Below are 42,159 nucleotides of genomic sequence, written 5' to 3' on the forward strand. Positions count from 1 at the left end.
CTATTCGGGTTCACTTCAAAATGGATCGGTGTTTTTTTCATATTACATCTTCTTATTCTTTAATAAAGAAGCTCCAGCAATTTCGGGATGCGTCATTTCGAACGGATCTAAAATAATATCCAATTCTTCTTCTGTCAGTACACCATGTTCTAAACATAGCTCCCTAACAGATTTTCCTGTTTCAATTGCTTCACGTGCAATACGAGATGCTGCTTCGTAACCAATATGAGGGTTCACCGCTGTAATAATTCCAACACTTTTCTCAACATATTGCTTCAGCAATTCTTCATTTGCTGTAATTCCTTTAATACAATATTCCCGGAATACACGGAATCCGTTATTCATAATACTAATAGATTGAATTAAATTAAATACGAGTACAGGCTCCATTACGTTTAACTCTAATTGTCCTGCTTCTGATGCTAAGCAAATTGTATGATCATTACCAATTACTTGGAAAGCAACTTGATTAATTACTTCTGCCATAACAGGATTTACTTTACCTGGCATAATAGATGAACCTGGTTGGCGAGCTGGTAATTGAATTTCCGCCAATCCAACACGTGGACCAGATGCCATAATGCGAAGATCGTTTGCAATTTTAGACATGTTCATCATACATACTTTTAATGCCGCAGATACTTCTGTGTATGCATCTGTGTTTTGCGTTGCATCAACTAAATGCTCTGCACCAACAAGTGGGAATCCGCTAAATGTTCGCAAGTGTTTAACCACTTGTTCAATGTAGGTAGGGTTTGCATTTAATCCCGTACCAACAGCTGTCGCCCCCATGTTCACTTCATATAAATGTTGGCGAGACTGTTTAATTCTTTTTATATCACGCGCAAGCACTCGGCTATACGCTTCAAATTCTTGTCCAAGACGAATCGGAACAGCATCTTGTAAATGTGTACGTCCCATTTTAATGACGTGATCGAACTCTTTTGCTTTTGCACGGAAAGCAGAATGAAGTTCTTCCACTGTAATAAGAAGTTCTTCTAACATCATAAGAGTTGCAATATGAATTCCCGTCGGAAACGCATCATTTGTTGATTGAGCCATGTTTACATGAGTGTTTGGGCTAATTTTTGCATACTCGCCTTTTTCATATCCCATACGTTCTAACGCTCGATTAGCGATTACTTCATTTGTATTCATATTAATAGAAGTTCCAGCACCGCCTTGGATTGGATCCACGATAAATTGATCGTGGTATTTTCCATCAACAATTTCTTGCGCTGCTTCTGCAATTTCATGTCCAATGTCTTTCGCTAAGTAACCAGTATCCATATTTGCAAGAGCCGCCGCTTTTTTCACAATTGCCATTGCCGTAATGAGTGACGGATGAATGCGATATCCTGTAATCGGGAAGTTTTCTACAGCACGTAATGTTTGTACCCCATAATAAGCTACACTCGGTACTTCCTTTTCACCTAAAAAATCTTTTTCTATCCGTATATCCTTCGTTGCTATCATTTTCATCACCTATACTTTTCATTCTAAATCCCTATCTAAAAAATTCGCCCTCTAAAAATACGAGTATCATTCAGAAGAATTTTTCAGTATCCACCTTCACTATATAGCACCTTTTTTGAAAGCGCAAACATTTATTTTTCTATATATACTTTTTATAAAAATTTATAGAAAATCATTCTTCTACCTTCTTTATTTCCACTCGTTTAATTTGATGCATATCCTTTTCAAGGACTTTAAAAGAAAAGCCGTGTTTTTCAATAATATCTCCTTCAGCAACGATTTGCTTTTGTACCATAATCCAGCCACCAATTGTATCTACATCATCAGCGATCAAGTGTATACCAAATAAATCATTTACTTCACTAATAAGCACCTTTCCCTCTACGATCTTACACCCTTCACTTATATGCTCTATAGGCGGGTGTTCATCTTCATCGTATTCATCTCGGATTTCTCCAACAATTTCTTCTAAAATATCCTCTAGTGTAACAATACCCGCTGTACCGCCATATTCATCATATAATACAGCTAATGGAATTCGTTTTCTTTGCATTTGTAATAACAAATCATGTATAGGAATATTTTCTAGCACTTCAATAACTGGCCTTGTATATGGCGTAATTGAGCACTCCTCATCTCGATTACCGTCCATATAACGAATAAATAAATCCTTTACATTAACCATCCCAATGATTTCATCTTTATCTTCACCAAATACGGGATATCTCGTGTACTTCTCTTGTGCGATTATTTTAATATGTGTTTCAAATGGTTCGTCCTCATATAAACCTACAACTTCCGTACGAGGTACCATAATTTCCTTTGCGACTCTATTATCGAATTCAAAAATATTATTTACATATTTAAATTCCCTTTGATTAATCTCTCCGCTCTCATAACTCTCGGATAAGATTAATCGTAATTCTTCCTCCGAATGAGCAACTTCATGTTCAGAAGCCGGATGTAATCCGAATAACCCTGTCACAAGCCTTGCAGAACCATTTAAAGCCCAAATAAACGGATACATTACTCGATAAAAGTAAATAATTGGCTTCGATAATAATAAGCTAACTTGCTCTGCCCTTTGTATAGCGAGCGTCTTCGGAGCAAGTTCACCAATGACAACATGTAAAAATGTAATCACTGCAAAGGCAATAATAAATGAAACTGTACTTGCAATTGCAGGAGATAAATGTAGTTTTAAAAACAACGGCTCGAGTAAATGTTTTATAGTTGGCTCTCCTAACCACCCAAGCCCTAAAGCAGTAATTGTAATACCTAACTGACACGCTGATAAATACTCATCTAAATTCGAAGTTACTTTTTTAGCTGCCAATGCTCCTCGTCGTTTTTCACTAACGAGTTGATCAATACGACTGCTACGCACCTTAATAATTGCAAACTCAACAGCTACAAAAAAACCTGTTAATGCAATAAGGATGGCTACCATCAATAATTTTATAATATCCACATATACCCTTTAGCTTTCTTAGCTAAAGTTACACCTCCTTTTAAAAAGAAGTTTCACTTTAGTTTCTTCATTTACGCAAAAGCAACCCTATATAAAATTCACCAATTTCAAACCTCATACAATTCTAAAGGTAGGCCGTCAGGGTCTTGAAAAAAGACGAATTTTTTTCCGGTTATTTCATCCATACGTATCGCTTCAGTCTCCACACCGCATTGTTTTAAATGGTTTACAGCCTCTCCTATATTTGTAACAGCAAATGCTAAATGTCTAAGTCCAGCCGCTTCTGGGAAACTTGGGCGCTCAGGTGGATTTGGAAATGAAAATAATTCAATTTGATACTCTTCCCCTACACATAAATCTAACTTATAAGAATCTCGTTCCTTTCTATATACTTCATTTATCGCTTTAAACCCCAATATCCGAGTATAAAAATCTTTTGACACTTCATAATTCGAACAAATAATTGCAACGTGATGCACTCTACTTATATTCATGACTTCTCTATTCCTTTCTTTACCAAAGATGCATATTCTCCCTTGAAATGAAAAACATATATAGCAGAATATCTCTTTTAGGGGGCTTACTATGAAATTTATTACTTTTTTCGTGGGACTTATCGTTGTTTTCTTCCTTGCTTATATTGCTAGCAACAATAAGAAACATATTAAATTTAAACCAATTTTCATCATGCTTATTATACAGTTGATTTTAACCTATTTATTATTAAATACAGAAATCGGTCTCATACTTATTCGGGGCATTTCCAGTCTGTTTACAAAACTACTCGAGTATGCTGCTGATGGTATAAACTTCGTATTTGGCGGTCTTGCCAATAAAGGTGAAATGTCATTTTTCCTTACTGTCTTATTACCAATTGTCTTCATTTCTGTTTTAATTGGTATATTACAGCATTTTAAAATATTACCATTCTTTATTCATTGGATCGGTTACTTCCTTAGTAAAATAAATGGTCTTGGGAAATTAGAATCTTATAACGCTATCGCATCTGCCATTGTAGGCCAATCAGAAGTTTTTATTACGGTTAAAAAACAATTAGCTCAAATTCCAAAACACCGTCTTTATACACTTTGTGCATCTGCCATGTCAACCGTATCTATGTCCATCGTAGGTGCCTATATGACGATGATTGAACCTAAATATGTAGTAACCGCACTCGTTCTCAATTTATTTAGTGGTTTTATTATCGTACTCATCATTAACCCTTACGACGTGAAAGATGAAGAAGATATTTTAGAAATTAAAGGCGAAAAGCAAAGCTTTTTTGAAATGCTTGGAGAATACATTCTAGATGGCTTTCGCGTAGCCATCGTTGTCGGCGCTATGCTTATCGGATTCGTCGCATTAATTAGTTGCATTAATGACCTATTCCTCATTATATTCGGCATTACTTTCCAGCAATTAATCGGCTACGTATTTGCGCCTGTTGCATTCCTTATCGGTGTACCTAGTTCTGAAATTGTCACAGCTGGTAGCATTATGGCAACGAAGCTTGTAACGAATGAGTTTGTAGCAATGATGGACCTTAATAAAATTTCTAATAGCCTTTCTCCTCGTACAGTTGGTATTATTTCTGTTTTCCTCGTCTCTTTTGCCAACTTCTCTTCTATCGGTATCATTTCAGGTGCGGTAAAAGGATTAAACGAAGAACAAGGAAACGTCGTTGCCAGATTTGGCCTTAAATTACTATATGGAGCTACTCTCGTTAGCATTTTATCTGCAATTATCGTAAGCATTATGTTGTAATTAGGTAAAATTTTATCATTTTCTTATCCCTATCTTTTGTATACAATAACGAATAGATGTCTTATAAAGTGAAACTTTACTCAGAGGGGGCTATCCCCCTCTGAGTATTAGTTGAACCAATCGGGCTTTTACGGGCAGTTAACTCCCACCTAACTTCCTTGCATTCGCTGGACTTTGAGGTGGGAGTTTTACTGCCCGTTAATGCAGGATAAATAATCAAGACATCTATTTTTTATACATGTACAATCGCTTTTATTTAGCGTACAATATTTTTTATGTGTTTGAATGCGCTTCTAGATGTATACACTTTGATAGTTTTAAAGGAGAAAAATGATGAAATCCGATGATATGAACAAAGACACCCGATCCAAAAAAGGACGCTCAAAGAAAAAACGCCTACTCTGGTTCCTTCTTATTCCATTACTGATTATAGCACTTGGAGCAGGAGGCTATTCCTTCCATATATACAGTAAAGCGAAATCTGTGTTAAGTAATGCCTACTCTGAACTGGGCCGCGGGGATAAATCCAGCAAACGTGAAAAAGCCGTGAAACCTATGACTGACAACATTTCTGTACTTATTATGGGTGTTGATGAAAGTGATATTAGGGACAAGAATTACGGAAAAGCAACTCGTACGGATGCGCTATTACTTGCAACAATTAATAAAAACGATAAATCTGTTAAACTTGTGAGTATTCCACGTGACTCACGTGTCTACATTAAATCACGTGATAAATACGATAAAATTACACATGCGCACGTATTCGGTGGTGTGGACAGCACAATTGATACCGTGGAGAAATTTTTAGATGTTCCAGTTGATTACTATGTAAAATTTAACTTTAAATCATTTATCAAAATTGTCGATTCTCTTGGTGGTATTACTGTCGATGTTCCAGTTGAGTTTACAGAACAAAATAGTAAAGACGAAGCAGATGCAATTCACCTCAAAAAAGGACGCCAACATTTAAATGGAGAAGAGGCATTAGCACTAGCTAGAACTCGTCATATCGATAGTGATTACATGCGCGGCCAACGACAACAGCTTGTTTTAGAAGCTATTGCTGAAAAAGCACTATCTCTTAATTCCATTAATAAAATCGGTGGTCTACTAGACGCTGTCGATAAAGACTTAAAAACAAATTTAACTTTTGATGATATGATGACAATTGCCAAAAATTCAATGGATTCCAATCTAAAAATGGACAAAATGCAAGTAGAAGGTACTGATAAATATATAGATGGTATTTATTATTACGTTCCAAATGAAAAAAGCGTCAATAATATTTCGACAACACTACAAGAACATCTCGGTGTTACGAATAAAAATGAACATAAAAAATTATAATAAAAAGGCTGCTAGATCTTTCTAGACAGCCTTTTTATTATAATTTTCAACATATTTCTCGTACATATTGTGACAAAAAGAGACAATTGTTACAACAGTGTAACGTTTTTTATAAAAACATTACACACATAGTGGAAATAATAGTATACTAGTACGTACATAATGTTATTTTCATCATTTTTATACAAAAAATGTAATACATATATTTATACAAAAATTTCTGGGGGGAAATAAATGAAGCTAAGTAAAATACTGATTGGTTCTGCAATTACTGGAGGCATATTACTTTGTGTAGGCGGTGTTGGTGGATATCAATATGTATCCAAACTAAATAATCAATTAAATACTACTGCATTACCAAATACTACATTTGAAGGTATTTCTCTCGATGGAAAAAATAAAAAAGATATTCAAAAAATTATTAATCAAAAGGTAACTGAATTAGATCAAAAATCTCTTACCTACATATTCCAAAATGATAAACAAACTTACACATGGAAAGATTTAGGTATAAATTATAAAGAAAAAGATATTATCGACAAAATCTTTAAAGAACAAGAAGGAAATGCAATAAATCGTTACCAAATGCGGAAGCAGGCCGAAAACGGTGAATTAAAACGTGACTATAAATTAACAGCTCAATTAAATACAACTGCTTATGAAAGCTTTATGAAGGATAAATATAATGACACATTAAAAAATCCTGTTAATGCCGAATTAAGTGTTGAAGGCTCTACAGTAAATATTAGCCAAAGTCAAAATGGAGAAAAAATTGATAAAGGAAAGTTAACTGATTTAACGAAACAGGCCATCACTTCTGGCTCATCGGACGTTACATTACCAGTTACACTATTAAAACCTGAGCGTTCTACAGAAGATATACAGAAAATGGGGATTAAAGAAGTAATTGCTGAATATTCAACTCCTATGGCTGGCCGTAATGGAAATCAATCCTATAACGTAAATAAGTCAGCTAATACTTTAAGTGGAGTGATTGTCGCACCTGATGAAACGTTTAGTTTTAATGGCCGCGTTGGTGTAACGGATGCTGCACATGGTTATAAATCCGCAGCCGTATATTCACAAGGTAAGGTTATACAAAGTGCAGGCGGAGGCGTTTGCCAAGTTAGTAGCACATTATATAGCGCAGCTTTAAGGGCAGATTTAGGAATTGTTTCTCGAAGCAATCATTCTATGCCCGTAAATTATTTACCACTTGGGCAAGATGCAGCAGTGGCAGATTATGGTCCGGATTTAAAATTTAAAAACAATACAGGCAATCATATTTATATTCAAGCATTTTCAAATGGAGGCAGTATTACTACTCGTATTTTCGGAACAAATACTGGTAAAAATGTTGAAGTGTCTTCTCAAGTAATTAGCAGGACTAATGATAAAATAACAGCAGTTACATATAAAAAAGTAACACAAAACGGTGAAGTACTATCTAATGGACAAATTTCAAAAAGCGTATATAAAAGCGCTCCAAAACAATAAGACACTATCAAACGAATAAATTTAAAAAACAAAAAAGGCGTGATCTACTCACGCCTTTTTCTTTTGCAATAATAGTAAAAAAGCTTCAAGATGGTCTTTCGTTTCTTCTAAAGACCACATGCGATTTCCTTGCTTCGCAGCTAATACGCACGCCTCTTCCCAAGCGTTCTTTTTCTTCATATATAATAATTCATCGCGTAATTTCAAAACAATTTCTTCATCTTCTTGCTCTATAAACTCTTCCATCACGCCTACTATTTCATCCTCATGGATACTTAACGTACAATACGATTTGAGAAAATATTGTAATGTCGTATACATATTTACTCCCCCTTCTTATTTATCAGATGGATAAGAAGTAATGATCTTATATCCTAAATCTCCTGACTTATCTCTCGCCAAAACAGTAACAGTTTTTACTAACTTGTCTTTTACATTCATATTTTTCTTTATTACCGTTTTTCCAACTGGGAATGAATGAGTTGTATTTAATACGAGACGAGCCTCTTTAGAATTTTTTAACCAATCTTGAATTTCCTTATCATGCTGCTTCAAACTATCTTTTACAGCTTTCGTCGCTGTTTCCTTATCATAGTATGTACTTGCCGCTGATACTTTATCTGTCTTCAAGCGATTCTTCAAATCCTCTTCTGATTTTCCTACATGTCTTTCAATTGTATGACCATTTTTAGGTGGCCCTTCCATTTCATCTAAAATATTATCACTAATTTTTTCTACTGATGTCGATTGATTCCCTGTTTGTTTCTCTGTTTTTTGTTCTTTTCCTGCACATCCACTTAAGATCAGCATTAATGCCAATAAACTACTCAAGAAAAGACTACTTATTCGTTTCATCATATCACCTCTTCCATGATTATTATCGTAACTTCACTAAAAGTCAATTTCACAACGAAAAAACATATACATTTTTAAAATTCCTCATCAATTTTGCCATATTACCACCCTAATTTCATTAAACTACTATTTTGGACCCTCTCTGAAATATACCCCTATGTTTTTTTGATTATTTCCCGACTTTAATCACCACTTAAAAACACCGAACAAACCTTTTAAATACAGGATTTGTTCGGTGTTTTCCAAACTAGAATAATATACCCCTTATTTTATATACCCAATACCCATATAAGGTATACACACGGCATTTTATCAACAGTTTCCTACATTATGTAAATTTGCACTTGCCTACACAATAGAAATATGGTGTAATGCAAAAAAAGATAAAGGATTTTAAACAATGGCTGAAACAATTCAAAACTTCTTAACAGACTATTATTCAATCGCAATTCCACTTAGTATCTTAATTAACGTCATCATCAGTCTTTTAGGTTTTATCCCTAGTATTTTTTTGACCGCTATTAACATACAGCTATTTGGTGTAACGAATGGAACTATTATTTCGATCACTGGTGAGGCATTAGGGGCTATTATCTCGTTTTATATTTATCGTATAGGCCTTCAGAAATTCACTCACAACAAAGTAAATAAGTATCCAAAGGTAGAACGCCTACTTTATGTAGAAGGTAGAGAGGCCTTTCTACTCGTTCTATCGTTTCGATTCATACCCTTCATCCCATCTAGTATCGTTACTTTATTTGCCGCTCTAGGCAAAATGTCATTACTCTCTTTCAGTATTGCCAGCACAATAGGTAAAATACCGGCTTTGTTAATCGAAGTATATTCTGCCTATCATGTCATGAATGGAACGAATGAAGCGAAGTGGATTGTAACAATTGCGGGCGCTATTGGATTGTTTTATTTGTGGAAAAAATGGAGAAAAAAATAAAGAAGGAGCATAGGCTCCTTCTTTATTTTTGAAGTATTTTATTAATAATACTCTCTTAAACCCTTAGTTTACACCAACAGCACTAAATGATTGCTTCACTGCTGCTACTTCCGCAGAAGTCGCACCATATAAATCAGCTGCAGCTTGTACTGCACCAGCACGAGCTTGGCTAAATGTAGTAGATTGCGTGAAATATTGTGTGTTTGCGCGGTAATAAATTGCACCTAACTTATCTTTACCAATACCAGTTACAGTTACACCAGAATGTGTACCGCCATTTGCTAATAAATAAGCTTGTTTGTTAATGATACCACTGTTCGTATGAACTCCACCGTTATCACTTGAACCAGTGTAACGCTTAGAATAATGGTCTGGGTCACCATATTTCGCTGGATCACTCATAGAACGAAGCGCATCTCCTGCTTTACCAGGCGTATAAATATCTTCACCAATCTCCCAATCTGGGTTTCGGTTATCATAGAATTCTACTAAAGTACCAAAAATATCAGAAATTGCTTCATTTAGCGCTCCTGATTCATTTTGATAAATTAAATCTGAGCTGTTTTCCGTAACAGCATGCGTTAATTCGTGACCAATTACATCAATTCCACCAGATAATGAAGTAAACGTTACACCATCACCATCTCCGTATACCATTTGTGAGCCATTCCAGAACGCATTATTATACTTACTTCCGTAATGAACTGTCGATTTTAACGGAGCTCCTGCATCATTAATAGAGTTTCTATTAAATGTAGCTTTATAATAATCATATGTTCTACCCGCATAGTAATGAGCATCTACTGCCGCTGCATCATAAGCTGCATTGAAAACATTATCCGCATCTGCCCATAATGTTCCTGGTAATGTTGAGCGGTTTTTCGCATCATATGTGAAAATCGTTGCTCCGCGCGTATTATCTTGTAAGTAGTAAGACGATCCAGATAACGTTGTATTAAGCGACTTTGTATCTCCTAATACACCTTTACCAGTTCCTACTTTATTCGTTCCTGTTACAGGCTTTACAACCGCCTTTGCTTCTTGTTTAGGAGCTTCTTGCTTAACCGGTGACTTATCTTCATTTGCTACATGATCAAGTTTATTATATTTATTTAATACTTTACCGCTTTCTGCTTCAATGAAATAGTAGTAGTTTCCTGGGCTTGGATCTAAGAAGTTTAGATTCACAACGTATGCATATGTTGTTTCTTCACCATTTTGATATACATATAAGTCCGCTTTTGGTTCTACCTCATATTTCGGTTTTACACCTAAATCTTGCTGCGCGATTTCAATTGCTTTTGCGCCTTCGATCTTATTTTTATTCTTCAACTTTTCCTTTTTGTCTAAATCAGGCGCAACTGTTCCAGACAATACTTTTAAAGAACCATCTTTACTTACGTGAGCTACTTGAGTAGATCCCCATACAGGTACTCCTTCATATACTTGTTGCATACGTACTACTGTTGCATCAGTTACAGCATCTTTTTTCACTTGTTTCACTTTGAAAGAATCTTGCGCACTCTTTTCCCCTAGTTTGTAATCACCTTTTGCCGCGTTTAAGTAATCAAACACAACAGATTCTGCTTTCTTACCAGTCGCTCCAGTTAAATCACCAGAAATAAACTCAGGTGATTGCACCGTTTCATTGTACTTCTTCGTAGAGAGCACATTTTTAGAATCCGCAAATGCAGAGCCTGTCCCTCCAAACGTTGTAACTGCCATTCCTGCCGCTAACACTAACGCTAAACTTTTCTTTTTCATGAATCTTCCCCCTAATAAATTATTTTTTGAAAAAGAGTAGTTTTATCGTAGCACTATGTTTTCACTATTAATATACTAAAAATTCAAATAATTATTTTCTCAAGTTTTGTAGAATTTTGAGGAACAAATATTGAAAAAACCCCTTTCCAATTGGAAAGGGGTTTCTCATTAAGAATTTATTACTTCTATTACTTCTTTAGCTTGACCATACATATCTCCAGTCCAAGCATATTGAGGTTCTAACACTACTAATATAGCCACTAATGCTAGTGCACCAAAAATCATTTTCTTCATATTCATCTTCCTCCCTTTTCTTCTAATAAATTAATAGTTAGTCTATAATACCGATTACTTTCTTGGAATTCTAATACTTCTTCATGATATTTTGCTAATTCTAAATATACCTTTTTTAAATCTTTTTTATTTTCCTCTTGCTTAAAAAATGTTAAAGCTTCTGTTTCTAAAAACTTTTTATACACCCCCTTCTCTTCAAAATATTTATATTGAAGTATTAAAAGTGTATATAACATACTTTTATACTTCTCATCTCTTTTCGCAACTTCTATCCCTTTATTAATCCACTCTTTTACTTCTTCAAATTCCTTCAATTCAATACATTGCAATGCAATCTCATATACAGCATCAATGTAATCTAAATCTTCTTCCTTCTTGTATTGTAAACATTGTAAATAATACTCTTTCGCTTTTGCATAATCCTTTAAATGGTAATGTAAATACCCCATGTTATTTAGAGCAATCGCTGTTATGTTATCTTTATCCGCAAAAGAATTAGCCTCTCTTAAAATATTTCTATAAATTCCTAAAGCTTCGTTATATTGTTTTTTCTGTATATAACTTAACCCTATTAATAACTGGCAATTAATCACATGACGAAATTTATATTCATTCTTAAAGCCTTCCATAGCTAAATGAGCAAAATGTAAAGCCATATGTTCTATTTCTAATTCATTATAAACAAGAGCTAAATTATAATAGATTCCAGTTTCATAATAGCCTTGTTCTTTCGCCATCACTTCAGTTTGAACTAAATAATCTAAGGCCGTTTTATATTTATGCTGTAAAAAATAATATAGACCTTTACTATACGTATATAATAATTTCTGAAATGGCGAATACTTTTTGTACATCTTTTTTAATCTCTCTAATTCTTCTTCAACAGCAAGAAAATCTCGTTTCATAATTAAATAACGCGTATAAAGCAGTCTATAATAATTTATAATTTCAAAATCCAAAACATGCTTCATTTCACCTTGTAATTCTTCATATATGCGCTCTACTTGTGGCTTGTCCAAATGAACTAGTGCATTCAACCATTCATCTAGCTTCCCCTTCACATCTTCTTCTACATCTCTCAAATCCGTCACGGCAATTTCTAACCTTGTGCAGAGCAATTGTAGAATCTCTTCTGATGCTTCGATCTTTCCATTTTCGATTTTGCTTAAGTATGAGACAGAACAAATGCCCTGACATAATTCTTCTTGTGTCATTTTTTGCTGTAGCCGTTTATAAAAGACTTGTTTGCCTATTTTTTCTAATGTTTGTTGCATTGTCCTCCTCCATTCTCATTACCCCCATTACTCTAATAATACATAAAATCTTGAGAAATATAAATTGATAAATGTTAATTTTCTAAAAAATATGCAATATTTCATTTTTTTCCCTCTTGACTCTACTTCCATATCCATTCTTTGCTACGAGCAATGAAAAATTGGTATACTATAACCAAATTATGGAGGTGTTTTCGCGATGACTTATTATAAAGACGATAGCTATGCCTTACATACAGATTTATATCAAATTAATATGGCTTATACATATTGGAAAGATGGTATTCATAATCGCCGCTCGGTGTTTGATTTATACTTTCGAAAGCTTCCATTCGAAAACGGTTATGCTGTTTTTGCTGGCCTTGAAAAGATTGTAGAGTACATAGAAAACTTCAGCTTTACCGAAAGCGATATCGCTTATTTAGCAGAATTACAATTTGAAGAAGAATTCCTTCAGTATTTACAAAATATGAAATTCACTGGGACCGTTCGAAGTATGCAAGAAGGTGAAGTTGTATTTAATAACGAGCCTTTATTACGTGTTGATGCACCGCTCGGCGAAGCACAAATTATTGAAACTGCCCTGTTAAACATTGTGAATTACCAAACATTAATTGCAACAAAAGCTGCTCGTATGAAGCACGCTGCAAATAACGATGAACTTTTAGAATTCGGCACAAGACGTGCCCACGAGTTTGATGCTGCTCTTTGGGGCACACGCGCTGCCTTTATTGGTGGTTTCTCATCTACGAGTAACGTACGGGCTGGGAAGCGCTTCGGAATACCCGTAGCAGGCACACACGCTCACTCTTTCGTTCAAGCGTATCGCGATGAATATGTCGCGTTTAAGAAATACGCTGAAACTCATAAAAAATGTGTCTTTCTCGTTGATACATACGACACTTTAAAATCAGGTGTTCCAAATGCGATTCGCGTCGCGAAAGAGTTTGGGGATCGTATCGATTTTTATGGAATTCGCCTTGATAGTGGTGATATGGCTTATTTATCTAAAAAGGCAAGAAAACTACTAGATGAAGCTGGGTTTACAAATACAAAAATTATTGCTTCTAGCGATTTAGATGAATACACAATTATGCACTTGAAATCTCAAGGCGCAAAAATTGATGTATGGGGCGTTGGAACAAAATTAATTACGTCCTTTGAACAACCAGCGTTAGGGGCTGTCTATAAACTAGTTGCGATTGAAGATACTGATGGAAAGTTAAATGATACAATTAAAATTTCATCTAACCCTGAAAAAATTACCACTCCAGGACTGAAACGAATTTATCGCATTATCAATCGAGTTAACGATCATGCAGAAGGCGATTATATTGCATTAGATTCTGAAGAGCCAGGAAAAGAAGAACGTTTAAAAATGTTTCATCCTGTTCACACGTATATAAGTAAATTTGTAACAAACTTTGAAGCACGCGAACTGCATAAAGACATTTTCATTAACGGCGAAAGAACATATGAATTACCAGATATATTAGATATTCAAAAATATAACGAACAGAGTCTCGCACTATTTTGGGAAGAATATATGCGAACTTTAAATCCCGAAGAGTACCCTGTCGATTTAAGTCAAGAATGTTGGGATCATAAAATGAATTACATTCAAACTGTTCGAGAACAAGTTGAAAAAAATATACAAAAATAAAACAGAGAAGCTTTTCCTTCTCTGTTTTTTCAATACGATATGTATCTTTGTGGAAAATATATTAAAATAGTACGACAAATATTTTTTATTTGTAAATTTTAATATTACGTTATTCGTTTATAAAATAATATTTGTTATTATTTTATTGAGTCAATTTCAACAAAATAACCTAAAAAAGAGGACGCAGGTTGCGTCCTCTTTTTATAAATCTTTCACTCGTAGTACACGCATTGCATTTAACACTGCAAGTAGTGTCACACCAACATCTGAGAAGACAGCTTCCCACATTGTTGCAATACCAAAAGCACCAAGTAATAAAACTAATCCTTTTACCCCTAATGCAAAGATGATATTCTGCCATACAATGCGTCGTGTGCGTTTTGCAATATTTAAGGCTGTTGCAATTTTTGAAGGCTCATCAGTCATAATAACGATGTCTGCCGCCTCAATCGCTGCATCTGATCCTAAACCACCCATCGCAATACCAACATCTGCTCTTGCTAATACCGGTGTGTCATTAATACCATCACCAACAAAAGCAACTTTTTCTTTTCCGTTCTTCGCCGCATCAATTTTTTCAATCTCTTCGACTTTTTGTTGCGGTAATAGTTCTGCGTGAACTTCATCTAAACCTAATTCTTTACCAACAGCTTCACCAACGGATTTTGCATCACCCGTTAACATGACTGTCTTCTTAATACCTAGTTCTTTTAATTTTTGAATTGCTTGTTTTGAATCTTCTTTTACCTCATCAGAGATAACGATATAACCTGCATATTCCCCATCTACAGCAACGTGAACTAATGTACCTACCGTTTCTGGTTGCTTAAATGTAATGTTTTCTTTTTTCATTAATTTAGCATTACCTGCAAAAATTTCTTTTCCTTGTACTTTTACGACTGTACCGTGACCAGAAATTTCGCTATACTCATCGATTATTTTTTCATCAATTGATTTTCCGTATGCCTTTCGAATAGATTGTGCAATTGGATGATTAGAATACACTTCAGCAAATGTTGCATACTCTAATAATTCTTCATTTGTAATACCTTCGCTTGGTTCCATTTTTGTAACTTTGAAGACACCTTTTGTTAATGTTCCTGTTTTATCAAAAACAATATATTTCACATCATTTAAAGCTTCTAAATAGTTACTTCCTTTTATTAACACACCACTTTTAGATGCACCACCAATTCCTCCAAAGAATCCAAGAGGAATTGATACAACTAACGCACATGGACAAGAGATTACTAAGAACACTAAAGCTCTATAAATCCATTCTGAGAATGTAGCTCCTTCTAAAATAAGTGGTGGAATAAACGCCATGATCGCTGCTGTAATAACTACAACTGGAGTGTAGTAACGCGCGAACTTCGTAATAAAGTTTTCTGTTGGCGCTTTTTTACTGCTTGCATTTTGAACTAAATCTAAAATTTTTGATACAGTTGATTCACCAAATTCTTTTGTCACTTCAATTGTTAATACACCATTTTGGTTCACAAAACCACTTAATACATCATTTCCAACTTCGACTTCACGTGGTACAGATTCACCGGTCAATGCTGAAGTATCTACCATTGATGTTCCTTCAACTACTTTTCCGTCTAATGGTACTTTCTCACCAGGCTTCACGATAATATAATCGCCGATTTGTACATCTTCTGGTGATACTTGTTTCGTTTCATTTCCAACCTTCACATTCGCATAATCAGGACGGATATCCATTAATGAAGTAATTGACTTTCGGGAGCGATTGACCGCAATACTTTGGAATAGTTCCCCTACTTGATAGAATAGCATTACCGCAACAGCTTCTGAATATTGTTGAATCGCAAAAGCCCCTAGTGTTGCAATTGCCATTAAGAAGTTCTCATCGAACACTTGGCCGCGAGTTATGTTTCTTACCGCTCTCCAAACGATATCTCCGCCTATTAATAAATACGCAAGGACGAATAACGGAATTGTTATCATTTGTGGTAAGCCCGCTAATGCAGCAATTGCTGTCAAAATTCCGCCGACCACTAATCGTCCTACCATCTTTTTCACATTTGCTTCACCATGGTCGTGACTATGTCCGTGGTCATGCCCACCTTTTTCTTCACGAACAACTTTCACATCTGGTTCTAACTTTTGAACGATATTTGTTATATTTGCTACAGTCGCTTCTAATTCTCTTTTATTCGCTACTTCAACTCTTAATTTCTTTGATACGAAATCAACAGTTGCTGCTGAAATAGACGGCATTTCCTTCACTTTATTTTCAATCTTCATCGCACAGTTCGCGCAATCTAAACCTTCTAATATAAACACTTCTTTTGCTACTTTTGTGTTGTTTTCTTCTTGCACTTTAATGTGCGGTTCTAATTTTGTAACGAGTTGTTTTGCTTCTGTAACAACTTCGCTTTCTGTATTTTGTGCTGTTTCTAAAACCATTGTTTTTGTCGCGAAATTTACAGAGCAAGAATTTACTCCTTCTATATTCCCAACGCCTTTTTCAATTTTCATTGCACAGTTCGCACAATCTAAACCTTCTAACACCAGTTTCTTTTTCACTAATGCTTCAGCCATCGTTCTCCCTCCTCGCGTTCTTTTTATTCTTCCTCGTTTACGTGTTCAAACGCTTGCTCGAAGATATGAATTACGTGCTGGTCAGCTAACGAATAATAAACGACCTTTCCTTCTTTACGATTCTTTACAAGTTTCGCTTGCTTTAACACACGAAGCTGATGCGAAATAGATGATTGTGTCATTCCTAATAAATAAGCTAAATCACAAACACACATTTCAGCTTCAAATAATGCATGTAATATTCTCGTCCGTGTACGATCACCTAATACTTTAAATAATTCTGCTACTTTACTTAAACTTTCATCAGTTGGAATTGTTTGTTTTACTTGATCAACAACTTCTTCATGAATTATCGTTTGAGAACATGTCTCTTGTGGTGTTTCTACTTTATTTACAGCCATTATAGCTCACCTCTTCATTTGAACATATGAACAATTATTCATATATCTTATACTCTTATTATATGAGCGTCCATTCATATGTGTCAATGAAATCTCATACATTTTTCCGAACATTTTGTTCACATTTTAATAAGGCGTACACATATTTTCCGCATCCATTACATTCTCATACAAAAAAGGATGTACATTTTGCCCAAAAGAAAAAAGCCTTGCGCGCTCCCTAGACGCACAAGGCTTACTATACTTATATCCCTTTTAATTAGCTTGTTCTAAATTATCCTGCGAACTTCCATCGTCTTTTAAATGACTATGTTTTTTCGAATAAACAAAGTATACAACTACTCCGATTGCTAACCAAACACCGAAGTATATCCATGTTTTTAATGGTAAATTTACCATTAAGAATAGACAACATGCAACTGAAATAATCGGTAAGATCGGTACAAGTGGTACCATAAATCCACGTTGTAATTTCGGATGCGTTTTACGAAGAATGATAACAGTTACACCAACCATGGCGAATGTTAATAACGCTCCAATATTCGCTAAATTCGACAATTCTTTTAAATCGATAAATCCAGCAATTAAAGCACTACCAATTCCTGTTAACCAAACTGAAAATGTTGGCGCTTCAGTCTTCTTGTTAATTTTCGCGAAAGATTTTGGCAATAAACCGTCACGGCTCATTGCGAAGAATACACGAGTTGTTGCATAAATGTAAGCGAAAATTACAGCCATAATACCAATTACAGCTCCAATTGCGATTATACCTGCTACTTTGTCTTGTCCTACAACTTCTAACACATATGCCATAGCTTCTGGTACATCTAATTCTTTATAAGAAACCATACCTGTCATAACGAGACAAACTACAACATAAATGATTGTACAAATAACTAACGAAGCAATAATACCAATCGGTAGATCACGTTGCGGATTTTTTACTTCTTCAGCAGAAGTTGCTAATGCATCAAATCCTAAGAAAGCAAAGAATACTGCTGCTCCCCCTGCGAACACTCCACTTAAACCGTACGGTGCAAATGGTATCCAGTTTTCTGGTTTTACGTAGAATACACCAACTGCAATGAATAAAACAACAATACCAATTTTAATTAATACCATTATGTTATTCACACGCTTACTTTCTTTTGTACCTCGTGATAATAACCAAGTTATCACTAACGTAACGATAACTGCTGGTAAGTTTACCATACCACCTTGCGATGGAATCGTTAACAAGGCTTTAGGAATTTCAAGCCCTAATCCGCTCACTAAATTATGGAAATAACCCGTCCATCCTCCGGCTACTGCGGCAGTCGTTACGACATATACGGATAACAATGTCCATCCCATTAAATGGGCAACAAACTCACCAATTGTTGCATATGAATATGTGTACACACTACCTGACACAGGAAGTGTAGATGCAACTTCTGCGTAACATAAAGCTGCAAATCCACAAACAATTGCTGCAATCATGAATGAGAAAATAACTGCTGGACCAGCATCTCTTGCTGCTACTAATCCAGTTAATACTAGAACTCCTGTACCAATTATCGCACCAATCCCTAGCATTGTTAGGTCAAATGCCCCTAGCGTTTTCGTTAAAGTTTTACTTTTACTTTCCCCTAACAATTGCGTAACGGATTTCTTTTTAAATAGGTTGGCCACGATGTATGCCCCCTTTTGCCAAGAAGAGCTAAGAGATCTTCACTCTTAGCTCTTATCATGTTGGTTTATATATTGTTCGATTTTATTTTGTATAATGCTGCTATTAGCAAGATACTGTTTCTGCTTCTAATAATTCTTTAGCACCTTTGTACTCTACACCGTGAGCTTCTGCAACTGCTTCGAATGTTACATAGCCGTCTAATGTGTTAATACCTTTTAGTAATGCAGCGTTTCCTAGGCAAGCTTCTTTGTAGCCTTTGTTAGCAATTTGTACTGCATATGGTACTGTTACGTTTGTTAATGCAAGAGTTGATGTACGTGGAACCGCACCTGGCATGTTTGCAACTGCATAATGAACAACGCCGTGTTTTTCGTAAGTTGGGTTATCATGAGTTGTAATACGGTCAGTTGTTTCGAAAATACCACCTTGGTCAATCGCGATATCTACAACAACAGAACCTGGTTCCATTGATTGAATCATTTCTTCTGTTACAAGTTTTGGCGCTTTTGCACCTGGGATTAATACTGCACCGATTACAAGATCAGACTCTTTTACAGCTTCTGCAATATTGTAAGGATTAGACATTAAAGTTTTTACTTGGTTTCCGAAAATGTCATCTAATTGACGAAGACGTTCTGCACTTAAGTCGATGATTGTTACATCCGCACCTAGTCCAACTGCAATTTTAGCAGCATTTGTACCAGCTTGTCCACCACCGATGATTGTTACTTTACCACGTTTAACCCCTGGAACACCTGCAAGTAAAATACCTTTACCGCCTTTGTTTTTCTCAAGGAATTGTGCACCAATTTGTGCAGCCATACGACCAGCTACTTCACTCATAGGTGCAAGTAATGGTAGAGAACGGTTTTCTAATTGTACTGTTTCATATGCAATAGAAACAACTTTCTTTTCGATTAATGCTTTTGTTAATTCTGGTTCTGGAGCTAAGTGTAAGTATGTGAATAAGATTAAACCTTCGCTGAAGTGTTTGTATTCGCTTTCAACTGGTTCCTTAACTTTCATAACCATTTCCATATTCCAAGCTTCTTCAGCTGTATCAACAATTTTTGCTCCCGCTTCAACATACTGAGCATCTGTGAAACCAGATCCTAAACCTGCACCCTTTTGAATGAATACTTCGTGATTGTTACGAATTAAATGTACAACACCTGCTGGTGTCATTGCCACACGGTTTTCGTTGTTTTTAATTTCTGCTGGTACCCCAATACGCATAATGAAATGCCCCCTTATAATTAACAGAAAAAAGAGATTCTTTTTTCTTTTTGTAATAATTAATAACTTATGTCCTTATTCTAGCATAACTTAAAAGTTATGAAAACGCTAACATACCATTTTTTTAAAGTTTATATATTTAGAATAGTGTAAATATATGGAACATTGATTCTATTAGCATCTTCGTGCCATTTCATTATCTATCACTCTATTTTTATTATACGCCCTAAAAATAAGAAGCAATCATTTATTATTCGACAATAATGTAACAATGTAAGAAACCTAAGTATCGACGTATACATATACACTTATTACTGTACACAATACTTTAGAGATATATTCTTTTCCTAAAAAAACAGCTGCAGGCATTTAGCCAGCAGCTGGGTAACTTATAAATAACTTGGAAAATAAATCATCTGTTGTTTCAGTAATTTTATCAAACAAATCACTTTCTTCCGCTTCTTGCTCTTTTAACATCTTAATTGTTTCACGTGCATCTTCAGGATAATCGGTAATGATACCATCTACGTTTAATTTATAATATCCCTTTAAACTTTCCATATCATTTACCGTCCATACGTAAATCGGCTTGTTTAACTTTCTTGCTTCTTTTACTAATTTCTTATTTAACATGTATTCTTCTGCTACATAAAAATCAGCTTTCACATTCTTTAAGTTAGCTCTACTTGCATACAGTATATATCCCACTTTTATATTGGGATTTGCACGTTTAAACTCTTTAATAAGCGGATAGTGTAACGTTTGAATGACACATTGCTTCTCAAATTCATTATCTTTAATCACTTTTAATACTTTGTTTACGAAATCTTTTTCGCCACCATGAAGCTTCACTTCAATATTAAGTTTGATTTTGTCCTTTGACAGCTTAATAATCTCATCAAGTGTACTTATTTGTCCTGAAAACCCATCTTGACTAAGAGTAAGCTGTCTTAACTCGTCCATCGTTAAATCTGACACATGAACATTAGCATTAGCAAGACGTTTTAGCTTCAAATCATGTATAACTGCTAGTTCACCGTCTTTCGTTTGCAGTACATCAATTTCAGCATAGTCTGCTTTCGCATCAATAGCCCCCTGCACAGCTTCTTTCGTATTCTCTACACCTTTTGAAATATAACCACGATGAGCCATAATAATTGGTTCTTTATATGTGTTTGTAATAAAGGTCACAATGAAGGCAACAACCATTCCCGCAGTAATAATTCCTACAATATATACGCCAATAAATTTCCAACGATGTTTTTGGAAGAAACATTTATCTGCTTTCGTTTTCGAATAATCTAATCCTTCTTCTAATAAAACATCTTCAACTGGAACCTTTTGTAAGTACAATCGCGTAATCGCCATAATATAAAATGGTGTCACGATAAAGCTAAATAAATACAATGTACTCGTTAAAAACACAGACATTGTTGATTCCGCTAATAATGCAAATGTCCCTGCTGGGTTTGTAAATTCATATACTCCCCACAGACAAAGTAAATAAATTCCTATAAATAAAAGAAAGACAATTCCTACAGATATGAAAAAACCTACTAAAAAGAATAATACTTTAAAAAAGCTTTCTTTTACTAAGTTTGCACTTTTTCGTGCTGCGGTGCGGAACGGCTTTTCCTCTAAAACAATAATAGGTAAAACAAAGATCCAACGAAGATTTAAATAGGCAACTACAGCAAAGAAAGTATAATATCCAACTTGACCCATTGTTGTCTTAAATAGTTCACCTGTAATAAAATTAGGAATTTGAATCTCAGGAATCAATGCAGATTTATACCCCGTACTTAATAGTGGTAATAACACAACTGCGTACAAAACAAACCCTGGTAAGCAATATGTAAAAAGGGAAGGTAAATACGTTACTGTTTTATACAAAATCGGACGTAATCTCACCTTTTGCCTTTTATGAGCAAAGTACGAAATAATAATAAGCACCGCAAATTCCGTAAAGATAAGAAACAGTGCTAACAATGATAAAATTACGATTGCCATTATGCCGTATGGCGTCTTTAAAAACGCTAATAATTCATCATTCGTCGCATTTGCATAACCACCAAAATACAATAACTTATTAAAAATGATCCCAAATAGCGGGACAAATACAATCGCTGCTAATAATTTATAAGCAAGTTGAAAGGTTAATACATTCCAAAAAGCAAATCTAACTGTTTGAAAGGAATGTCCAATTACTCCTGGTATAGATAGTCTTTTACGGTGTTGCATATATTCCTCCACATTCTAAAACGATATTTGAGATGGATTCCACATTTCCATTTCTAATCCATCTTTTTAATAATAATATATTCCGCTTAACATGAACACTCTTATACATACAATGAAAAAAGTGATGGTTACTCCCCATCACTTTTTTCATCTACTCTATTTTTTCTCTAACCCTTGTCCAAATGCTTTCAAGAAGCTAAAACCGAATGTAATGGCTCTATTGATATCTGGATCTTTTAACACTTTAAAGAAATCCATCACTTTTGTTTTTTTGCCACTATTTAATTCATCTGTTGCAAATTGTAATCCAGTGACTAAACTCGATGTGATTTGCTTCGTTACTTCTGGGTCAACTGAGGATAGTGCTTCCCCCGCTCCCATCATATTGTTAAGTGCATTTTTAACTGGTTCACGATTTAATTGCTCCACAGCGATCTTTGAAACATCTTCCTTCGCAGCAAGTAAACTAATCGCCGCATCTAATATACCAGCCTTTTGCAACTGTGCTAAAAGCTGCATTGTTTCTTCTACTGCTTCACGATTATTAGATAGCTCATTTAGAAGTTCATCTGCTAATTGCTGCTTCTGTTCTTCCTCTGTTACAACTTTCTTTTTAATTAACGTAATTTCTTTCGCCACTATCTCCGCCCCCTAGTCCACAAGTGATACGTATTGTTTTCTTTGCCACTTTTGCTCGATTTCAACACCATTTTGCGGATTACGCTTTTTATCTCGCGGGTTCGAAGATGGTAACGGGCGGTCTCCTTTTTCACGTAACACACGCATTTTCACCATCGTTTGTTTATACGCCGGTGTACACGTATAAATGTCTGTTGCCGTCCCAGTTAAAATATTAATCGCTTCTTCATTTACTGTTGCATGCATCGGTAAATATAGCTCTTTCCCCGTTACACGATCTGTAATAAGCGCTTGTACTTTAATTTTCCCAAATGGTGATGCTAATTCCACAAGACCACCATCTTTCACATTGCGCTCTATAGCAAGTTCCGGTGAAATTTCAACGAATACTTCAGATACTTTAGATAAAATACCAGCCGACTTATTCGTCATATTCCCTTCATGGAAATGCTCGAGCATGCGTCCATTATTTAAAAGTAAATCATACTCATCTGGTGCTACAACCGGTGGTACCCATTCATCTAATGATAAACGAGCAAGTTTATCTGGGAAGTTAAATCCGTCTACATATAATAGCGGTGTATCGCTACCATCATGACTACCCCAACATAAACTATTCCATCCTTCTAGACGGTCATACGTCGCTTGAGAGTATAACGGTGCAAGTGATGCGATTTCGTCCATAATTTCACTTGGACTTTCGTAATTCCAATCCCCGCCCAGTGCACGAGCAACTTTTTGCAAAATCCACCAATCTGGTTTGGAATCACCAAGCGGTTTCAATACTTCATATAATCTTTGAATACGGCGCTCTGTATTCGTAAACGTTCCTTCTTTTTCTAAGCTTGGTGCTGCCGGTAAAATAACATCAGCAAAACGAGCTGTTTTTGATAAGAACATATCTTGAACGACAAGAAAATCTAAATTCGCTAAAATATGTTGCACATGGTTCGCATTTGAATCGACTAAAGCCATTTCCTCACCCATGACATACATACCGCGTAGTTTTCCTTCTTCCGCTGCAAGTAACATTGCAATATTATTTAATCCTGGCGCTTTCGGAATAGTTGTACCATATGCTTTTTCAAACTTAGCACGAAGCGTATCATCTGATACTGCTTGATAACCTGGAAGCCAGTTTGGTAATGTTGCCATATCACAAGCACCTTGTACGTTATTATGTCCTCTTAATGGATATGCACCTGCACCAGGACGACGGTAGTTACCCGTAACAAGTAGTAAATTTGAAATTGCTGCTGATGTCGTACTTCCTCCTGTATTTTGAGTTACACCCATTCCCCAAAGTATACAAGTACCATCTGCTTCATATACCATACGAGCCATTTCTTTCAGATTTTCTTTCGAAATCCCTGTAATTTTCTCTGTATAGTCCAGCGTATATTTCTCTAGCATTTTGCTATATTCATCAAAATTCTTTACGTTTTCAGCTAAAAACTTTTTATCGTGCCAATCTTGATCAATAATATATTTCGTAATACCAGCAAGCCATACGTAATCCGTTCCTTGGCTCGGATGAATAAATAAATCCGCACGCTCTGCCATTTCATGTTTACGGAGGTCTGCTACAATTAGTTTTTGCTCGTGTAATTTATGAGCACGTTTTACACGCGTCGCAAGTACAGGATGTCCTTCTGTTGGATTCGCACCAACGATAATGACAAGTCCTGCTTCAGCTATATCTTTCACTGTTCCAGCATCCCCGCCCATACCGACAGTTTTAAATAAACCATCTGTCGCTGGCGACTGACAGTAACGAGAACAGTTGTCTACATTATTCGTTCCATATATTTGTCGAGCTAGTTTTTGCATAAGGTAATTTTCTTCATTCGTTACTTTCGATGAAGAAATGAATCCAAATGCATCGCTGCCATATTCAGATTTAATATGCTGCATGTTAGAAGCAACAACTTCTAATGCTTCTTCCCATGAAGCTTCAACAAACATATCTCCTTGGCGAATTAATGGCTTCGTAATTCGATCTTCACTATTTACAAAGTCCCATCCAAATTTACCTTTTACACATGTGGAAATACCATTAACAGGTGCATCTGAAACAGGTTGTACTTTCAAAATTTGACGATCTTTCGTCCATACTTCGAATGAACAACCGACACCACAAAATGTACAAACTGTTTTTGTTTTATTAACTTTCGTCTTACGCATCGCAGCCTCTACTTCTGAAACTGCCAAAATACTACTATATCCAGGCTCTACATCCTTTACAAAATCAATCATCGGATCTAACACATCTGGCTTTAATCCTGTCATGAATCCAGCTTCACCTAACATTGATTTTTCCATTAACGCATTACATGGACATACTGTTACACATTGCCCACAACTCACACAAGATGAGTCATTTATGCTTACACCATGATCCCATATAACACGTGGACGATCTAAGTTCCAGTCTATCGATATAGTTTCATTAACCTGTAAGTTTTGACATACTTCTACACACTGTCCACAAGCAATGCATTGATTTGGATCATACCGATAAAACGGATGTGACATATCCACTTCACAAGCACTTACTTTCGGCTCATACGGATATTTCTGTTCTTCGATTCCCATCATATGTACCGTGTTATGGACTTTACAGTTACCATTATTGTTATCACAAACGGTACAATACAATAAATGATTCTCTAATATTCGATCCATTGCCTCAGTCTGTGCCTCTTTTGCACGCTGGGACTGTCTTTCGATATGCATACCGTTCTCTAATTTCGTTGAACAAGCACGTAATAACTTCCCATTTACTTCTACAATACACGTATCACAAGTTTGAATTGGATCTACTTCTGGTACATGACAAATTTGAGGATGTTCCAAATTACTCTCGTTAAATAATTGTAGTATCGTCTTTTCACCCGATGTGGAAAATTCTTTACCATCCACGGTTACACGGACTGTCTGTTCTGCCATAGTTTCCCCTCTCCTTACAACCAACTGTACAACACAATTATGAATCCGTTTTCAAAATCGCATTACTGTACATATTTTTGAAACGCTCTGCCCGAATACTTTTCTTATGAAGTCGATTCTAGATGTTATAAGGTATAACTACGAAAGCTTGAAAATATCACTATTCTACGGTTCTATTATATCGTACATATACAATAATAACCAAAATAATCTGTGATTTCCTTGCTAATAGGTGTTTTTATTTCCCCATTGTTTTATGATAAATATGGGAGAGAAATACATATAAAAGGGGAATTTAATATGGGGCCTACGCAAGAGACTTATACAATTGTACGCTATCAATCTGGTACATTTTCAAAACAACTGGATGAGATTGTTACAGAATCTCCTATTACTATTAAATTAAATGGTGAAGAATATGTAACAGTTGTATGCACACCAAATTATATTGAAGATATGGTAATTGGTTTTTTAATTTCTGAAGGAATTATTGCTTCCTATAAAGATGTTGAAGAACTATGGGTGCAAAAAGATAACGGAATTGTCCATGTAACATCATCAAAAGTAAATCCACTCTATCAAACTTTATATAATAAACGATACATCACTTCTTGCTGCGGAAAAGGTAGACAAGGTTTCATTTTCGTTAACGATGCAGCAAAAGCAAAAGATTTACATGATATACATGTAAAAATTACTCCTGAAGAATGCTTTTACTTAATGAATACTTTACAACAATCTTCCACTACCTTTCGCCAAACCGGCGGGGTTCACAATACCGCGCTATGTGATCGAAATAATATCCTCCTATCAAGAATGGATATCGGAAGACATAATGCATTAGATAAAATATATGGCCATTGTTTGCGCAACGATATATCTGTTAAAGGAAAAATCATTGCATTTAGTGGGCGTATTTCATCCGAAATTTTACTCAAAGTTTCAAAAATCGGATGTGAAATGGTTCTATCTAAATCCGCTCCAACAAAATTAGCATTACAACTCGCTCATGATTTAGGCATTACAGTCGTAGGATTTATTAGAAACGAATCTTGCAATATTTACACACATCCACATCGAATTGATGGTTATCAATCGAATAACTAAAATAACTCCTCGGTTGAGGAGTTATTTTAGTTATAAAAATGTAATATATTAAAGACTTGAATAGTTAATAAAGTTAATATATAATTTCATTACATATTAAAAACAAAACATTGTAGCATATATCTTTTCATTCTTTTACAAATTAAAAGAGACTGCTAACAAAACGCATACACAATCTTATAGAAGTAATGGATTTATTTTATTTGAAATCGACCAAGGAGGTTATAACTATGGAAATTCGCTTATTAACGACAGAGGACGCAGAAATATATTTAAAAGTTTGTATGGAAGGTTTAACGAAGAACCCGGAAGCTTTTAGCTCTTCTTATGAAGATGTTCTTAAACATGAGGATCCTGTAGCTGCTATGGCAAAACGATTAAGCAATCCGGATAAGTATACTCTAGGGGTCTTCAAAGATAACGATTTAATCGGCATTTCTACTTTAGAAACAAAGCCTTTCATTAAACAAGAACATAAAGCAAAAATCGGTTCCGTTTTTGTTTCCCCAAAAGCGCGTGGCCTTGGAGCAGGACGAGCTCTAATTAAAGCAATTATTGAAAATGCCGATAAACTACATGTAGAACAACTTATGCTCGATGTTGTAGTTGGTAACGATGCTGCAAAAAAATTATATGAGTCATTAGGCTTCCAAACTTACGGCGTACAAGAACGTTCTTTAAAACATAACGGTCAATATTGGGACGAGGAACATATGGTTCTGTTCTTAAATGATTAATACTTCAATATAGTTTTCCAAAAGCACCTTTTGATTAAAAAAGGTGCTTTTTTCATTACAACAATGTAATCTTCATGTCACCTTTATCGATCGTACCAAACCTTTCCATTCATTATACTAAAAGTATAAAGTGAGGCACCAATTATGAAATGAACGTATAGCATTCAATTGATAGATAGAGGAGAATGTGACATGAAACAAAACAAACGAGCTATGCTTTTAATATTTACTACAGCAATTGTAACTTCTGGGTTAGCCATTTTACCTTGGTTTATTATATAGAACTATTCCCCTAATAACGAAAAAAGCTTATTGCTTCTTAAGAAGCAATAAGCTTTTTTATATTATAAAATCCCCAAAATTTTATTTACACAACTTATAATAATAACCATAGATACGGCAATGCACATGACAACCGTATTACGATCTTGCTTTTCTTTTTTTGAAATTTCTTCTTTTGGATTCATGTGTATGATCTCCTTTTAAAAAAAGTGTGAGATAGGAAATTTTTCTTATCCGATGCGAGGTGAATACGAAAACCCTCTCTATCTCACATACACAATAGAATGGAATTGTCATTTTATAAATAAAATGACATGACGTTATGTCGCAACATAGGGTATTTTGTGTCGCTACGTTTTCTATTATAAGAAATAGTTGTGCAAAACTAGTGCATTTTTTATGTCAATTACTCTGAGCGAAAAATAACTCTTCCACTCAATCACATAAAAAGAGTTTTTTATTATTTTCATGTAAACTATACAAGTAGAATGAACAGTTTGGGGTGCACAATATTATGGTTAAAATTTTATTAGTAGACGATGAAGAACGCATGTTACGATTATTAGATTTGTTCTTAAGTCCTCGTGGCTATTTTTGTATGAAAGCTACCTCTGGCCTTGAAGCACTAAAGTTAATAGAACAAAAAGACTTCGATATTATTTTGTTAGATGTTATGATGCCGAATATGGATGGATGGGATACTTGCTATCAAATCCGTCAAATTTCCAACGTTCCAATTATTATGCTAACAGCCCGCAATCAAAGTTACGATATGGTGAAAGGTCTCACTATGGGCGCAGATGACTATATTACAAAACCATTTGATGAGCATGTATTAGTCGCAAGAATCGAAGCTATATTACGTCGTACAAAGAAAGATGGATTTGTTAGCTTCAATGGTATCGAGTGGGATAAAACGAAACATACTGTCACAGTTTATAATGAAAAAATCTCCCTGACACCTATCGAGTTTTCGTTACTTGGATTATTTTTACAAAACACAAACCGTGCTTATAGCCGAGATGATTTAATCGAAAAAATTTGGGGTTATGAAACAGACATTGAATATAGAACAATCGATTCACATATTCGTAATATCCGCGATAAATTACGCAAAAAAGGATTTCCTGTTGAAGATTACTTAGAAACTGTCTATAAAGTCGGATATAAATGGAAAAGTGAATAATTACTTCGGTCAGTGGACAATAGTATACCACTGACCCTTTATATGAAATAAGGTATGGTGAGAAAATGAGTAAACTTTCACTTAAAGTTGGGACATACTTTTTAATATTAGCTTTATGTATTGAAACAATTGCTTTTGTATCTTTTTACAAAAGCATTTCAACAATGCGCATTGAGGAAGAAACACTTGCTCTTTTAGAGAAAGGAAATCGCTATAGTAAAATTATTAAAAAACGCGCGAAGTGGGATGTATATTCTAAAGAAAAGAAACTCATGGAAAGCGCTGAACACAGTAAACGGCCTAAACGTGCTATGTACCCCGAGTTTGATATCAACACTGCGGCTGAACACTTAGTTGAATCAGAATTAATTGCTAACTCTGATATAGCTATCATTATAACGGACAATAACGGCAAAATTATTTCTACCTCAGAACCTGTAACAAAAGAAATGCAAAAACAACTTACTTGTAAAACAGAGACTATCCCAGAAGGTGGATTAATCAATGAAAAAAACTGGAAAAAATCAAAATTCATCTCAACAGTAAGCCCGCTGGAACTTCAAGGATTTCAAGGTAAGTTGTATATGTTATTAAAGACATCTTTCTTAGAAAATATGTTACTTAAACTCATGAATCAATTTCTTATCATTAGTGTTTTGACAATTATTTTAACGACTATTTCTGTCTTTGTTTTTTCTCGTGTTATTACAGAACCGCTTATAAAAATGAAGAGGGCAACAGAAAAAATGTCAAAATTAAATACACCAATTCAATTAGGTATTAAACGGAATGATGAACTTGGAAGTTTAGCAAAAACGATTGAAGATTTATCTAGTGAACTGACTTATATGAAAAAAGAACGCAATGAATTTCTCGCTAGTGTTGCCCATGAACTATTAACTCCATTAACCTATATGAAAGGTTATGCGAAGGTAGCAAAGAGAGACTCTTTAACGAAAGAAGAGCGTGAAGAATACTTACAAATCATTGAGGATGAAACAGATAGTGTAACCGATCTCGTCCAAGATTTATTTATGCTGGTGCAATTAGAACAACATCAGTTTGTTATAAAAAAACAAAAAGTGATTCTTCAACCATTTTTAGAACGAATGGTTGAAAAAACAAAAACAACATTAACTAACAAACAAATGCAACTCCATGTATATTGCAAAGATGATTTAGAAGTTTGCATAGACGAAAGACGTATGGAACAAGTTATGTTAAATTTATTACACAATGCTTATCAACATTCGCCAGAAAACACATCTATTACGATACGTGTACTCACGGAAACAGATTATTTTACAATAAATGTAGACGATGAGGGAGAAGGTATTCCTGAAGAAGATATCCCGCATATTTTTGATCGTTTTTATCGTGTTGATAAATCGAGAACGAGAGCTACTGGAGGAAAAGGTATTGGGCTAGCTGTTGCAAAAGAAATTGTAGAATTGCATAACGGTTCCATTCTAGTAACAAGCCAATTAGGAGTAGGAACAAACTTTAGAATCGAGCTACCTTTTGAATAAGATGCGTGTGAAAACACCAGTAGTAGTAAACACTACTGGTGTTATTTTGTTCATAAAATCAGCTCATATAAGCTAAGCTTTTGAAATTATTCTTATTTCAATATAAAATAAAGGTACATTTGCAAAGATTTGGAGGGTGATACAATTGGATATCCATGTATTAACAAAAGACGAAGCGGAAATTTACTTAGAACTTCGTGTAGAAGGGTTAAAGCAAAACCCTGAAGCTTTCAGCTCTTCTTATGAAGATATTATTAATAAAGAGTGTGCGATTGAATATAAAGCACAAAAATTAGCACAAGATGAAAACTATACGCTAGGTGCATTTAAAGATGGACAATTAATCGGGGTTGCAACACTGGAAACGAAACCATACGTAAAACAAGAACATAAAGCTAAAATCGGTTCTGTATATGTTTCTCCAAAAGCACGCGGACTTGGAGCAGGAAAAGCACTTATTAAAGAATGTCTTGAACTTGCTAAATCTTTAGAGGTGGAACAAGTTATGCTTGATGTTGTTGTTGGCAACGATGGTGCGAAGAAACTTTATGAATCATTAGGTTTTAAAACATTCGGTGTACAAGAACGTTCACTGAAATATAACGGACAGTATTGGGACGAAGAGCATATGGTCTTATTCTTAGATGAAAATAAATAATAAAAAACATCCTCATGCCTGGAGGATGTTTTTTACTTTCTTGTATACCATGCCTTATGTAATAATTGAATCGCTTTCGCAATTTCGTCTTCTGATAAAATTGCAAACCCAAGTAAAACTACATTTTCAGGCACAGTACCGTCTTTATAGTACGTAGAAACAGGATATATTTTAATACTATATTTTGCAGCTTCTTTAATGAGTTCTTCTTCTCGCATTCCATTATGCACTTGTAATAAAATGTGTAATCCAGAATCTTCTCCGATCACTTCAACACGATTAGAGAAATACTTCTCTATTTCAAAAACAAGTCGATCCCTCTTTTTTCGGTAAACAACACGCATTTTATGAATATGTTTTTCCCAATACCCTTCATTTAAAAACTTTCTTATCACTTCTTGGTCCATTCTTGAAACACTTTGTGTATAAAACAAATATTCCTTTTGATATTTTTTAATTAAATTCTTCGGTAATACGATATAGCTCATCCGTAATGAGGGTAACAAAGCTTTTGATAGTGTCCCCATATAAATAACTTTCCCGTCTGTATCTAATCCTTGTAGTGCCGGAATTGGCTTTCCTGAATAGCGAAATTCACTATCGTAATCATCTTCAATAATATACCTGTCTTCTTCTTTCTTTGCCCATTGTAAAAGCTGCGACCTTCTCGTAATAGGCATAATCATTCCATATGGGAACTGATGAGAAGGAGTTACAAATACAACATTTGCATCGCTATTTTCTAACTCTGCCATACAAATTCCGTCTCTATCTAAAGACAACATTTGAACCTTCTTTTCTCCCTGTTCAAAAACAACCATTTTCCTGTGATAACCTGGGTTTTCAACTGCATAATTACTTCCCTTTAACAATTGAAACAGTAGCTTTACTAATATTTGTGTACCCGCCCCTAATACGATCTGGCTAGCTGAACAACGCACACCTCTAGATTCATACAAATAGTTCGCAATTTCCTCCCTTAAGCTCAATTCCCCTTGAGGGTGTCCAAGAAAAAGTAACTCATTATTATGTGGCTGCCATACATCATTTATAAGCTTGCGGTACGTAGTGAACGGAAAAGTATCCGTATCAACCCCTGTTTGGGTGAAATCAAATTTATAGTTCTCCTCCCGAAACGATACTTCTTCTACTTTCGCTTCGCTTCTTTCTACATAAATCATTTGTTCAATTTTACATACGAAATAACCTTTTCTCGATGCCGATTCAATATAACCTTCTGCAAGTAATTGCTCGTAAGCCGCTTCTACTGTATTCTTACTCACTTGTAAATAGCTCGCCAGCTTTCTTTTAGCAGGTAATTTTGTAAAAGCCGGAATCGTTCCATCTTTAATCTCTTTTTTTATATACTCATACAATTGCACATACAATGCTATTTTACTTTTCGTATTTAAATTAGGCGTTAATTCTAACATAATATCTGACCCCTTAATAAAACTAAAATCTGATACTTTTTACAGTACCAGAAGTTATATATAATTCCTTGTATCATGTCACACATAAAAAATCAAATACTCGAGAGGGGATGCATGATTATGAACAACAATAGACGGATTGGACTCATTATGATTATTACAGGAGCTACCTTATGGGGATTATCTGGCCCGATGATTCAGTGGCTATTTCAACATACTAACGTATCATCAATTGATTTTTTAACAATTCGCTTGTTGCTTGCGGGAATATTTATTTTATCTTTCTTGCTTATAAAGAAACAAAACATATTTCAAATTTGGAAACATCCTAGACATTCTATACAACTTATTATTTTCTCTATTCTCGGCATGCTCGGTGCGCAATACGCCTTTATTGAAACAGTTCATATTAGTAACGCGGTTACAGCGACATTATTTCAATTTCTTGGCCCTGTTCTTATTACCATTTATGTCGCATTTGGACAAAGAAAATTCCCTGCTTCTATGCAACTACTTGCAATTATAACTGCCCTAACAGGAACGTACTTTATTATTACAAACGGTTCAATTGAAAATATTGTTTTATCGAAAGAAGCCATTATTTTCGGCCTATTAACAGCAATTGGCTTTGCATTTTATACCCTTCATCCAGCTTCTCTTATTAAAGAATGCGGAACAACTGTAGTAATTGGCTGGGGGATGTTAATCGGTGGCATTGCCCTGCTTATTTGTAATCGCTCGTTTGAATGGAACCAGCTTTCACAAACTTTTACACAAAAAACTTTTTCTATGCTTATTCTTATCATCATAAGTGGCACTCTTTCTTTCCTCCTTTATATCGGTAGTCTGAAATATTTAGCAGCAACAGAAACAAGCATTTTATCTAGCATTGAACCACTTGTAGCTGCCATCGTTTCAATCGCTTGGCTGAATGAATCCTTTGGAGCCTATCAATTATTAGGCGGCGTATGTATCGTTCTTTCTGTTATTTTCTTAACGATGCCGCAAAAAGAGAATGAACCTACCTTTTCAACTGAACAAATATAAAAAATGTCAAAAGAGGTCGTACAAAACTTACGACCTCTTTTGACGTTTTAAAGGAATTGTCCCGCTTTCTAGCAAATACAATTACACTAACAATAAAAATTAGGAGTGTGACACCATGAAAAAAATTGGAACTATGCTACTTTTCTCTTTTCTCATCGCTGGATGCACACAAGCGCAACCTGATTCAGAAGCACCTAAAAAAGAAGCCATCGCCACGTCATCCACTCAAGTTAATGCACCTTCCTTCTTTCATCTTAGCGTTTTAAAAGATGTAAATTGGGAAGAAACCCCCTCCTTCATACAAGAAAAAATACCTTTAAAAGGCATCGAAGAAAAAATTGCAATGGCTGATAGCCCTATTATCGTAAATGAAAAAAATGAAATAATGTGGTACTTTTTAGATCCTGAAATGCCAACTGGAAAACTATCTATTATTGCACTAAAACAAGGATCAGTAACTCCAACACCAGTACTCTTTCAACAAGAAACTTCCAAACCAACTTGGACTACTTCAAATACAATTGATTCCACTACAAACGAACTTCCTCTCACTATGTCACTACCTTCACCTGGATTATGGGTATTAAATATATATGTGAATGAAAAATATTATGATCAGTTTGTAATTACTGCTGAGTAAAGTGACAAAACTAAAACACTTTCTTACAACAATGTAATTTCTACGTCATGTACTTCGATAGTTGAAGTATCTCTCTTCTCTTATACTTAAAATAAGAAATGACACGAGGAGAGATGAGAGATGAGAGATGAGAGATGAAAAAAATGATAGAAGTGATTGTAGCAGTAACTGAGGTTTTAGTAAATGGTAAACAAGTTGCAATGGAATTAAATAAATAGTGAAGAAACACAAATAAATAATTTTACACTTCTTCATTATTTTGATTTCTTATCTCAAAAAAGCAGTGCCTTTTTAGGCACTGCTTTTAGCTATTAATAACTTGGTATTTTCATAATTTGCGCCACACCTGAATCAATGGCTGCTTTCGCTACAGCTTCCGCAACACTTGGAACAACTCTTTTATCTAACGGATTCGGGATTACATAATTCGCATTACGTTCTTCGTCCGTAATGATGTTAGCGATCCCATATGCTGCCGCTAATTTCATCTCTTCTGTAATATCAGTCGCGCGCACATCTAACGCACCACGGAATATCCCTGGGAACGCCAATACATTATTTACTTGATTCGCATAATCTGAGCGCCCGGTTCCTACTACAGCTGCCCCAGCCTTTAATGCATCCTCTGGGAAGATTTCTGGAATTGGATTCGCCATAGCAAACACAATTGCTTTCTCATTCATCGTTTGTACAAGTTCTTTCGTTAATACGTTAGGAGCAGATACGCCAATAAAAATATCAGCTTGATGAATCGCTTCTTTTAACGTTCCACGCACATATTCTCGATTTGTCTTTTTGGAAACTTCAATTTGTGCTTCGTTCATCCATGATTCACCTTCACAAACAATACCTTCTAAGCTAACTAACGTAATGCGCTTTGCACCAGCTTTTAATAATAATTTTCCAATTGCAATTCCTGCCGAACCCGCACCGTTAATAACAATTTTCACATTATCCATTTGTTTGCTAACAACTTTTAATGCATTAATAACAGCTGCTAAGACGACAATAGCTGTTCCATGTTGATCATCATGGAATACAGGAATATTCGTTTCTGCTTTTAATCGCTTTTCAATTTCAAAACAGCGTGGTGCCGCAATGTCTTCTAAGTTAATTCCTGCAAACGTAGGCTCTAAATTTTTCACAAGGGTAACGATTTCATCCACATCAGTCGTACCTAAACATAATGGGAAAGCATCTACATTCGCAAATTTCTTAAATAAAATACTCTTTCCTTCCATAACAGGCATAGCTGCTTTCGGTCCAATGTTCCCTAAACCAAGTACTGCTGTTCCATCTGAGACAACTGCCACCATATTACCACGTGCTGTATAGTCATACACTGTTTCTTCATCTGCTGCAATTGCTTTGCAAGACTCCGCTACACCTGGTGTATATGTCAGGCTTAAATCATCCGCTGAATTCACTTCTACTTTACTTGTAATTTCAATTTTCCCTACTAATTCTTTATGCAATAACAATGATCTTTCATTAATTTGATTTTCTAACATACTTATATTCTCCCCTTAATTTGACAAGCTAGCTATATGAATATAGCTAGCTTGTTTGATCATGAAAACATTTTTAATAAAATTGTCGCTGTTACAACCATTGCTGCCCCGCCTAAACGTGTTGAAATTTGCGCAAACGGCATTAATTCCATACGATTTGAAGCTGATAAAATAGCAACATCTCCAGTTCCACCTAAACCACTATGACATCCCGTTACAATTGCTGATTCAACTGGATACATTTTCATCACTTTCCCTACAAGAAAACCTGATGCTACCATTGTAAGAACAACTGATGCGCACACAACAACATATCCTACTGAAAGAACTGCTGCTACGTCTTTTAGCGGAATATATAGCAATCCTAATCCAACCATTAACGGCCAAGTTAAATTCTTTGAAATAAATTTATATAAATGGAATGCTCCTTGCTCCATTTTTGCTGGCATTAATTTAAAGTATTTCACAAGTGCTGCTGAGAAAATCATAATGATTGCCCCAGGAATACCGATGAACTTAGAAGCAAATCCTCCGAAGATGAAGAACGTACACGCAATTAATAAACCTGCTCCCATTAATGAGAAGTCAATTGGCTTCTCTGTATTTTGTTCTTTTAATAACTCGGCTTGATTGTCTGTTTTCACTAATACACCGTTACCACTAAGTTCCGGTTTCTTCTCACCTAAACGCTTCATATACCCTGCACTCACGATTGCGAACATATTTCCAATAATAGCCGCTGGAATAAGCTGTGATACAAACGTTGCTGATGATTCATTTAAAATATCACTATAAGCTAGCGACAATGGTAAAATCCCTTCCCCAATACCACCACTCACAATTGGTACGATGATAAAGAAAAATGTTTGCTTCATTTCAAACCCAAATAGTGAACCGACCAATAATCCTACTGCTACAGAAGCTAACGTCCCTACTACTAAAGGTATAAACATACGAACGAAACCTTGTACTAATACTTTACGATTCATTCCTAAAATACTTCCGACTACTAAACAAGAAATATATAAATATAAAAAGTTCGATTTTTTCATTAACATAGTCGCAGCTTCCATTGAAGCTGGATTCATCCAGTTAAAAAATACAAGTAATGATGGAATAAATAACGAAAGTATTGCCGGACCGCCGATATTTTTTAAAATTGGAATTCTCATTCCAATGTCGCCTAAAAAAATACCCATGATCATAATAACTGCAAATCCACCAATCATATCTGCTGGCAATTTATTATATACAGATGCCCCATAAATAATAGCAGCCAATACTACATATAACGGTAAAGGTATAACACCGATTTTTACATTCATAATTTTAGAAGCTAAAGATTCTCTTTGTACTTCATTTCCTTCAGAAAATGATACCGCTTCCACATTCTTTTGAATTCCCATATGGCACCCCCTTGTTTTCTTAATAACAATATTAAAACGCTTTCAATAGTAAAAATAGTTTTTGTAAGTTTTGTAATTGATTTTGTAATTAAAAAAAGTATAAGCGACTTATAATAAGTCGCTTATACGTAAAACTCTATTTTATTTTTGTCAATACATCTTAATTTACTCACTGGTCTTCCTACGTGTTGATACACCATTTCGTTTTCTAATACTCCAATTTCAGTCAAAAACATTACATACTTTCGAATAGAAACTCTTGAAACTCCAACTAATTGCGCCATTTCATCTGTTGTAAACGCTCGTCCATTCAGCGACTCGATCTTCTGCCAAATTAATTGCATCGTTTGCTTCGTTAATCCTTTCGGAAGCTCTTTAGTGACAGTAGGCTCTCTTTTTTCTTTTGGCAAAATTAACGAATCTAATTCCGATTGACTAATTTTTTGTTGTTCTTTCATGAAAGTAAGTTTTTCTCGATATATAGTTAACGCCTTTTTAAATCGTTCAAATGTAAATGGTTTAATTAAATAATCTACTACACCATATTGTAATGCTTTTTTAATACTCCCCATATCATGTACAGCTGAAATCATCATAATATCGATTTCTTTTTCTTGGTTGCGAATATACATTAAAAGCTCAAATCCAGTTTCTTCAGGCATAAAAATATCAAGTAATACTAAATCTACTCGTGATTCCTCTAATACTTCTATCGCTTCTTTAACGGAGTTAACTGCTTGAACAAGTTCAAACCCTCCTACTTGCTCTAAATAATGCGTATTTAACATCGCTACCATCGGGTCATCTTCTACAATTAAAACTTTAATCATATTTGCCTCTCATCCCTACCTTTAGGTATTTCAATTGTTATCGTTGTTCCCTTTCCTACTAATGAATGCATATGAATTTCCCCATTTATTCGCTGTATACTTTCTTTTACAAGATACAAACCATAACCGCGGTTATCTCCCTTTGTGGAATAACCTTTCGTAAATAATACCCCTATTTCTTCTTGTATACCTTTTCCCGTATCTTGTACTGTAATGGTTAATGTATCCCCATATTGTATCTCAACTTCAACTTGCTTCTTTTCACAATTCGTCACTGCCTCTAATGCATTATCAATTAAATTTCCGACAATCGTAATCAGTTCATGAGTAATACTTTCATCATCCATTTCCGGCATGTAAGAATCTTCACTTATGATTAATTTTATATTTTTCTCTCTAGCATAGCTAAGCTTTCCAAGTAAAAAGCCAGCAAATACTGGACTTTTTATTCTTTTCATAACCCCACCAATTTCATATTGATGCTCTGATACCATACCGCTTATATACTTCTGTAATTCTTCATACTGCTTCATGTGTGTAAGCCCTAATACGACATGCATTTTATTCATAAATTCATGCGATTGTGCCCGTAATGCTTCCGCATATAGCCTAATACCAGTTAATTCTTCTGCTAATTTTCTAATCTCTGTTTTATCACGAAATGTTGCAATTGCACCAACTATTTCTCCTTTTACATATAAAGGGACACGATTCGTCACAATCGTAATTCCATAAATATTTTGTTCTTCGTTTAATTGTATCTCTCCCGTTTGTAATACTTCTTTTATACGTGAATTAGGCATATACAACTCAACATCTTTACCGATAAAATCTTCTTCAAGTCCACTTTTCTTAAACAATCGTTTTGCCTCATTATTTATTAAAGTTACATTGGCTTCTTTATCTACAGCAATAATACCTTCCTTTACAGATTGTAGCATCGTATTTCTTTCTTCAAGAATTTTCGCTATCCTGTGAGGTTCAAGACCAAATAAACTTTTCTTTATATGTCTAGCTAGCAATATTGCTCCTATGATTCCGACTAGTACTCCAACTCCGACACCAATGTAAATGATATGTCTACTTTCCTTAACTCTCTCTTTTACATTATCTGCTGAAATACCAACGGCCACCGCTCCAAGTTGTTCACCTGTTTCAGAAAATACAGGTACAAACACTCGCATTGAAATACCTAAAGTTCCTTCTGCCAGCGATACATGTTCCTTTCCTTTCAATGCAGGCCCTTCATCTCCCCCAATAAAATGATGGCCTATTTTTTGAGGATTTGGATGTGATTTTCTTATTCCATTCATGTCCATAACTACAATAAATTGAACACCTGTGTTTTTTAATATTCTATTTGTATACGTTTGGATTGCAGAAGTATCTGCCTTTCCAATCAAACCATCGATTACAATTGAATCATTCGCCACAATGTGTGCAATTGTTTTTGCTTTCTCTGCTTGGCTATCCTCCGTCGTCCGTTCTACATTATGACTAATTAATATATCTGTCACAAGTAAAGAAAAAATTACAACTGTACAAACTAACAATGTAATCGTTTTCCATAAATTCCATAGTCTTCTTCTTTTTTTCATCCCGTTAATGACTCCCCTAATTGCTGAATAGAAAAATAAGTAAGGTGAAAATAATATCACCTTACTTATCTGCTATTATACTTTAAATTTACTAGTCATCACTTGTAGTTCTTCGGCCATCCCAGCTAAGTTTTGCGAAGCTGAACTAATTTCTTCCATTGAATTCACTTGTTCTTCTGTTGAAGCAGCAACACTTTGCATACTAGCTGTATTTTCTTCTGCAGCCGCTGCAATTTCATCAATAGCATTTGTCACTTCATTTGCATCTCCAGCAATTCTCTTCGTTGTTTCTACCATTTGATTAACTTGAGAAACAATATGTGTAGTAGAAATTAAAATTTCCGTAAAACTTGCTTTCGTTTTTGTTACAACATCAAGGCCTTGTTGAACTTCTCCATTCACATTATCCATCGCCTTAACAGTATGTTCAATATCCGCCTTAATTTCTGCAATTAAATTTGCAATCTCTCCAGATGATTCTCCTGATTGCTCCGCTAATTTTCTAACCTCATCAGCTACAATAGCAAACCCTCGGCCCTGTTCACCTGCTCTTGCCGCTTCAATAGCCGCATTTAAAGCTAATAAGTTCGTTTGAGTAGCGATGTTTTGAATCGCTTCAGAAATAGCTCCTACCTGCTTTGATTTCTCATCAAGAAGTTTAATAATGGCATCTGACTCGGATACCGATCTAGAAATAGACTGCATTTGTTTTGCTGTTTGTTCAACCAATTCTTCCCCTTCTTCAGCTCTTTCTCTCGCATGTAATGAGGAGATAGAAATTGATTCCGCGCTTCCAGTTACATCTTGAATTGCTGTATTTACTTGTTGTAATGTAGCCGCACCTTCTTCAACACCTTGACTTTGTGATTCAGCCCCACCTGATACTTGTTCCATTGCAATTGTAATTTGATCTGTCGCATCATTTGCTTGCTGTACGCTCGCTGTTAACTCTTCAGCTGATGCAGCGACATGTTCTGCTGAAAAACTAATTTGAGTAATCACATCTTGTAAAGAGGCAGACATTTCATTAAATGAATTCCCTAATTTCCCTATATCATCCTTGGAATGGATTGTAATTTTCTCTGTCAAATCTCCCTTACTAATTTTATGTGCCGAGTCAGCTATTTTTCTTAATGGTCTTGTAATAGACTTTGTAATGAAATAAATTAATACACTACCAAATACAATAGCTATAGCAATGACAACCAAAGTCTTATAAAACACTGGATTCGCAGCTTGGGTAATTTCTTCGTCGAACATAACCCCGACTACTTTCCATCCTGTTTTCTCATTTGTTGCAAAGATTAAATTCTTTTTATCACCTTGTTCTGTATAAGACACATTTCCTTGTTTTTCTTCATAAATTGGTTTAATCCACGGATCAGTAACTTTTGCACCTGGTTTTCTAGAGGGATGACTAACAATTTTCTTATTTTGATCTAGAATAACTGCATAACCTTTTTCACCAATGTTAATCATTTTGGAAATTTTTAAGATGTTATCTAAATTTAAGTTAATTCCTATAACACCTTTACCATCTTTTACTTCTTTAGCAATTGTCACTACCATATTTTTAGTAGATGCTGATTGATATGGTGCAGTAACAATTACTTTTCCTTTATTTTCATGTGCTTCTTTATACCAAGATCTATCTGTTGGATTATACCCATCAGCCATTTGGATAAATGGTTCTCTTATAAACTTTCCTGCCTGTGTTCCAATATAAATACCTTCTACTTCTGGATGAAGTTTTATATATTGCGCTAACTTCGTTCTTACTATTTCTTCTTGTCCGTTTGGATATGTATCCTCTGTTAAAATGTCTGCAAAGTACGCCGCATCAACAAATTTCTCTTCTATATTTTGAGAAATAACAGTATTTAAAACTGAAATATTTTCCTTTGCTTTACCTGTAATTTGTTGTTCAAAATTTGTTTTGGCAGTTTGATATGAAACACCACCGATAATAAGTCCTGGTATAGTTAAAATAAGAAAAAATGAAATGATTAATTTTTTCTTGATACTCATACATTTAACCCAGTTAAATATTTTTTGCATAATAATCCTCCTTTATGTAATGTGGATACTTTTGTAATTTTATATAAGTAACATATATAAAACAATATATAATG

The 42,159-nt window shown here is 35.0% G+C and carries 34 protein-coding genes and 1 pseudogene; 12 read left to right on the plus strand and 23 right to left on the minus strand.

Annotation, left to right across the window (positions count from 1 at the left end):
• Positions 1 to 42: 42 nt before the first annotated feature.
• The 3 genes from aspA to gloA2 all read right to left on the minus strand — a co-directional run bounded on the left by aspA (position 43) and on the right by gloA2 (position 3,441).
• Positions 43 to 1,476: an aspartate ammonia-lyase gene (gene aspA / locus DN394_RS02690; RefSeq protein ID WP_149293588.1), complete on the minus strand. Its 1,434-nt coding sequence runs from the start codon at positions 1,474 to 1,476 to the stop codon at positions 43 to 45.
• A gap of 172 nt (positions 1,477 to 1,648) precedes the next feature.
• Positions 1,649 to 2,947, minus strand: a complete 1,299-nt coding sequence (locus DN394_RS02695; RefSeq protein ID WP_000351385.1) for a hemolysin family protein — start codon at positions 2,945 to 2,947, stop codon at positions 1,649 to 1,651.
• A gap of 107 nt (positions 2,948 to 3,054) precedes the next feature.
• Entirely contained in the window at positions 3,055 to 3,441 is a 387-nt protein-coding gene (gene gloA2, locus DN394_RS02700) for an SMU1112c/YaeR family gloxylase I-like metalloprotein (RefSeq protein ID WP_048567112.1), read from the minus strand.
• Between the two features lie 91 nt (positions 3,442 to 3,532).
• Here gloA2 and DN394_RS02705 point away from each other — a divergent pair, with 91 nt between their 5' ends.
• From DN394_RS02705 to DN394_RS02715, 3 genes are all read left to right on the plus strand, one after another.
• Positions 3,533 to 4,711, plus strand: a complete 1,179-nt coding sequence (locus DN394_RS02705; RefSeq protein ID WP_098704994.1) for a NupC/NupG family nucleoside CNT transporter — start codon at positions 3,533 to 3,535, stop codon at positions 4,709 to 4,711.
• A gap of 330 nt (positions 4,712 to 5,041) precedes the next feature.
• The gene (locus DN394_RS02710) at positions 5,042 to 6,061 is read left to right on the plus strand and encodes an LCP family protein (RefSeq protein ID WP_141545420.1); all 1,020 of its coding nucleotides are present in this window, start codon (positions 5,042 to 5,044) and stop codon (positions 6,059 to 6,061) included.
• A 234-nt stretch (positions 6,062 to 6,295) separates the two neighbouring features.
• Positions 6,296 to 7,558 (plus strand): VanW family protein, encoded by a 1,263-nt coding sequence (locus tag DN394_RS02715; protein WP_000777385.1) that lies wholly within the window; start codon positions 6,296 to 6,298, stop codon positions 7,556 to 7,558.
• Positions 7,559 to 7,606: 48 nt separating this feature from the next.
• Here the strand turns inward: DN394_RS02715 and DN394_RS02720 are convergent, their stop codons facing one another.
• Positions 7,607 to 7,879, minus strand: a complete 273-nt coding sequence (locus DN394_RS02720) for a hypothetical protein (protein ID WP_000288799.1) — start codon at positions 7,877 to 7,879, stop codon at positions 7,607 to 7,609.
• A 15-nt stretch (positions 7,880 to 7,894) separates the two neighbouring features.
• The gene (locus tag DN394_RS02725; protein WP_000822712.1) at positions 7,895 to 8,413 is read right to left on the minus strand and encodes an RNase A-like domain-containing lipoprotein; all 519 of its coding nucleotides are present in this window, start codon (positions 8,411 to 8,413) and stop codon (positions 7,895 to 7,897) included.
• A 400-nt stretch (positions 8,414 to 8,813) separates the two neighbouring features.
• Between DN394_RS02725 and DN394_RS02730 the strand changes: the two genes are divergently transcribed.
• Positions 8,814 to 9,362 (plus strand): TVP38/TMEM64 family protein, encoded by a 549-nt coding sequence (locus DN394_RS02730; RefSeq protein WP_000852213.1) that lies wholly within the window; start codon positions 8,814 to 8,816, stop codon positions 9,360 to 9,362.
• Positions 9,363 to 9,425: 63 nt separating this feature from the next.
• Here the strand turns inward: DN394_RS02730 and DN394_RS02735 are convergent, their stop codons facing one another.
• The 3 genes from DN394_RS02735 to DN394_RS02745 form a co-directional block, all read right to left on the minus strand.
• Positions 9,426 to 11,126, minus strand: coding sequence for a M4 family metallopeptidase (locus tag DN394_RS02735; RefSeq protein WP_000730359.1), 1,701 nt, complete (start codon positions 11,124 to 11,126; stop codon positions 9,426 to 9,428).
• A gap of 168 nt (positions 11,127 to 11,294) precedes the next feature.
• Entirely contained in the window at positions 11,295 to 11,420 is a 126-nt protein-coding gene (locus DN394_RS02740) for an NprX family peptide pheromone (protein ID WP_000738188.1), read from the minus strand.
• A gap of 2 nt (positions 11,421 to 11,422) precedes the next feature.
• Positions 11,423 to 12,694: a helix-turn-helix domain-containing protein gene (locus tag DN394_RS02745; RefSeq protein ID WP_064449798.1), complete on the minus strand. Its 1,272-nt coding sequence runs from the start codon at positions 12,692 to 12,694 to the stop codon at positions 11,423 to 11,425.
• 199 nt (positions 12,695 to 12,893) lie between these two features.
• On the opposite strand from DN394_RS02745, the gene DN394_RS02750 reads away from it, so the two are divergent.
• A complete protein-coding gene (locus DN394_RS02750; protein WP_000222903.1) occupies positions 12,894 to 14,357 on the plus strand; it encodes a nicotinate phosphoribosyltransferase in 1,464 nt (487 codons plus the stop codon).
• A 201-nt stretch (positions 14,358 to 14,558) separates the two neighbouring features.
• On the opposite strand, the gene DN394_RS02755 is transcribed toward DN394_RS02750, so the two are convergent.
• The 7 genes from DN394_RS02755 to fdhF all read right to left on the minus strand — a co-directional run bounded on the left by DN394_RS02755 (position 14,559) and on the right by fdhF (position 26,063).
• Positions 14,559 to 16,925 (minus strand): heavy metal translocating P-type ATPase, encoded by a 2,367-nt coding sequence (locus DN394_RS02755; protein ID WP_048567114.1) that lies wholly within the window; start codon positions 16,923 to 16,925, stop codon positions 14,559 to 14,561.
• Positions 16,926 to 16,948: 23 nt separating this feature from the next.
• Positions 16,949 to 17,326, minus strand: coding sequence for an ArsR/SmtB family transcription factor (locus tag DN394_RS02760; RefSeq protein ID WP_000290207.1), 378 nt, complete (start codon positions 17,324 to 17,326; stop codon positions 16,949 to 16,951).
• A 255-nt stretch (positions 17,327 to 17,581) separates the two neighbouring features.
• Entirely contained in the window at positions 17,582 to 18,997 is a 1,416-nt protein-coding gene (locus DN394_RS02765) for an amino acid permease (RefSeq protein ID WP_001284892.1), read from the minus strand.
• A gap of 103 nt (positions 18,998 to 19,100) precedes the next feature.
• Positions 19,101 to 20,234, minus strand: coding sequence for an alanine dehydrogenase (gene ald / locus DN394_RS02770; RefSeq protein ID WP_001219752.1), 1,134 nt, complete (start codon positions 20,232 to 20,234; stop codon positions 19,101 to 19,103).
• A 369-nt stretch (positions 20,235 to 20,603) separates the two neighbouring features.
• Complete coding sequence (locus tag DN394_RS02775) at positions 20,604 to 22,475, minus strand: glycerophosphoryl diester phosphodiesterase membrane domain-containing protein (protein WP_001164728.1); 1,872 nt, start codon at positions 22,473 to 22,475, stop codon at positions 20,604 to 20,606.
• Positions 22,476 to 22,631: 156 nt separating this feature from the next.
• Positions 22,632 to 23,114: a helical membrane plugin domain-containing protein gene (locus DN394_RS02780; protein ID WP_001040518.1), complete on the minus strand. Its 483-nt coding sequence runs from the start codon at positions 23,112 to 23,114 to the stop codon at positions 22,632 to 22,634.
• A 12-nt stretch (positions 23,115 to 23,126) separates the two neighbouring features.
• Positions 23,127 to 26,063 carry a formate dehydrogenase subunit alpha gene (gene fdhF / locus DN394_RS02785; RefSeq protein WP_000840693.1) on the minus strand — a complete coding sequence of 979 codons (2,937 nt, stop codon included), beginning with the start codon at positions 26,061 to 26,063 and terminating at the stop codon, positions 23,127 to 23,129.
• Positions 26,064 to 26,363: 300 nt separating this feature from the next.
• Between fdhF and fdhD the strand changes: the two genes are divergently transcribed.
• Together fdhD and DN394_RS02795 are read left to right on the plus strand one after the other, a co-directional pair.
• Positions 26,364 to 27,170: a formate dehydrogenase accessory sulfurtransferase FdhD gene (fdhD, locus tag DN394_RS02790; RefSeq protein ID WP_000529227.1), complete on the plus strand. Its 807-nt coding sequence runs from the start codon at positions 26,364 to 26,366 to the stop codon at positions 27,168 to 27,170.
• Between the two features lie 230 nt (positions 27,171 to 27,400).
• Positions 27,401 to 27,907, plus strand: coding sequence for a GNAT family N-acetyltransferase (locus tag DN394_RS02795; protein WP_000405878.1), 507 nt, complete (start codon positions 27,401 to 27,403; stop codon positions 27,905 to 27,907).
• A 344-nt stretch (positions 27,908 to 28,251) separates the two neighbouring features.
• On the opposite strand, the gene DN394_RS29275 is transcribed toward DN394_RS02795, so the two are convergent.
• Positions 28,252 to 28,374, minus strand: a complete 123-nt coding sequence (locus tag DN394_RS29275; RefSeq protein WP_001068388.1) for a hypothetical protein — start codon at positions 28,372 to 28,374, stop codon at positions 28,252 to 28,254.
• 329 nt (positions 28,375 to 28,703) lie between these two features.
• On the opposite strand from DN394_RS29275, the gene DN394_RS02800 reads away from it, so the two are divergent.
• The 3 genes from DN394_RS02800 (at position 28,704) to DN394_RS02810 (ending at position 31,562) form a co-directional block, all read left to right on the plus strand.
• Positions 28,704 to 29,375 carry a response regulator transcription factor gene (locus DN394_RS02800; RefSeq protein WP_000238952.1) on the plus strand — a complete coding sequence of 224 codons (672 nt, stop codon included), beginning with the start codon at positions 28,704 to 28,706 and terminating at the stop codon, positions 29,373 to 29,375.
• 65 nt (positions 29,376 to 29,440) lie between these two features.
• Positions 29,441 to 30,904 carry a sensor histidine kinase gene (locus tag DN394_RS02805; RefSeq protein ID WP_000041034.1) on the plus strand — a complete coding sequence of 488 codons (1,464 nt, stop codon included), beginning with the start codon at positions 29,441 to 29,443 and terminating at the stop codon, positions 30,902 to 30,904.
• A 145-nt stretch (positions 30,905 to 31,049) separates the two neighbouring features.
• Complete coding sequence (locus tag DN394_RS02810) at positions 31,050 to 31,562, plus strand: GNAT family N-acetyltransferase (protein ID WP_000351216.1); 513 nt, start codon at positions 31,050 to 31,052, stop codon at positions 31,560 to 31,562.
• Positions 31,563 to 31,594: 32 nt separating this feature from the next.
• Here the strand turns inward: DN394_RS02810 and pdxR are convergent, their stop codons facing one another.
• The gene (gene pdxR / locus DN394_RS02815) at positions 31,595 to 32,995 is read right to left on the minus strand and encodes a MocR-like pyridoxine biosynthesis transcription factor PdxR (RefSeq protein ID WP_149293589.1); all 1,401 of its coding nucleotides are present in this window, start codon (positions 32,993 to 32,995) and stop codon (positions 31,595 to 31,597) included.
• A 120-nt stretch (positions 32,996 to 33,115) separates the two neighbouring features.
• Here pdxR and DN394_RS02820 point away from each other — a divergent pair, with 120 nt between their 5' ends.
• Positions 33,116 to 34,042: a DMT family transporter gene (locus tag DN394_RS02820; RefSeq protein ID WP_001063914.1), complete on the plus strand. Its 927-nt coding sequence runs from the start codon at positions 33,116 to 33,118 to the stop codon at positions 34,040 to 34,042.
• Between the two features lie 115 nt (positions 34,043 to 34,157).
• A complete protein-coding gene (locus DN394_RS02825) occupies positions 34,158 to 34,682 on the plus strand; it encodes a DUF4871 domain-containing protein (RefSeq protein ID WP_000719656.1) in 525 nt (174 codons plus the stop codon).
• Positions 34,683 to 34,993: 311 nt separating this feature from the next.
• Here DN394_RS02825 and DN394_RS02830 read toward each other — a convergent pair whose 3' ends face one another.
• The 6 genes and pseudogenes from DN394_RS02830 to DN394_RS29960 all read right to left on the minus strand — a co-directional run.
• Positions 34,994 to 36,193: an NAD(P)-dependent malic enzyme gene (locus DN394_RS02830; RefSeq protein WP_000892416.1), complete on the minus strand. Its 1,200-nt coding sequence runs from the start codon at positions 36,191 to 36,193 to the stop codon at positions 34,994 to 34,996.
• A 59-nt stretch (positions 36,194 to 36,252) separates the two neighbouring features.
• Positions 36,253 to 37,599 (minus strand): 2-hydroxycarboxylate transporter family protein, encoded by a 1,347-nt coding sequence (locus tag DN394_RS02835; protein ID WP_000512727.1) that lies wholly within the window; start codon positions 37,597 to 37,599, stop codon positions 36,253 to 36,255.
• Between the two features lie 122 nt (positions 37,600 to 37,721).
• Positions 37,722 to 38,429 (minus strand): response regulator, encoded by a 708-nt coding sequence (locus DN394_RS02840; RefSeq protein WP_000598660.1) that lies wholly within the window; start codon positions 38,427 to 38,429, stop codon positions 37,722 to 37,724.
• Positions 38,426 to 40,027, minus strand: coding sequence for a sensor histidine kinase (locus DN394_RS02845; RefSeq protein ID WP_000747343.1), 1,602 nt, complete (start codon positions 40,025 to 40,027; stop codon positions 38,426 to 38,428). The genes DN394_RS02840 and DN394_RS02845 overlap by 4 nt, the downstream gene beginning before the upstream one ends.
• A gap of 75 nt (positions 40,028 to 40,102) precedes the next feature.
• Entirely contained in the window at positions 40,103 to 41,050 is a 948-nt protein-coding gene (locus tag DN394_RS29955) for a methyl-accepting chemotaxis protein (protein ID WP_435555053.1), read from the minus strand.
• Positions 41,042 to 42,085, minus strand: a pseudogene (locus DN394_RS29960) (HAMP domain-containing protein); the annotation flags it as partial. The gene DN394_RS29955 and the pseudogene DN394_RS29960, both read right to left, overlap by 9 nt.
• Positions 42,086 to 42,159 lie beyond the last annotated feature (74 nt).

Origin of the sequence: Bacillus sp. BB081 (assembly GCF_008368895.1) — a bacterium.
Taxonomy (GTDB): domain Bacteria; phylum Bacillota; class Bacilli; order Bacillales; family Bacillaceae_G; genus Bacillus_A; species Bacillus_A wiedmannii.

Coding starts and splice junctions, on each gene's coding strand:
- DN394_RS02825 (WP_000719656.1), top strand. CDS start 34,158: ATGAAAAAAATTGGAACTATGCTACTTTTCTCTTTTCTCATCGCTGGA.
- DN394_RS29275 (WP_001068388.1), bottom strand. CDS start 28,374: ATGAATCCAAAAGAAGAAATTTCAAAAAAAGAAAAGCAAGATCGTAAT.
- DN394_RS02820 (WP_001063914.1), top strand. CDS start 33,116: ATGAACAACAATAGACGGATTGGACTCATTATGATTATTACAGGAGCT.
- DN394_RS02740 (WP_000738188.1), bottom strand. CDS start 11,420: ATGAAGAAAATGATTTTTGGTGCACTAGCATTAGTGGCTATATTAGTA.
- DN394_RS02735 (WP_000730359.1), bottom strand. CDS start 11,126: ATGAAAAAGAAAAGTTTAGCGTTAGTGTTAGCGGCAGGAATGGCAGTT.
- pdxR (WP_149293589.1), bottom strand. CDS start 32,995: ATGTTAGAATTAACGCCTAATTTAAATACGAAAAGTAAAATAGCATTG.
- DN394_RS02840 (WP_000598660.1), bottom strand. CDS start 38,429: ATGATTAAAGTTTTAATTGTAGAAGATGACCCGATGGTAGCGATGTTA.
- DN394_RS02795 (WP_000405878.1), top strand. CDS start 27,401: ATGGAAATTCGCTTATTAACGACAGAGGACGCAGAAATATATTTAAAA.
- DN394_RS02725 (WP_000822712.1), bottom strand. CDS start 8,413: ATGAAACGAATAAGTAGTCTTTTCTTGAGTAGTTTATTGGCATTAATG.
- DN394_RS02705 (WP_098704994.1), top strand. CDS start 3,533: ATGAAATTTATTACTTTTTTCGTGGGACTTATCGTTGTTTTCTTCCTT.
- DN394_RS02745 (WP_064449798.1), bottom strand. CDS start 12,694: ATGCAACAAACATTAGAAAAAATAGGCAAACAAGTCTTTTATAAACGG.
- DN394_RS02720 (WP_000288799.1), bottom strand. CDS start 7,879: ATGTATACGACATTACAATATTTTCTCAAATCGTATTGTACGTTAAGT.
- fdhF (WP_000840693.1), bottom strand. CDS start 26,063: ATGGCAGAACAGACAGTCCGTGTAACCGTGGATGGTAAAGAATTTTCC.
- DN394_RS02775 (WP_001164728.1), bottom strand. CDS start 22,475: ATGCAACACCGTAAAAGACTATCTATACCAGGAGTAATTGGACATTCC.
- DN394_RS29955 (WP_435555053.1), bottom strand. CDS start 41,050: ATGTCTGCCTCTTTACAAGATGTGATTACTCAAATTAGTTTTTCAGCA.
- DN394_RS02715 (WP_000777385.1), top strand. CDS start 6,296: ATGAAGCTAAGTAAAATACTGATTGGTTCTGCAATTACTGGAGGCATA.
- DN394_RS02730 (WP_000852213.1), top strand. CDS start 8,814: ATGGCTGAAACAATTCAAAACTTCTTAACAGACTATTATTCAATCGCA.
- DN394_RS02755 (WP_048567114.1), bottom strand. CDS start 16,925: ATGGCTGAAGCATTAGTGAAAAAGAAACTGGTGTTAGAAGGTTTAGAT.
- fdhD (WP_000529227.1), top strand. CDS start 26,364: ATGGGGCCTACGCAAGAGACTTATACAATTGTACGCTATCAATCTGGT.
- DN394_RS02830 (WP_000892416.1), bottom strand. CDS start 36,193: ATGTTAGAAAATCAAATTAATGAAAGATCATTGTTATTGCATAAAGAA.
- gloA2 (WP_048567112.1), bottom strand. CDS start 3,441: ATGAATATAAGTAGAGTGCATCACGTTGCAATTATTTGTTCGAATTAT.
- DN394_RS02760 (WP_000290207.1), bottom strand. CDS start 17,326: ATGGCTGTAAATAAAGTAGAAACACCACAAGAGACATGTTCTCAAACG.
- DN394_RS02800 (WP_000238952.1), top strand. CDS start 28,704: ATGGTTAAAATTTTATTAGTAGACGATGAAGAACGCATGTTACGATTA.
- DN394_RS02750 (WP_000222903.1), top strand. CDS start 12,894: ATGACTTATTATAAAGACGATAGCTATGCCTTACATACAGATTTATAT.
- DN394_RS02710 (WP_141545420.1), top strand. CDS start 5,042: ATGATGAAATCCGATGATATGAACAAAGACACCCGATCCAAAAAAGGA.
- DN394_RS02845 (WP_000747343.1), bottom strand. CDS start 40,027: ATGAAAAAAAGAAGAAGACTATGGAATTTATGGAAAACGATTACATTG.
- ald (WP_001219752.1), bottom strand. CDS start 20,234: ATGCGTATTGGGGTACCAGCAGAAATTAAAAACAACGAAAACCGTGTG.
- DN394_RS02805 (WP_000041034.1), top strand. CDS start 29,441: ATGAGTAAACTTTCACTTAAAGTTGGGACATACTTTTTAATATTAGCT.
- aspA (WP_149293588.1), bottom strand. CDS start 1,476: ATGATAGCAACGAAGGATATACGGATAGAAAAAGATTTTTTAGGTGAA.
- DN394_RS02835 (WP_000512727.1), bottom strand. CDS start 37,599: ATGGGAATTCAAAAGAATGTGGAAGCGGTATCATTTTCTGAAGGAAAT.